We start from the raw sequence: 55,711 nt of genomic DNA, 5'->3' as shown, positions 1-55,711 counted from the left end.
CGATACGCTGCTTCCCGCCAACTGGGACGAGATGGATCTCTATCAGCGGCGGGAGTTTTTGCGGGGCGATGATACGACTCCCGTGGGGACAGACGTGCGCGTGATTGTCAGCAACATGGAGATTTGGTGTGAGTGCTTCAGCAGGAAAAAAGAGGATTTGCGTTCCATGGACAGCTATGCGATAGCAGCCATCATGTCCAGACTTCCTGAATGGGAAAAACAGCCCACACCCCAACGTATCGCAATTTACGGACTGCAGAGGATCTATCGCCGCTTGTAACTTGTACGGAAGTTGTAACTTGCAGCAAAGCCCGTACCATAAGGCTTTGTTACAAGTTACAAGATTTATATATGTAAATAGAAACATAATAATTCCGTACATGAAAAACGCGAATACGCGCATATATGCGTATATAGGGATTTTCTGTAGCCTTGTAACAAGAAACAACGTGAATCCGTTGATATGACTGGCTTTAGAGGTGATACAACCTCATGTTACAGGAGGAAAAGTTGTACGAACGGACGATTGAGCAGAAACTTGCAGCAAGAGTCAAAGCAATGGGCGGTATCGCTCCGAAGTTCACCTCGCCGGGATTCGATGGAATGCCCGACCGACTGGTGCTTTTGCCCGGCGGCAGAATGGGCTTTGTGGAACTGAAAACACCGGGGAAGAAGCCGAGAGCCTTGCAGCTCGCCCGTCATAGGCTACTCCGACGGCTTGGATTCAAGGTGTATGTGATTGACGGAATCGAGCAGATTGACAGCGTATTGGAGGAAATCGACCATGAATGAACTTACGGTATTGGAACACAACAGCATTCGTGTCATGACCACGGATCAGCTTGCCGAGGCGTATGGCTGTAAGGCAATTCATATCCAGCAGAATTTTAAGAACAACAGGGCGCGATTCGTTGAGGGGAAGCATTACTTCAAACTTGAAGGTGCTGATCTCAAGGCTTTCAAGGACTCACTCGAAAATATCGAGTCAGTTGTCGGGAGTCGCGCACCGTCTCTGATTCTTTGGACGAAACAAGGCGCGGCGCGCCACAGCAAGATGCTGGGAACCGAGCGGGCATGGGATGTTTTTGATGAGCTGGAAGAAAGCTACTTCAACCCTATGAGGAACATGACGCCCGAGGAATTTCTGCTATACAGTGCACAGCGAATGGTGGAGCAGGCAAAGGCAATCAAGGCGGCAAATGCACGGATTGACAAGGTGGACGAGCGGCTTCTTGAGGTCGAGTCCAAGCAGATGACCATCGATGAGCACCACTACACCATCATCGGCTATGCCAATCTCAGGGGAGTTCGTGGAGTGAGTCGGGATGCCGCCGCAAGACTCGGACGCAAAGCCTCGGCAATGTCCAGAAAGCAGGGCTACCACATCGGCAAGGAGTACGATGCCAAATACGGCATGGTGAATACCTATCATGTGGATGTGCTGCAGGAAGTGTTTCGGTAATGGAAAAGTTGATTTTACAGATCGGAGGTGATGCCCCGTGAAGTTCATACCGCATGATTACCAACAGTACGCCATCGACTTTATCGAAAGCCATAAAACTGCCGCCGTACTCCTGGATATGGGACTTGGAAAAACGGTGATTACTCTCACGGCCCTCAACGACCTGCTGTTTGACCGATTCGAGATTTCCCGTGTCCTCGTTATCGCGCCGCTTCGTGTGGCGCGGAATACATGGCCGCAGGAGATCAGCAAGTGGGAACATTTGAAGCACCTCCGCTATTCCGTAGTAGTCGGAACGGAGAAAGAACGTCGGGAGGCACTCCGCAAGCAAGCCTCTCTCTACATCATCAACCGGGAGAATGTTCCGTGGCTCGTGGAGAAAACAGACTTCGTCTACGATGCCATCGTGATTGACGAACTCTCCTCGTTCAAGAATTGGAGCAGCAAGCGATTCAAGGCACTTATGAAGGTTCGCCCCTTGGCAAAGAGAGTCATCGGACTGACGGGAACGCCATCCGGCAACGGCTTGATGGACTTGTTCGCGGAGTTCAAGGTACTCGACATGGGACAGCGTCTGGGGAGATTCATCACGAAGTATCGGCAGGATTACTTCATGCCAGACAAGCGCAACGGGCAGGTGGTGTTCTCCTATGCACCGTTGCCCGGAGCCGAGGAGCGGATTTACGAGAAAATCTCCGACATCACCATCTCCATGAAAGCCGCAGACCATCTGGGGATGCCAGAGCTGATAGAGAGCGAATACAGCGTCCGCATGAATGAGGCTGAGAAGAAGATATACACCGAGATGTGCGATCAGTTGGTTTTGCAGATGAAGGGCGATGAGGTGACGGCGGCAAATGCCGGAGTCCTGTCCGGGAAACTCGCCCAGATGGCGAATGGTGCGGTTTACACTGACGATGGGACTACACTGCATATCCACGACCGCAAACTCGATGCCTTGGAGGACTTCGTCGAGAGCATGAACGGCAAGCCGCTTCTCGTGGCGTATTGGTTCAGGCATGATGCGGAGCGCATCGAAAAGCGTGTGACGTGTGTGCGACTGGATACAGATGACGCAATCGCCCGTTGGAATCGTGGAGAAATCTCCGTCGCCCTGATCCATCCGGCGAGCGCAGGTCACGGACTGAACCTTCAGAGCGGCGGCTCGACCTTGGTGTGGTTTGGTATCACTTGGAGTTTGGAACTCTACCAACAGACCGTGGCGCGGCTCTATCGGCAGGGGCAGACAGCGAAAACAGTGGTGGTGCAACACATCATTGCCGAGGGCACGATTGACGAGAGAATCCTCCGTGCCTTGAAACGGAAGGACAAGACACAGGCGGCACTGATTGAAGCCGTCAAAGCGGAGGTAACATCATGAACTATGAGATTCTGGCAAACGCCATCGTCGAACAGGCGGCAAAGGATTATCGGTGGGCGAGATCGGCTCTCGGAAAAGACGAGGAAAATGTTGCAGCGGCAGCGATGCGCTCCGAGACGGAGCGGTTCTTCCGTTCCGCATGGTTTGGTCAGTTGACGAGCATAGACGGAGAGTGGCTGCTTGAGAAGTTGGAGGGGGAATTTGCATGACAGCGAAAGAATATCTGAGTCAGGCATGGAACATTGATCGGCGCATCAATGATAAGGTCGCCCATGTGTCGCGGCTGCGTGACATGGCAACAAATGTGAGCGCCGTCATCAGCGACATGCCAAAGAGTCCGAGTCCAAACAATCAGCGGATGGAGACCATCATTGCGCGGCTCACCGACACGGAAGATGAGATCAATGCAGACATCGACCGTCTGATCAGTCTGAAACTCGAGATCATGAATACGATCTGGCAGGTCACGGACGAAAACGCTCAGATGGTGCTAGAGCGTCGCTACCACCGTTTCAAATCGTGGGAAGATATTGCGGCAGATATGCGCGTCAGCATTCGGTGGGTGCATAAGATTCATGCCAAGGCTCTGGATGATGTTGAAAAAATTTTGGAAAAAAGACAGCAAAGTGCGTCTGAGTTCACATAAGTTCACAAAGGTTCACGTTGCGTTCATAGGGTTGACAGTGATATGATAGACTCAGCAAGAATAGGATATGGAATCAGCCTTCTCGGAGAAGTAATTCTCCGTGAGGGTTTTTTTGATGGAGAAACGTGATGCCAAGAAAGCCGAAGCGACCCTGCCGCATGACAGGCTGTCCGAATCTTACAGACCGAAAGAGCTGCTACTGCGAGGAGCACGAGAAAATGATGCAGCGACACTATGACCACTTCACGCGTGGGTACGATCAGCACGAGAGGTATGGCAGCGTATGGCGCAGGATTCGAGATCGTCATTTGGCGGGGCATCCGCTCTGTGAGATGTGCAAAGAGCAAGGCAGATATGTCCTTGCGACGCTCGTCCATCATATCAGACCTCTTGCTGACGGCGGCACACATGAGGAGAGTAATTTGATGTCGCTCTGCGTATCGTGTCATGAGCGGATTCATCAACGGAAAGTACCAAAATAAAAAGCCGACTCCAATGAATCGGCTAGAAGAGATCGCTATGCGAGCCCGTGCGAGAAGCGGTCAGAATCAGTTTCCCTTTGTCGATGGCGTACACAAGTAACCAGTCCGGCATGATGTGGCATTCACGAAAACCAATGTAATCGCCAACCAGAGCATGATCCCGATACCTTTCGGGGAGTTGTTTTTCCGCGCAGAGCATTTGTAGGACATCATCCAGCTTTTGCATATCTGCTCCACGTTTACGCAGCTTCTTTAAATCCTTGCGGAACTGCGTGGTGGTGACGAGATCAAGCATGAGCGTCCTCCGCATCCAGATCATCCATCAGTGCGGACAGCGACGGATAACGCTTCGGCTCGATTTTGCCATCCATGATGTCGCGTGCTTCCTGCATGGCAAGAAGCGTTTCCCTGTTATAACGGGGCTGTTTCGGTTGGAAGGGGAAGCCTCCCTCCATGATGGATGCATGCAGAAAGATGTTGATTGCGTCAGTCACGGAGATGCCGAAACTGGAAAAAACAGTTTCAGCCTGCGCTTTGATTGTCGGTTCGATGCGCATATTGATTGTTGCAGTTTTGGACATGGGGCATAACCTCCTTTTGTTTATTGTAACGCGAAAGTGAAGCAAATGCAACACGAACTTACCCCCTAGGGGGCGGTCAAATCTCTAAAGCCGCGCCATTACTGGACCGGGGAGGGGACGCACGCACAAAAACGTCGGTTCAAACGGGGTATTAAAGAATGGGGGCGGGAAGATGGCGCGTGACGGTACAAATCGCGGCGGGCGGCGCATCCGGGCGGGAGACAAACCCGAAGCACTGGCAGATAAAATTGCGGGTGGGCGCACAGCACACATCATGGAGTTCCCCATGACGGAACTGGACGGCACAGACCTTGTGGATGCCGCCGAGCTCTATGGTGAGGAGATGCCAACGCCGAGCGAGTTCCTATCTGCAAGGCAGCGGAATGGAAAGCCGCTCGGCGCAGATGAAATTTTCCGCGAGACGTGGCTGTGGCTGAAGGAGCGCGGCTGTGAGCGCCTCGTGAATCCACGCCTGATTGAAAGCTACGCGCAGGCATTTGCCCGCTTCATCCAGTGCGAGGAGGCAATGAGTCAATACGGGCTCATCGGCAAGCATCCGACCACAGGCGGCGCGATTGCAAGCCCCTTCGTCCAGATGGGACAGGTGTTTCAGAAGCAGTCCAATCTGCTTTGGTATGAAATTTTCGACATCGTAAAGCAAAACTGCACCACGACATTCAGCGGCTCTCCGCAGGAGGATCGGATGGAGCGGCTGCTGCGTTCGAGGAAGTAAGAAGGATGATGACGGGGCGTGACATAGCCGAGGAGTGACTCAAATAGACAAGAAGCAGGAATCGGTACTATTTCTCCGTATAGCTACACAGCTCAACCAGATTCCCATCGGGGGCGCGCAGGTAGATGCTCCGCATGGAACCACGTGCACCGTGACGCTCTACAATACCGGTTTCCGGAATGATCTCCTTTGCATGAAGCTCTTGCATGATAACTTCGATGGGCTCATCTACGACGAAGCAGAGATCAAGAGCCCCCGTGCATGGATGTGCTGCTGCAGGGAGGAATTCTGCGGGGCGCAGATGAATGTTGATCTTTGAGGCTCCAAAGAAAAAGGCATAGCGTCCGTTCTCTTGGCGCAACTCCATCCCGAGAATCTCCGTGTAAAAGCGCAGACACTCTTTCGGATGCTCGGTGGTCAGAACAAAATGGTCGAGGAGAGAGATGTTCATGGCGTTTCCTTTCACTGTCGCCTACAGTCTATATCATCGTTGAGAAAGCATAGCAGCTCTCGCTTCTTGTCTTATACCGTTATCTCAATTTGATTGTCCTCAATCCCGATGACGCAGCTCTCGTAATATCCATCTCCAGTGGTACGAGGTCCGCTGATGATCTTGTGGCCGTCGCCTTTCATACGAGCCGTAAGGGAATCAACCGCTTCTTTGCTGCCGACGCTGAAAGCTATATGGATAAAGCCTGTTCTGGTGAGGGACTTCTTGTCATCTGTCATTTCGGGCTTCTTCATAAGTTCCAGTCTCGCACCATCCTCAAAAGAGATGAAATAAGAGCGGAAACCTGTATTTTTATTGTGGTAGCCGTCATTGGCATTGCCGTTTAGATATTTTACGAAAAAATCCTTGGCTGCCTCCAGATCATTCACGTACATTGCGATGTGCTCAATCTTCATCGTATGACCTCCATCCACCTACTTCATAATCTCATGAAGTGAATTATTCTTTGCAGTATGGCTCTATTCCTGTTTGTCTCAAAATTTCAGGAGGTGTAGATCTTGGGAAAAATGACATCTGAAATGCAGCTTGTCTCCATCGGAAAGATCATCCCTTATGTGAATAACGCCCGCACCCACTCGAAGGAGCAGATTACCAAGCTGCGTTCGTCTTTGCGGGAGTTCGGCTTTGTGAATCCCGTCATCATCGGCCGGGAGTTCAACGCATAGCGGGACATGGCAGAATCCTCGCCGCGAAGGAGGAGAACATCGAGCAAGTTCCGTGCGTATTCGTGGATTACCTCACGGAGGCGCAGAAGAAGGCGTACATTCTCGCAGACAACCGTTTCGCACTCGATGCGGGATGGGACGAAGATATGCTGCGCGTTGAGATGGAAGCCCCGCAAGGCATGGACTTCGATGTGGACGCAGAACTGCAAAAGCCATGTGTCGCCAAAACAGGAGATGTATGGCATCTCGGCAAGCACCGTGTGATCTGTGGAGACTCCACACTGCCGGAGACATACGAGCGGCTGCTCGGCGAGGAAAAGGTAAATCTCGTCTGCACGGATCCCCCATACATGATCCAGCTTGAAAGCACATCGGGGAAAATAAAGAACGACGATCTGAATGACAAGGACGCCTACGAGTTCCTCAAATCTGCCTTTACCGCCTTCCACTCGGCAATGGCGACAGACGCTTCCATCTATGTATTTTACGCAACAGCAAAAGCCCGCATCTTTCATGACGCTTATGAAGATGCGGGCTTTAAAGTTGGCGCGGGCTTGGTTTGGAAGAAAGACCGACTGGTTCTTACGCGCACGGACTGGAAGTATATCCACGAGCCGATCATCTGGGGCTGGCGGAAGGACGGGCGGCACAGATGGTACGGCGATCAGAAGCAGACCACTGTCTTTGCATTCGACCGTATCAAGGACTCGAAGAAGGACGGCTGCGGTCACCCATCCTCGAAGCCCGTGCCGCTCATCGCATATCTCATTAAGCAGTGTACGCAGACGAATGGTATCGTTCTCGACGGATTCCTCGGCTCGGCATCGACCCTGATTGCGTGCGACCAGCTGGGGCGTATCTGCTATGGTGTGGAACTTGAGCCGAAGTTCGTGGATGTGGCGGTCGAACGGTACATCCAGAGCAAGGACGGCAATGCCGAAGATGTGTTTTTGGAACGTGACGGTAAGCGCATCTCTTACAAAGATGTGCCGAAACCAAAGGAGGAATCGTGATGCGTGTGTTTTTGAATCCGGGGCACGCCCCTAACGGAAATCCCGACCCCGGCGCGTGTGGCTTTGGACTGCGGGAATGCGATGTGGCAAAGAACGTCGCAGATCTTGTTGCGGGCTATCTTACTGCCGCAGGAGTCGAAGTTGTGGGGAGTCTCCAATCCGACAGCCTCCGTGAAGTTGTCTCGGCTTCCAATCGTGCGGATGCCGATGTGTTCATCTCTGTTCACTGCAACGCTTGTAACGGCAGTGCGAACGGGACGGAGGTCTGGCACTTCTACGAAAGCGGCGCAGGGGAGAAGCTGGCACAGTGCATCCAGAACCAGATTGTGGATGCACTCGGAACTGTGGATCGCGGCGTGAAGGGCGCAAAGCCCGGTGTCAACGGCTTGTATGTTCTGAGCAACACCGATGCGGTCGCTGTGCTCGTGGAGCTTGCGTTTATTGACCATGCGGGCGATGCAGAGCTTCTGCGTTCGCATCAGGATGAATTTGCCCGCGCCATTGCGCGTGGGGTAACGGACTATGAAGGAGAGTGTTGAAGATGAAACTGGAATACATTCAAAACGAATTGAAGAACCATGTGGGGGACTTTGTACGGACGGAGGCGAAGGAAGCGACCGTTCTCTGGCTGCATGAAAAGGGGCTTCCCGCCGCCCGTGAAGTATCGGCGGCGTATACGGCGGCACTTCGCGAGAGTGCCGAGAAGGAGACGGGATGGTGCAGATTCCGTGACCGCATCTTCCTGCCGCTTGTCATCGACGGGGCGATCTGGATGACAGGCAAGATGCTCGAACGCATGACGGTATCCTTGGCAGGGAAATGATGGGCATAAGATCTATTTGATGAGATAGAGTTGGTGTATACAACAGAATCCGCTTGCTAATTACTCCGACCAGAGGCATGTATGTAGTGACCAAAGTTCATAAAGGAGGAAACCACCATGAAGGTCAATTACAACATCCAAAAGGAAGAGCGCAAGGCGATGGTCGGGATCATCAGCAAGGCAGTCGGCGAAAAGCCCGTCTACTGCGGCGCACCGACATTTTCCTACAAGATCGGTGCATTCGAGATCACGAAGGACGGATGTCTTTGCTTTGACGATGCCACCGATGAAGCGACACTTGCGCGTGTGCGCACAGCACTGCGCGAGGAGGGCTTCATGTCCGAGGATGGGGAGGACGAGGCTTCCTGCGCGGCCACAGCGGCAAACGAGCCGATCCAGACGAAAGCTGTCGCGGCTGAACCACCCGCAGTAGAAACGGCGGCAGAACCTGCTCCGACCCAGGAAGCGATTGCAGAAATCGACGAGGACAGCCTTTCCATCAGTCTCCCACGCAGCCTTTTCACCGAAACGGCACTGCAGAATCTGGACGCACTCCTTCTGAGCAAGGGGCGCTTGATTCGGCACGCCTTCGACATCCAAGAAGCGACCTACACACTGACCGATGAGCGCATCACCTTTACATGGCTGCACGGCACGATCACCGACGAGACGGCAAAGGCGTATGCCGCCTTCATCAGCAAACTCTGCGAGATGGCGCGGACGCAGAAGCGTGTCACGGCAAAGGAGAAGATTGTGGACAACGAAAAGTACGCCTTCCGCTGCTTCCTCCTGCGCCTCGGCATGATCGGCAGCGCCTACAAAGAGTCGCGCAAGATTCTCCTGCAGAATCTCACGGGCATCAGCGCATTCAAGAGCGGACATCGGAAAGGAGATGAGCGTCATGCGGTTTTCGAGTAAGGAACAGATCGCCGCACTTCGAGAGCGGTATCCGCGCGGGACTCGGGTGGAACTCCTCTGCATGGACGATCCGCAAGCTCCGCCGATGAGAACGATGGGCGAGGTCATGGGCATTGATGACGCGGGACAGCTTCTCGTCCGATGGGCGACAGGCTCCTCGCTCAGTTTGATCCCCGGCGTGGACTCCTTCCACATCGCAGAGAAAGGCAGTCCGTCATGAACGAGACGATTTTCACGCAGATCATGGACATTCGCGACTCCGGGCGGGTGAATATGTTCGACATTCCCGCTGTTCAGAGGATGGCATTTAAGATGGAATTCTACGAACTCATCTGTTTCATCGAGGAAGACCGTGCGGCGTATGTACGCTTTATCCTCACGGGTGAAAAATAGCCGATAGGTTCGGCGATTCAGCACAGCCTTTCGGGGCTGTGTTTCTCTCGAAAAATAAGTGTAGTTTATCCGAAATATGACTTGCTATATTCTGCGTTTAGAGGCATATATACACATGACGAAGGGAACAACCTACACACAGAAAGCGAGGAACACAAAATGAAAAACGCAGAAGCAAGATGGCCGAAGACCACCACGATGGAGCATCTCGATGAAATGCGGTTCGGAACGAGCGGCGCGATCCTGCGCTACGGCGAACAGATCCTTGTGGTCGGGATGGAATGCTGGGGGTTCCACGCAGCCGTCTACGAGATGGTCGAAACGCCGGAGGAGACGGGCTTCGCGGATATCGAATGCCGCCTGAACCTCGTCGAAACCGCCACCGAGCTTTTCGAGGACGGCGGGCACGCGATGGCTTGGTGCATGAAGCGCATCTAAGCCGCGCCAAACAACAAAACAGCCCTTCGGGGCTGCTTCTCGTTACAGATATTTTGAGTCGCTGACGGCGGCTCTTTTTTGATGGGGTGATTGCTTGCGGAAACTGACGGACTACACGCCAACGAAGTTCATGGCAGAGGACGCGCACTATGACAAAGCCGCTGCGGACTATGCTGTGGGATTCATTGAGTGCCTGTGCCATACGAAGGGGACGTGGGCAGGAAAGCCCTTCGAGCTGATCGACTGGCAGGAGCGCATTATCCGAGACATTTTCGGAATTCTGAAGCCGAACGGCTATCGGCAGTTCAACACGGCGTATATCGAGATAGGGAAGAAGAACGGGAAGAGCGAACTCGCGGCCGCTGTCGCACTGCTCCTTTGCTGTGGAGACGGCGAGGAGCGTGCCGAGGTGTATGGCTGTGCTGCCGACCGTCAACAGGCGAGCATCGTATTCGAGGTCGCTGCCGACATGGTGCGGATGTGTCCCGCACTCGGTAAGCGGGTGAAGATCCTCGCCTCACAGAAGCGGATGGTCTATCTGCCGACGAACAGCTTCTATCAGGTGCTTTCGGCAGAGGCATATTCAAAGCACGGCTTCAATATTCACGGCGTTGTGTTTGACGAACTTCATACGCAGCCGAATCGCAAGCTCTTTGACGTTATGACGAAAGGTTCGGGCGATGCGCGTATGCAGCCGCTCTACTTCCTCATTACGACAGCGGGGACGGATACGCAGTCCATCTGCTATGAGACGCATCAGAAAGCGAAGGACATTCTCGAAGGGCGAAAGATCGACTCTACCTTCTATCCTGTGATCTACGGAGCAAAGGAGGATGAGGACTGGACAGACCCGGAGGTCTGGAAGCGGTCGAATCCGTCGCTCGGCATCACGGTCGGCATCGACAAGGTACAGGCGGCGTGTGACTCTGCACGGCAGAATCCCGCCGAGGAGAACAGCTTCCGTCAGCTTCGATTGAATCAGTGGGTGAAGCAGTCTGTACGGTGGATGCCGATGGACAAATGGGATGCGTGCGCTCTGCCTGTGGATGCGGAATCCCTCACGGGGCGTGTCTGCTACGGTGGTCTCGACCTCTCGTCGACAACCGATGTCACGGCGTTTGTGCTCGTGTTTCCTCCGACGGAGGAAGATGAGCCGTTTGCCGTCCTTCCGTACTTCTGGATTCCCGAGGAGAATATCGACCTGCGCGTACGACATGATCATGTGCCGTATGACGTGTGGCAGCGGCAAGGTTTCCTGCAAACAACCGAGGGGAATGTTGTTCATTACGGATTTATCGAGGCGTTCATTGAGAAACTTGGCGAGAAGTATAACATCCGCGAGATTGCCTTTGACCGATGGGGCGCGGTGCAGATGGTACAGAACCTCGAAGGCATGGGATTCACGGTCGTTCCCTTCGGACAGGGGTTCAAGGATATGAGTCCCCCGACCAAAGAGTTGATGAAGCTGACACTGGAAAAGAAAATAGCGCACGGCGGGCATCCCGTCATGCGCTGGATGGCAGACAATATCTTCATTCGCACCGATCCTGCGGGCAACATCAAGGCAGACAAGGAGAAGTCCACAGAGAAGATCGACGGCGTGATTGCGCTCATTATGGCAATGGATCGTGCGATTCGGTGTGGAAATGATACCTCCGCATCTGTCTATGACGAGCGAGGAATATTGCTGCTGTGATTCGAGTTCTGAATCAGAGTGCGGCAACTTGGAGTTTCAGTCCAAGCGGCTGCATGAGTTTGAGCAAGGTGTCGATTTTGGGCGTCGTTTTGAAGGATTCGATGCGTGCAACGGAGGACTGCGGCAGACCGCAACGCTGCGCAAGCGTTCTCTGACTGATGCCGAGGGCGGTGCGCCGCTCAATCATCGAAGAAACAATAGCTGCAATTTCTTCAATCTCCTCCATACTTCGACGGCTCTCTGCGTCAATGGATTTTACATGATTCTTGTAATCTTCCCATGTTTTCATTTTCCTCGCTCCTTTTGCTGACGAAGGTAATCGTTTCGTGCTTCTTTTGCACGGGCTAGTTCGCGCGGCGGTGTCTTCATACTTTTCTTCCGAAAGTGGTGCAGCAGAACATATTGACCGTCTGCGTAATAGAAGTAGAAGATCCTGTTGTTTCCGGGGCGAAGTTCCCATATATCATCTTGCAGATATTTTGTGATCTTGCTTGGCAGGTTTGTTCCATTGCGCGCCAACAGATCGAGGTAGAATACAATTTGCTCATATTGAATCCGAGCATCTTTGTTCGTCCCGCTTTTCGCACGCAAGTCCTCAAGAAAATCCCATACGTCGGATACGCCGTTTCTTTTCTCATAGAATTCAATCTGATACATATTTACTCCTCTTACAGATATTTTAATGATAGCATAAAAGCTATCATTGTGCAAGGAGAATAACCCATGAACCTATTCACAAAACTCTTCCGTTCGCGGGACAAGCCCATGAATCACCTCGGCGGCTTGTCTTTTTTGTTTGGGCAGACGGCGGCGGGCAAGGCGGTCAACGAACGGACGGCAATGCAGACGACGGCAGTCTACGCCTGTGTCCGCATTCTCGCAGAATCCATCGCAGGGCTACCTCTTCACGTCTATGCCTATCAAGGTCAGGGCAAGGAGCGCGTGTCGGAGCATCCGTTGTATTTCCTGCTCCACGATGCGCCGAATCCCGAGATGACCTCCTTTATATTTCGCGAAACCATGATGAGTCACCTTCTTTTGTGGGGAAATGCTTATGCCCAGATACTTCGAGATGGCAGAGGACGTGTTCTCGGACTCTATCCGCTGCTCCCGGACAAGATGGAGGTCGGCCGCGACAGCCGCACGGGGGAACTCTACTACACCTATACGCGAAGCACGGAGGAGAATCCGAACTTCAAAGATAAGGGGCAGATTCGTTTGCGACGTGAGGATGTGCTGCACATTCCGGGACTCGGCTTCGACGGTCTGGTCGGCTACAGTCCCATCGCTATGGCAAAGAATGCCATCGGCATTGCCCTTGCGACAGAGGAGTACGGAGCAGCCTTCTTCAAGAACGGAGCGCGTCCGGGCGGCGTTCTGGAACATCCGGGTGTCCTCAAAGACCCGTCGAAACTCCGTGAGAGCTGGCACGCCGTCTACGGCGGAACGATGAACACGGGCAGGATTGCCGTCCTCGAGGAAGGGGTAAAGTATCAGCAGATTGCCATACCGCCCGAGGAGGCGCAGTTCCTTGAGACAAGGAAGTTCCAGATCGACGAGATCGCGCGGCTCTACCGTGTACCGCCGCATATGGTCGGGGATTTGGAGAAATCCTCGTTTTCGAACATCGAGCAGCAGTCGCTTGAGTTCGTCAAATACACTTTGAATCCATGGGTCGTTCGTTGGGAGCAGTCCCTGCAAAAAGCACTGCTGACGGATAAAGAGCGGAAGGATTACTTCATCCGCTTCAACGTGGACGGGCTGCTGCGCGGAGACTACAAGAGCCGTATGGAGGGCTATGCCATCGGGCGACAGAACGGATGGCTCTCCGCGAACGACATCCGCAGGCTTGAGGACATGAATCCCATCGAAGCGGACGAGGGCGGCGATCTGTACCTTATCAATGGGAATATGACAAAACTGAGGGACGCAGGACTCTTTGCAGGTAGGCAACAGGAGGAAGAAAGCAATGAAGCGTAAATTTTGGAACTGGGTACGGAACGAGGGAGAGAAGCGAATCTTGCTTCTGGACGGTGAAATCTCAGACGAGACGTGGTGGGGCGATGAGATCACTCCCCAGATGTTCCGTTCTGAACTGAATGCCGCCGAGGGAGATATTGACCTCTGGATCAACTCTCCGGGCGGGGACTGCTATGCGGCGGCACAGATCTACAATATGCTCATGGAGTATAAGGGGAATGTCGCCGTCAAGATTGACGGGATTGCCGCGTCTGCTGCATCCGCTGTTGCAATGGCAGGATCGAACGTCGAGATTTCACCCTTGGGAATGCTGATGATCCATAATCCCATGACCGTCTCCATCGGGGATACACACGAGATGGAGCGGACGATTACCTTCCTCTCTGAAATCAAGGAGAGCATTATCAACGCCTACGAACTCAAGACGGGACTGTCCCGTGCGAAGATTTCGCGGCTGATGGATGCCGAGACGTGGATGAACGCAAAGAAGGCGGTGGAGCTTGGATTTGCGGATTCTGTTCTCTATGAGAATAGGGAACATCTTACAGGCGAGGCGGCAGACGGGCTGATCTTCTCCCGTGCCGCCGTCACGAACTCCCTGCTCTCGAAATTCGGGCAGGGGACACACAATGTCGATGCAGAGCCGCTCAAACGACGGCTCTTTTCTATTTCACATTAACGGAGGGACAAACACATGGATAAGATCATGGCAATGCGCGAGAAGCGTGCGGAAATGTGGGAACAGGCAAAGCAGTTTCTGGATTCTCACGAAAAGGACGGGCATCTCACAGCCGAAGATGCCAAAGCATACGAGCAAATGGAGAATGAGGTGCTTGCGCTCGGCAAGGACATCGAGCGCATGGAGCGTCAGGCAATTCTTGACGCGCAGCTTGCAAAGCCTGTAACGTCGGCAATCACCAATACACCGGGCGCAGGATTCGCTTCCGAAAAGACAGGTCGTGCAAGCGAGGCATATCGTGCGGCGATGCTCAAGGCACTCCGCACGAACTTCCGTCAGGTGGAGAACGTCCTGCAGGAAGGTGTGGATGCAAACGGCGGCTATCTCGTTCCCGAGGAATACGATCAGCGTCTCATTGACGTTCTGAATGAGGAGAACGTCCTGCGTCCGCTTGCGACGGTCATCACAACGAGCGGCGAGCACAAGATCAATATCGCCGCCACGAAACCTGCGGCTGCGTGGATTGAGGAGGGGGCGCCGCTCACCTTCGGCGAGGCTACCTTTGCCCAGATCGTTCTCGACGCGCACAAGCTCCATGTCGCGGTCAAGGTAACGGAAGAGCTTCTCTACGACAACGCCTTCAAGCTTGAGAACTACCTCATTGAGCAGTTCGGCAAGGCACTCGGCAACGCAGAGGAGGATGCTTTCCTGAACGGCGATGGGACGCACAAGCCGAAGGGACTTCTCACCTCGGCAAAGACATCCGTCACCACGGCGGCGGCAGACATCAAGGCGGATGAACTCGTGACGCTCGTCTACAGTCTCAAGCGTCCCTACCGCAAGAATGCGGCATTCATCGTCAACGACCAGACCCTTGCCAGCATCCGCAAGCTCAAGGATGCGAATGGGGCGTATTTCTGGCAGCCGTCGTATCAGATGGGCGAACCCGATCGTCTGCTCGGCTATCCCGTCTATTCCTCGGCGTATATGCCTGCTATTGCAGCGGGCAAGACCGTCATTGCGTTCGGCGACTACTCCTACTACAACATCGGGGATCGTGGCACGCGCTCTCTGCAGGAACTCAAGGAACTCTTCGCGGGCAACGGTATGATCGGCTATGTCATGAAGGAGCGTGTGGACGGCAAGCTCGTTCTTGAGGAAGCCGTGCAGACGCTCAAGATGAAGGGTTGATGTATGTTTGCGGCAAAGAGGGGAGGTGGTTCTATGCTTGTGCCGCTTGAAGCAGTCAAGCAGTATCTGCGGATTGACGGCGATGAGGAGGACGATCTCCTCACGCACTTTGCGGAAACGGCAGAACAGATTTGTACGGCACTTCTGCGCGTGAAGAAACTGTCCAAGGTCGAAGATCAGGCGATTGTGCGCGTTGCAATTCTCTATGCCGTGTCCTATCTCTACGAGCACCGAGAGGAAGCCGACCACAGGGGGCTTGCCTTGACGCTGCGCTCGCTTCTCTTCGGTGTGCGGAAGGAGGTCTTTTAGGTGAGGGTGTCCATGAGCGAACTGCGTCACCGAATCACTATTCTGCGCCCCGTGACGGATACGGACGATGAGGGGAATATCCTTTCATCGTCGGTGCAGGAAGTCGGTAAAGTCTGGGCACTCGTTCTGCCCTTTGCGGCAAAAATCTTGGACGGATATGCGGAGAAGGTGCAGGAGGTGGATTACCGCATCGTCATTCGTTACCGTGCGGATGTGCGCGTGACCGACCTAGTGCAGTGGAATGGGAAGCGGCTCACACCCATTGCGCCGCCCTATCTGCTTGGCGGGAAGAAGCGATGGCTCGTGATAGAATGCAGGGAGTTGGTGGAAGATGGCTAGATACCGAGGTTTCGTTTCTGCCGAGAAGATTCTATCGGAACTCGGCACAGAGGCGACGGCTGCGCAGGATGAGCAATCTCAATAAATGGAAGAAAGCAGGAGGTGTCTGATATGGATCAGATTTTAACCATACGTCTGTATGCGGCGGGCATTGGCATCGTGGTCGGTGAGTTCCTCGGCAGCTTTGACGATCTGCTCTATGCACTTGTCGCATTTGTGGCAACGGATTACGTCACTGGTGTTCTCCGTGCGATTGTGGAGAAGAAACTGTCGAGCGCCATCGGCTTTAAGGGCATCTGCAAGAAAGTCTGCATCTTCACCCTTGTCGGCGTGGCGAATGTGTTAGATGTTCACATCATTGGAAGCGGATGCGTCCTGCGCTCTGCCGTGATCTTCTTCTACATCTCGAATGAAGGAATCTCGATCATCGAGAATGCAGCGCGGATGGGGCTTCCCGTTCCGCAGAAATTGCAGGACATGATGCACAGCCTCAAAGATAAATAACTGCTTTAACCTCAATGCCCGGCGAATCTTCGTCGGGTTATTTTTATGCCCGAAAAGGTGACCATGAGAGCCGTTTTTGTCCGCTGTTCCATGAAGGGAGATGTTGAAATGAGCAAGGAAGAAGGCCTTCGGGAAATGACGTATCAGATGGTGATGCGTGCTTCATGGAAAATGTTGCAGAGCGGGCTTTTGTCAGAGGATGAGTATCTTGCGTTTGAAGCGAAAATGCGCGAGAAATATCGCCCCGTCATCGGGCTTCTATTTTCAGATATTGACTTGCTATCGTGCGGATAGTACGGGAATATGGGACTGGAAAGGAGAGAGCACCATGAAGATACGAAGAGTTCAACCAACCCCAACATTGCAGAAAAAGCTGCGTGTGGCTGCGTATGCCCGCGTCTCTGTGGATACGCTTCACCACTCCCTTGCAGCGCAGGTCAGTTACTACAGCAGTCTCATCCAGAAAAATCCTGCGTGGGAATACGCAGGAGTCTATGCAGATGAGGGAATCACAGGAACGAGTACCACGCATCGGACGGAGTTCAAGCGGCTGATCGCCGACTGCAACGCCGGGAAGATTGATTTGGTACTTGTCAAAAGCATCAGCCGTTTTGCCAGAGATACCGTAGATTGCCTTCATACCGTTCGACAGCTGAAAGAGAAGGGGATCGCCGTTCGCTTCGAGCGTGAGAACATTGATTCCACATCCGAGGACGGAGAGCTGCTCTTGACGCTGCTCGCATCTTTTGCGCAGGAAGAGAGCAGAAGCATCGGCGACAATATTCGATGGGGCGTACGGAGGCGGTTCGCACAGGGGATCCCGAACGGGCATAAAGCACCGTACGGCTACCAATGGGACGGTGAGATGTTCCGCATCGTTCCTTCCGAGGGCGAGATCGTCAAGGAGATATTCCGGAGATACCTTGCCGGAGATTCTGCCTACGCCATCGCGAGGAGTCTCGCGGGACGTGGAATCACGGGGCGGCAGGGGAGACCCATCGAGCAGACCACGGTAAAGGACATCCTCTCCAACATCTCCTACACAGGCACAATGGCATTGCAGAAGAACTACATCACGGAAGGTCATATCCGTAAGCGGAATAAAGGCGAACTTCCCATGTATCTGGTGGAGGGGATGTTCGAGCAACTCGTGTCAAAGGTAGATTTCGACAAGGCGCAGGAGATACGAAAACTGAGGGCCGAACGGGCTGTGAATCGGAATCCTGTGCTGATGCCATTCTCCGGAATGGTGAAATGCGGATGCTGCGGCGGCGGCTTCAGCAGAAGAACCGCCGGGAAGTACAGGCGGTGGGCATGCAACACGAGAGAGCGGAAAGGTAGGGAATCCTGTGACAGCCGTCCGATCAAAGAGGAGGAGCTTGTGGCTGCGGTCAGAGACGTCATGGAGAAGGATGATTTCGATACCGCAGAACTCAGACGAAAAGTCTCTAAGATCGTCATTCACAATGACTGTGTGGAATTTCACCTAATCAACGGTCACATAAAAAAGACTGCCCGAATATACACAGGGCAGCGCGGCAGTAATCCCTTCATGAACAAAGTGTACTGTGGCTCCTGCGGCAGCAAGTGTGAGCGTGACACTTGGACGAAGGGGATTAAGGTGTGGGCTTGCAGTCAGCCGCGCACAAAGTGCCGACTGAAACGGCTGCCCGAATCCGAACTAAAGGAAGCGGCAGAATCTTTCTTCGGTGACTGCTACGAGGGCAAGATTGTGCAGAACGTCGAGCGGATCATCATATCCGATGATGAGGTCATATTTCAACTCAAAGAAGGAGGCGCGTACCGATGGCAAAGACAGTGAGGGTCATCCCTGCAAGCCCTAAAATCTTTCGCTCTGAGGTTACGGCAGAACCAAGACGGCGCAGGACGGCAGGATATGCCAGAGTTTCGACCGATCATGAAGAACAGGCTTCCAGTTACGAAATGCAGATGGCTCATTACAAGAACTACATCGAAAGCCGTGCAGACTGGGATTTCGTCGGCATGTATTCGGACGAGGGGATCAGCGGCACCAACACAAAGAAGCGTGACGGGTTCAACCAGATGATCGAGGACGCCCTTGCAGGCAAGATTGACCTCATCATTACAAAGTCGATCAGCCGCTTTGCGAGAAACACCGTAGATTCACTCCAAAACGTCCGTAAACTCAAGGAACATGGCGTAGAGATTTACTTTGAAAAAGAGAACATTTGGACGTTTGACACGCGCGGAGAACTCCTTATAACGATTATGTCCAGCCTAGCCCAGGAGGAGAGTCGCAGCATCTCGGAGAACACCACATGGGGCAAGCGCAAGCAGTTCGCCGAGGGCAAGACCAGTGTGGGCTACAGTGCCTTTCTCGGCTATGACAAGGATTTCCAAATCAACGAAGAACAGGCGAAAATCGTAAGGCTCATCTACAAACTCTTCCTTGGCGGGCGATCCTTCTACGCGATTACCAAGGAACTAGAGAAACGGGGCATCAAATCTCCGTCTGGAAAAGATAGATGGTATATTTCCACGGTGCGCTCCATCCTCACGAATGAGAAGTATCGCGGTGATGCGCTGATCCAGAAACAATATACGGCAGACTTTTTGGATAAGACGCGACGCAGAAACAAGGGAGAGATTCCACAGTATTATGTGGAGGAACACCACGAGGCAATCATTCCTCCAGACTTATTCGACTTTGTGCAAGCGGAGATAAAACGCAGAGAGCAGAACGGCAAGCACAGCGGTGTGAGCATCTTCGCGAACAAAATCAAATGCGGCTGCTGCAGCGCATGGTACGGTGCGAAGGTCTGGCACTCCACGGATAAGTACCGCAGAGTTATCTATCGCTGCAATAAGAAATATGCCCACAAGGGCAAGCCGTGCAGTACAAGGCATCTGACAGAGGAGGAGATCAAACAGATTTTCGTCAAGGCATTGAATTCCTTGGTGGAAGTCAAAGAGCACGTGATTGCAGAACTTCGGTCGCTGGTTGATGATGTTTGCCAAACAGGGAAGTTGATTGGGGAGCGTAATAGAATAGAGCAGGAACTTGGCGTTTTGGCAGAACGTCTTGAAACACTGATTCGCGAGAATGCGCGGGTGGCACAGGATCAGACGGCGTATCTGAAACAGGAGAATGAGATTCGCGCACTCTATGTGGAAAAGCAGGGGCATCTAGCGAGGTTGGATGACCAAATTGCCGCGAGGGAGAGTAAGAGAAAAACCCTAGAGACCATGATTCAAGTGGTATGTGGTATCAAAGGGGAACAAGTCGAGTTTGACGAGGAGCTATGGGGCGGACTGCTCGATCACATTGTGGTCAATGAGGATGGCACAGTAGTTGTTTTCAAGGGCGAGATTGAGATGGGTGTTGGAGGGTAAATTCTCCATCTATTTATATGTACTTGTAGAAATGTGCAAAAAAATGCACATTATCTGTGCTATACTCTCTGTGTAAGCAAGACGAGAGGGAGATAGTACGATGTATGGTGCGAACAAGAAAATGCTCAATCTGCTGATTTTGAGGGTGCTGCAGGAGCACTCGGATGCAGATCATCGGCTGACGCAGAGCGAGATCATCCGTTTGCTGCAGTTACAGTATGGGATTACCTGTGACCGCCGCTCGGTGCGCAGCAACATCCAGTCCCTCCAGGACATGGGCTACGACATCGCAACGCATGGCGGATGTTGGCTTGTGGAACGGGACTTCGATGATGCCGAGTTGCGTATGCTGATCGACAGTGTTCTGTTCTCGCGGACGCTCTCGACAGCGCAGGCAAAGCGGCTCGTTGAAAAGCTGCGGTCATTTGGCAATCGCTACTTTCATGCGAAAATAGCACACATCTCGAATCTTCCTGAGCTTTCCCACGCTGACAACAAGCAGGTGATGATTGCGCTTGACGTGCTCAACGATGCCATCGAGGAAAAACGCAAGGTGCGCTTCACCTACAACACCTATGGGACAGACTTCAAACTACATCCGAAACGAAGTGAGCCCTATATCGTGAGTCCCTACCAACTTGCCGCACACAACGGATGGTACTATCTCATTGGGAATCACAATGCCCACGACAATGTGTCGCACTATCGTGTCGACCGCATTACGGCGATTGAGATGCTGCCCGATGCGGCAAAGCCGAAGAGTGCTGTACGAGAGTTTTCCCGTGGATTCAGCCTCCCGCGCCACATGGCGGAACATATCTATATGTTCGGCGGCGAGAGCGTCACCGTGAAGCTGCGGACAAACACCTCCATGATGGATGCACTCGTGGACTGGTTTGGCAAAGACTTCCGCATCATGCAGGAGGAGAGCGATCAGATGATCGTCACACTCTCGTGCAATGAGGCGGCAATGAAGTACTGGGCACTACAATATGGTCTGTATGTTGAGATTCTAGAGCCGCAGAGCCTGCGCACGGCAGTTCGTGAGGCTATACGACGGATGGCAAGAGTGTATGAGGAGGACGTATGAATCTTTGGAGCAATATATACACCTACGGACTGACACCGGAGGAAACGGAGTGGGTACGCAGGACATTCGTGACAGACTTTGGTTATCATCTGTATGAGGCAGAGGATTTCAGTGACCTGATTGCATTTCCGGCGATTGGCCTTTTTGTGCAGCCATACGCGATGGATGCGGATGAACGTGAGATGCTTTTGGACTTTTATCAGGTTGCCCATGCCCACGACAGGAGTCTGATCATCGTATTCATGGACGTGGTGGAGATTCCACTGGCTCTCGTAGGCACCTCTATCTACATCTATGAGTGGGGGCGTGAATGGATTGCACGGATACAGGATGGCCTCATTTCCTGTGCAGGAATAAGGGAGCAGGAGAGGAAGGATGCACGCCTGACGATGGGGGACATTGAGGAGGAATAAAGGATATGGAACTCATGGAGCGTTACGAGGTTCTCAAGGCAAAAGTCGTGCAGCGCAGAGAGGAGTTTCGCGCACTGATGGCGTATATTGAGCAGGAGACGGCTTATCTGACGGCACCTGCCTCGACGCGATACCATCTCTGCCGGGAGCGCGGATTGCTTGAACACAGCGTGAACGTTGCAGAGCATCTGCTGCAGATCAAGGCTGTGCTCGCCCCTGAGATCAGCGACGAGAGCTGCGTCATCGTTGCTCTCCTCCATGACCTCGGCAAGGCAGGAATGCCTGGCAAACCGCAGTATCTGCGCAGCGAACTGTCATCTGGTGAGCGCGCATCGCGCAGCCCATATCGTTTTAACCGCGACCTCCTCTATCTGAGTGTTCCGATTCGCGGACTTTATCTTGTGGCGAGCAGATTCCGACTGACAGAGGAGGAGGTACAGGCGATCGTCTACCATGACGGGCAGTATGTCGAGGACAATCGGAGCGTTGCCGCGCGGGAGGAAAAGCTGACGCTCCTCCTGCAGTATGCGGACAACTGGAGTGGATTCATTGTAGAGAAGGAGTGTGCATGATGGCACGCGGTGTAAGCAAAGAAAAGGTATATGCGGGAATCAAACGTCACTGGATGAGACTCAATCCAGGGAAAGAAGCCCTCTTCAGCGAGGAGAATCCATATTATCTACAAGACATGGGCAACAATCTGATTGAGCCGATGTATGACCGCGTGCAGCATTCCTACCAAGCGGGTGCGGGGCGTGAACTTGACAAGGATATGCGTGCACTTCACTCCTCTGCGGCAATGACGTACAATCTGTTTGGCAATCGTCCTGCGTATCTGTTTAATGGCGAACCTTACGACATCATGTGCCGTGCATATACTGTGACGTACGAAAAGCAGCTGACCGCACTCAATCCGGCTGCAAAAGCCCATCTCGATGCCTGTCTCTCTCGCAGAGACGAGCTGCTGCTTTTTGAGATGAAGATGACAGAGTGGCTGGCGAATTCGCATGACCCACTGCCGGTATCGTATTTGAGCAATGAGAAGCAATATCCTGACTGGGACTTGTTCGTTGGTCTGGAAATGACGCGGAATCTGTTTCATACAGAGGCGGGGGAAAAGGGCTATGCTCCGCTGGCAAAGCGTCTGGATACGGCGCAGCTCTTTAAGCATGTCTATGCGATCTACAATGCCCTCTTTTACACGGGGGAGCTTCCTCTTACAGAGAAGGTCAAACTCTCCCTCTGTGTATGGACCATCAGCAATCCTTCGTTCTTTGACGATGAGGCGGAGTATAGTCTCTATGTCAAGGCAGAGGAGGAGCTGCGTGAGGAGTTCGATGCATTTCGCTGGCGTCTTGGCGATCTGATCGGGATGATGGATGCGCGCGGTGTTCAATTCGATGTGGAGCTGATGACCGTGCGGGAACTCATATCCGCACTGCACAAGGAGAAATCTCTGCGGCGCTATCTTTGCTGATACTGTTATGGGAAGAAAGGACGGCTGAAATGAGAGCACTTGGCTCGAAAATGTTTCACGATCTGAAGAATTCGTGTGGATGTCTGAACGGACTGCTGAATCTCGTGCTTCAGGACGCAACGCTGGAGCTCGAAATGCGGGGGACATGTGCCAGTATTTACTATCGTGGAGGAAGTCTGCTGCGCATCGAGTGGAACGGAACGCAGTACGTGCTGCATTTTGACACGAACTATTGTAGTCATGGACAAAACCTTTCGGGACAGCCCTCCATTGCGGAGGCGATCGAACAGGTGCCGATTTATAAACAGGCGATGGATCGGTGGTTTTCAGAATATCCAAAGTACGAGCGTGAGTTTCAGCAGCTTGTTGAGCGCGATAACAATCGTCATGGGGAGATTTCTCATGCGACGGACTACTATATCGTCGACACAGAGTTTGTCTATGAGGATGCACGTTTTGACATGGTTGCCGTGCACTGGTCGTCAATCGGTGCGGTACGCAAAAACCTCCACGCGCCGAAGCTGGCTTTCATCGAGATGAAGTACGGTGATGGGGCACAGTCCGGTACATCGGGGCTGATGGAGCACCTAAGAGATTTTGGGCATTTTCTGAAGACGGCAAACCTCCCCGCCATCTGTGCCGACTATGCCGAGGTCTTTCGTCAGAAATGCGAACTCGGGCTGATTCCTGACATGAAGAACTTGCCGCACGATATTACAATCCAGAGTGAGAACATCGCACTGATTTTTTTGCTGGCGAATCATGACCCCGAGAAGAATGGTCTCCATACGATTGTGACAGGATTGCAGCCGTCTAACTATCCCTTCCCCGTGAAATTTGCGGCAGCCTCGATGATGGGATATGGGCTCTATGATAAGACGATGTACTCGATCGAAGAGTTTCAAACCTATCTTTTGCAGATACCGCTGCAGCGGAGGTGAGTTAAAGTCGGTTGACGTTCGTATATTCTTTTGTGATTGTGAAGAGAGAGGAGCTGTAGGGTATGAAGAGTAATGAAGAGCAGTGGCAGCAGTGGCGTAGAGAGCGCTTGGCGAAGGAGCGGATGAAACGGGGATTTGAGATGCGCCATGCCTTCGTGGACACACAGCGTCGTGTGTTGGAAGATGTGCGTCTGAGCCCGTATTCTTGTGCTATCACCGAGACGATACTCAACTCTATGAGTGACGATTATGAAGACCTTGATCTGAATGTGCCAGTCGTGCACTTTTGTGAGGAAGACGCATATAGCCGTACGATGGGGATGCAGTGTCTGGGGAGTTCCAGAGGGCGCAGGTTCCTTGGCATATGTGGGGAAGAGGCGCACATTTATGTCCAGACGGGGGAACTGGTAGACATCGCGCGAAAACTCTCCCTTGCGCATCCGGACAAGCTAGTTGTGGCGGTGAACCCAGGGTCTGCGACAAGCCCCGGCGGTTACGTTCACATCGGTGCCGACGGCGTGGAGGAAAACCTCTGCATTTGTTCCAATCTCTATTCGACACTTGTGGGCGAAAATATATGGAAAGCTTTTTACAAAAAGAATCTTGCAGACGAGGATGATGAGGCAACGAACGACTGCATCTATTCAGAGAATATCACGATCTTTAAGGAGGTTCGCGAGGGAGTGCCGCAGCCTCTCCCCGAGAGCGAGTGGGGATATGTCGACGTCATCACGTGTGCACCGCCGAATATGGCGGGCGGCCACATGAGTTCTCCGGCGAAAAGAGTGCTTACCCATGAGAAGGAAAATTCGTATGATATGAGTGACAGTCTGGTAAGAACAGCACTGTTCTCCTTGCACGTTCTGCGCGGCAGAGCGATTTGTGAGCGTGCTCGCTACCGGCTTGACGGGAAGAAAAGAGAGAGGATTCTTGTCCTTCCCGCCTTTGGCTGTGACTATCGGGAGAATCCGCCGGACATTGTTGCCGAGGCGTATGCCGCGCTCATGAAGACCTATGCGAAGGCATTTGACACTGTTGTATTTGCGGCAGGCGAGCATTGCGATGTTTTCCGCGAGGTATTTCAAACGCAGGGACTCACACTGCAGGAGTGCACGGATGAAGAGGCCCCCTCTGAGGAGTCGGAGAAGCTGCCGGAGCTGAATCTGTGGGCAGATGATGATACGGCAGAGGACAGGTTGGATCGTGACCCTCGAGGACTGCTTGCATCACATGAAATGGGTTATTTCTGTGATCCCAATGATAAATTTGATGATTTGACCTGTGACATCCGCATGACACCGTGGAATCCAGATGCACTGACCGAAATGAATGATGGATATACCATAGGAAAATTCTTTGACGGTACGCCCTTTGTTGTAGAGTCAGTTGATCGGAGTGAAGATCGTGGTTTCTTGATGTTCTACATGCGCCCGATTACAATTTATGAAGAATGGGGGCAGCGTGTCCATGTATTCGATGATGATCCTGAGCGGTTTGCCGTGGAAAGGCATGAAAAAGTGTGGGAGGAGGTCGACAGTAAACAGGATACGCTTTCCGTATGCTTAGTTCCGTCGGAGGAAGTCCTTGCGGCACGGGCATTTGCTGCAAGTATGAAGCCGAGAGAAATCTCCACAGATATGCGGAAATTTGAGTGCTACGTAAAATACCTTGCCGGATGGGATATACTGGTATCGCCGACGAATCGCTATCAGGGAGCACTCCAGTACCTGACCGATCGGTGGGGAGAGGATGTTGTCTGTGTGATGATCTCCCTGAAGGATGTATATACCTATATGAAGTTCTTTCTCTTTCGGCAGGAGCACGAGGAAATTGATTGGACTGCATGTATAATTGATTCTGATACAGAATGAAAAATAACAGAGATTCCATTCGTCACCTCCGACGTTTGGAATCTTTTCTTTTGCAAAGAATCATTAGGCAACTTCCACCATCCTGTGTTATAATTTTCTTATATTTGAAACGTAGGAGGGAAGGCCGTTGTTTGCAAAGACCTATGGTGCGACGACCCTCGGGATAGATGGACGGATTATCGACGTTGAGGTGGATGTGTCGCCGGGGCTGCCGGGCTTTGAGCTGGTCGGGCTTCCCGATACGTCGGTGAAGGAATCGAAGGAGCGGGTACGAACTGCGATTCGCAACTCCGGTATGCAGCTGCGGCAGGAGCGGGTTACGGTCAATCTCGCACCTGCCGATGTGCGAAAGGACAGTTCGGGGCTTGATCTGCCAATTGCGGTTGGTCTCCTTGCATCCTACGGTATGGTTCCCGAGGCGGCAGTGCAGAGTGCGCTTTTCTCGGCAGAGCTTTCCCTCGATGGGAACTGCCGACCGATCAGCGGCATTCTCCCGATGGCAATCACGGCGCGAGAACATGGGCTGACGGAGTTTTACGTTGCACCGTCGAATGCAGACGAGGCACTCCTGATTGACAGGCTGAAGGTCTATGCCGTCGAGAATCTGGCACAGCTTGTGCGTCATTTGACTGGCACAGAGGTGCTGACTCCTGCTGTGCCACAAGCAACAGAACAGAAAAAAGATGCTGCCTTCACCGATGACTTTGCGGACGTACAGGGGCAGTATCAGGCGAAACGTGCGCTTGAGATTGCGGCGGCAGGAGGGCATAATGTTCTGATGGTCGGTGTACCCGGTTCGGGCAAGACGATGCTGGCACGTCGGATGAGTTCGATTTTGCCGGAACTGACGAAGGAAGAAGCCATCGAGATCACAAAGATATACAGCATCTCGGGGCTGCTCGGCAAGGATACAGGGCTTGTGACCACGCGTCCCTTCCGCAGTCCGCATCATACGTCATCGACGGTGGCGATGATCGGCGGCGGGAGCATCCCGCGTCCGGGCGAGGTGACACTCGCGCATCACGGCGTGCTCTTTCTGGATGAACTGCCGGAGTTCAGCAAGAAGACACTTGAGGTGCTGCGCGAGCCGATCGAGGATCGCCAGATTACGGTGTCGCGTGCGAATGCGACGCTGACGTTTCCCTCTAGTATCATTTTGGTAGCGGCGATGAACGAAGTAACGTCAATAACGATACAATGTAATGATGATCGAGAGGCGGCGTGAAAACATTGATAATCCACGCTTTCACTGATTTCCTGTAGGTGAAGGCAGGGGAAAATATAGCATTAACTACTGAAAGGGACTTCTCTCTCAAGCCTCTGGAAGCCGATGTTTTTATGCACACTTGGGGGCGTTTTATTTTTGTAGGTGTGAGCATGAGCAAAGAATTAGCGAATATGGAAAGCAACGATCATTTGGTGGAGCAAATCGCCGCTCTTATTGAAAATGCCAAACAGCATGTTGTCACTGTGGTCAACTCCACAATGATCGTTACTTACTATGAAATTGGGCGCATGATTGTAGAGCATGAGCAAAAGGGGGCGCTGCGGGCGGAGTATGGAAAGAGCGTCTTAAAGGAACTCTCGAAAAATCTTACGAATCGCTTTGGCAGAGGATTCTCGGTAGATAATCTCGAGAATATGCGTCGTTTTTACATTACATATAGCAACGAAGTGATTTCCGAAACACCGTCTCGGGAATCGATCGCGCAGAAATCCGAAACAGCGTCTCGGATTTTTGAACCGCCTCCGACCAATTTGCAGACACTCTCTGCGCAATTCACGTTGAGTTGGTCGCACTATTTGTTCCTCATGCGCATCACAAATGACAAGGAACGTAAATTCTATGAAAATGAGGCTACAAACGAGCGATGGAGTCTGCGTGAGTTGAAGCGACAGTTCAACGCTGCTCTCTATGAGCGCCTGGCACTTTCTCGTGATAAGAAAGCTATCGCCGAGATATCCAAACAGGGCATGACTGTGGAACGTCCCGAGGACATCGTGAAAGATCCATACATCTTGGAGTTCTTAGGAATGCCCGAGGAGAGCCGCTATTCGGAGTCTGATTTGGAGCAGCGCATCATTGATGAATTGCAGCATTTTCTATTGGAACTGGGAAAGGGCTATACCTTTGTAGGTCGGCAGGAACGACTGACCTTTGATGAACAGCACTTCTATGTGGATCTGGTATTTTTCAATCGTCTGCTCCAATGTTTTGTCCTCATTGATCTCAAGATTGGAAGCATTACACATCAGGATCTTGGGCAAATGCAGATGTATGTGAACTATTATGACCGCAAGGTGAAACTGGCGACAGAGAATCCCACTGTTGGTATTCTGCTCTGCAAGGAGAAAAATAATGCCGTGGTAGAAATGACTTTGCCGGAGGGCAATACACAGATTTTCGCCAGCAAGTATGAACTTGTCCTGCCGGACAAGGATGCTCTTATGCAACTCTTGGAAAATAAGTTCAATGGTGAGGATTGATCTAGGTATAAGGGGAGTTGTGACTTTTCCAACATAGTAGAGTCAGTATTTTGTCTTTGGATCGACTTTTAATAAAGAAAATATGATGGATTCATGGAAACTGGCAAAAGGAGAGAAGGTCTTTGAACTTCCGGAAACATGGGTGATCTTCATTATTACGGACGGCACAAAAAAAGCAAGTAGTCGTTACCCCTATGACATGTCGTTGCGGTGGAAAGCATTACTACGATGGGCAATGTGAACTCTATCCCGGCGTCACTTGAATCGGTGATGCCGGGATATTTTCGTAATCCTTAAAAACGAAAACCAAAATAAAGTATTGAAATACCAAAATAAAATATCTTATTGACAGGCTTATAAAATACATGATATGATATACGCATAGAGTAAAGGTGTCGGTTTGATGAGGAGGTTGTCATATGAAGGGAGCAAGATACGAAGAATGGCTCTATAAGGGATGTTGCAACGTTCTTGGCAGTGCAGAGGAGAGAGTTCTTACAGCACTTTTTCTGATGAGAGAGACACGACGTGTATTGGGGGAGAGAGCGGGCAGCAGTTGCAATCAAGAAGTACAAAACATCATGTTTCGGCAGTGTGATCAGTGGGGACTGGATAATCCTTTTATTGATATAAATTCGTTGAATGAGATCTATCGCATGACAGATGGTATTGAAGATGTCGATTGGGAAGTAATGCTCTCTCTTGACGAAAGCGATCATCTGCATATTCCCGGCGAAATTTTCAAAATGATGGAAGAGCAGATACAGCCGGAAACAGAGCAGGTTTTGATTGCCGAGGGGCAGCGATTTGCGCCATATATCAAAGATATGGTTGAAAAATATGCCTACTGCTGCTATTTGTTTACGGTAGAGCGGGAGATCCATGTCATATTGTTGAAGGAAATTCTAAGAGCATACCCTCATACAGTCGTTCAGAAAACAAGTATCTACGAATACGAGTTCTTGCGGGAGAAATTTGATTTGATTATGTCCGTTCCGACAATGGGGAGACGCAATCGTGTGGACGATCTCAATCGGTTTATGTGTCGGGATTATGAGATGGTTGCTTTGGAGAATCTGCTTTTGCATTTGTCCTCCGCAGGCAAACTAGCCATTGTCATGCCTGCCAAGATCACCTTTGGAGGCGGCCGTATAGCGAATCTCCGCAATTTTATCCAAGAGATGTATTGTCTTGAAGAAATAGCGGAACTCCCAGACGGCATATTTGTCGGTACAGGAGTCAAGACGCATTTGTTCGTTATTTCTGCGGGAAAAACAGAAGATGTCACGATTAAGCGGTACGGATTTGATCAAGGGAAAAACCGTGTATCACGGGAACTGGTTTTGCTCAAGGATTCCTTCGTTGTGTCATCGGAACTGTCGGAGCAGGGAGATTGGAACGTTGATAAACTCTTTGCTCGACAGGATGAGGATTGGCAACGGTTTATGGAAAAGGACAGCCGTATCAAATTAAAGGAAGTGGCGCAGGTTTTTCGCGGAAAGAACATCTCCCGTAAGGATGAAAACGGCAATGTTGGCGTTGTCACCATATCAAATGTCGGCGAGTATGTCATTGATTACGACGGCTTGGATCACATCAGCGAGGTTGAGCGTAAACTTACGAGCTATCTATTGGAGGATGGCGATGTGCTGCTTACGGCAAGAGGGACAGCGACGCGCAGTGCCGTGTTTCACCGGCAGGATTATCCCTGCATTGCTTCAGCGAATATGGTTGTCATTCGTCCACGACAGGATTTGCTGGACAGTACCTATCTCAAGATGTTTTTTGACAGTCCCTTAGGCGGCAAAATCCTGTCCTCGGCGCAGCAGGGGACGGTAGTGGTGAACTTGAGCTTTCGGGATGTGCAGGAGGTCGAGATACCGCTTCCTGCCATCCATGAGCAGAAGAAATTGACAGAGGAATACGAACGGGAACTGGAAGTGTATCTTTCAACGCTAAAAGCCGCTGAGGAACGGTGGAACAATACGTTGGAAAAATTACAGGCACGGCTGTAAAGGAGGCAGGGCGAATGTTAGGAGCCATCGTCGGAGATATTGTCGGCTCCCGCTTCGAGTGGGACAATCATCGGTCGAAGGAGTTTGATCTTCTTACCTATAAGTGTTTCTTCACAGATGACAGTGTTATGTCGCTCGCATTGGCACAAGCGATCTTGGAGAGCAAACCCGACTACAGCGACCTTGCGGAAAAGTCCGTAGAGTGTATGCAGCGTATCGGCAGAAAATATCCTGACTGCGGTTATGGCGGTCGTTTTTATGGCTGGATGTTTTCTGATGAACCAAAGCCCTATAACAGCTTCGGTAACGGAGCCGCTATGCGTGTCAGTGCCGCTGGGTTTGCTGCTGGAAGTATGGATGAAGCCAAAATGCTCGCTGAAAGAATCACTGCCGTCACACACAATCATCCAGAAGGTTTGAAAGGGGCGGAAGCTACCGTGGGGGCTCTTTATATGGCGCGGAGCGGCAGCAGTATTTTGGAGATACGGGACGTTATTGACAAAAATTACTACCCCATGAATTTTACGCTGGACGGTATTCGCGATACATACCAGTTTAACGAAACTTGCCAAGACACCGTACCGCAAGCACTTATGGCCTTTTTCGAGTCCACGGGCTTTGAGGATGCCATCCGAAATGCCATTTCCATCGGTGGTGATAGCGACACCGTTGCTGCCATCACTGGAGGAATTGCCGAGGCTTATTACGGCATCCCGTCCGACATACGAAAACACGTACTCACGTTCCTGGATGAAGAGCTTTTGCGGATTTTAATGAATTTCGAGAACAAGTACCCGCCCGTTATGGAAAAGAACATGGGCAATATGCGTGTTCCCGTAAAACGTAGCAGCAAGCGAAAAGTCAACGGAGAAAATAGAGCCGAAATCATGCAGGCATCGCTTGTTGCCGCCGAGGAGGATGTGAAAGAAGCTGCTCCCGTACCGGAAGAAACGACCAGTGAGCAGCTCTTCAATCACCTTTTTGGGGCGTGTAATATTCTTCGGGGACCGATCAATCAGGATGAGTTCAAGAGCTATGTCATTCCGATTCTCTTTTTCAAACGCATCTCCGATGTATATGACGAGGAGTATCAGGATGCCTTGGAGGAATCCGGAGGTGATGAGGAATATGCCTCCGCTGAGGATATGCATTCCTTTGACATTCCCGAAGGCTGCCATTGGGATGATGTGCGGAATGTCAGTGAAAATGTAGGCAGGGCTATCGTGAATGCCATGTCGGGCATTGAAAGAGCAAATCCGCTTACCCTTTCCGGCGTGTTCAGCAGTTTTGACGACGGTACATGGACGAACAAAAACAAACTGACGGATGAACGTCTGAAAGACCTCGTGGAGCATATGTCCAAGGTGAAGGTGGGAAACAAAAACTACACTGCTGATATCATGGGTGACAGCTACGAATATCTCATCAAGAAATTTGCGGATATGTCCAAGAAGAACGCCGGAGAATTTTACACGCCTCGTTCCATCGTTAAGCTTATGGTGCGTCTGCTCGATCCGCGCCCGGGAGAATCGGTGTACGATCCGGCCTGCGGCACAGGGGGAATGTGCATCGAATCCATCCATCATATGAAAAACAGCAAACTGACCTACGGAAAAATCTATGGGCAGGAGAACAACCTTTCCACCTCCGCCATTGCCAGAATGAACCTCTATCTCCATGGCGCAAAGGATGTGCAGATTCGGCAGGGTGATACCCTTCGGAAACCACTTTTCCTCGAAGGCGGCAAGCTCAAAACGTTTGACTGTGTGCTGGCCAATCCTCCCTTTGGAATGTCGAAATGGGGGGCGGATGTATTCGATTCCGACCAGTACGGAAGAAACATCTGGGGCTGCCCTACGGATGCCAATGCTGACTTTGCATGGCTGCAGCACATGATAAAATCCATGGATAAGGACAACGGTCGCTGTGCGGTGGTTCTGCCGCAGGGTGTACTTTTCCACGGCGGTAAGGAGGGGAGTATCCGTAAGGAAATCATCAAAGCGGATTTGCTGGAGGCTATTATCACGCTTGCCAGCGGTGTCTTTTACAGTACGGGCGTGTCTGCGTGTATCCTTTTCCTCACGAAGAAGAAGGAGCATAAACATAAAGGACGTATCTGCCTCATCGACGGTTCGGAAGTCTATACGCCCATGCGGGCGCAGAATATTCTCTCGGATGAAAACGTGGATACGCTCTATCAGTTTTACGCAGACTACGAAGATGTGATGGAACGCTGCAAGGTGGTTACCATTGCTGATGTCGAGCAGGGGGGCTTCGATCTCAATGTGAAGCGTTATATCGAAAAAAAGCCGCAGAAAGTAGTGCCGCCGGAGGTCGTACGCCGTACTTATTTTGAAACACTCGAAAAGGTACGTTCTGCAGAGGAGAAAATGCAGCGGCTTCTGATGAAAGGGGGGTATGTCCATGGAGAATAAAATAACACTCTCGGAACTGGAATCCTATCTCTGGGGATCGGCGGACATCCTTCGCGGGAAAATGGATGCCGGCTCTTACAAGCAATACATTTTTCCATTGCTCTTTTTCAAGCGTCTGAATGATGTGTACGAGGAAGAAACCGCCAAGGCTGTCAAAGAAAACGGTGAAGAGGCTGCCGAATGGGACGAGATCCATAGCTACAGAATCCCGGACGGCTTCCATTGGGACGATGTGCGAAATGTTCCATCTGACGTGGGCAAGGCAATCGTCACAGCCTTTCGCGCGATGGAAAAAGCCAACAGCGAGAAGCTCACTGGCATCTTTGGCGATGGCACATGGACAAACAAGAATCGCCTCCCGGACAGGCTCTTAAAGGATCTGATGGAACATTTCAGCAAGTATACATTGTCTCTGGAAAACTGTCCGGAGGACGAGCTTGGGCAAGGCTATGAATACCTTATCAAGCAGTTTGCCGATGACAGTGGACATACGGCGCAAGAGTTCTACACCAACCGTACGGTGGTACACCTCATGACGGAGATATTGCAGCCCAAATCCGGCGAATCCATCTATGACCCTACGTGCGGCAGTGCCGGGATGCTGATTTCCGCTATTGCCCACCTTAAGCGGTCGGGAAAGGAATGGCGAAACGTGTCCCTCTTCGGGCAGGAAATCAATCTGCTGAGTTCCGCGATCGGGCGTATGAACCTCTTCTTGCACGGCATCGAGGATTTTGAAATCGTAAATGGCGACACGCTTGCCAATCCTGCCTTTACGAAAAACGGAAAACTCCGCCAGTTCGACATGATCGTTGCAAATCCGCCCTATTCCGTGAACCAATGGAGCCGTGCGGCATTCGAGTTCGACAAGTACGGCAGGAATATCTTAGGCGTGCCGCCACAGGCCAGAGCCGATTATGCGTTCTTTCAGCATATTCTCGTGAGTATGAAGGACAAGACAGGACGCTGTGCGATCCTGTTTCCGCATGGGGTGCTGTTCCGCAACGAGGAGCGGGCAATGCGGGAGAAGCTGGTGCACTCTGATTGGGTGGACTGCGTGATCGGACTGGGAGCAAATCTTTTTTATAATTCCCCCATGGAGGCGTGCATTGTCATTTGCCGCACAGAGAAGCCTGATACGCACAAAAATCATGTGCTGTTCATCAATGCCCTAAACGAAGTGACGCGCAAAAATGCGCGGAGCTATTTGGAGTCGCAGCACATCGAGCGGATTTCCAAGGCATACAACACCTATAAAAGCGAAGAGGGCTTTGCAAAGAAAGTGTCCATACGGGACATTGAGAAAAATGACTTCTCGCTGAATATTCCTCTTTACGTGCAAGTAACGATGGAGGAGACGAAAGAACAAGACACACGAAGTGTGCAGGAGTGTTACGATGATTGGTATGCGTCTTCGTTGGCACTCAGAGATTGCTACGACAACTTGAATGTTTTGTTGAAGGACAATTGCGAGGAAAATACGATACCATTTTGAGAGGAGGAACGTCTTGTGGCAAAAGTGACATTGGGCGAGGTGGCCATGGAAGCCCGTGAGACCTGCAAAGGGGATAGGAGCGGTTTTCCCACGGTCGGCCTTGAACATATAACCCCGGGAGAAATTCGCCTGTCGGAGTATGACGTAGGCAGTGATAATACGTTCACAAAGCGTTTTCACGAAGGAGATATTCTTTTCGGACGCCGTCGGGCATATCTGAAAAAGGCGGCCATAGCTCCCTTCGAGGGTATTTGCTCCGGGGATATTACCGTAATTCGGGCGATACAGGATAAGATGGAACCGAGGCTACTACCCTTCGTCATTCAAAACGACGACTTCTTTGATTTTGCTGTGGGGCGGTCGGCAGGCTCGCTATCACCCCGCGTGAAGTGGGAGCATCTGAAAACTTACAGCTTCGAGTTGCCGGAGATGGACAAGCAACGTGAACTGGCTGATGTGCTGTGGGCGATAGAGGACACGCGAGCCGCTTATCAAGAACTGGCGGTTGCTATGGAGGAACTCGTCAAATCACAATTTGTAGAGATGTTCGGTGATCCAATATTGAATACTCATGGCTGGCAGAAAGTCTCCTTATCAGCCTTAGCCGAAATAAAAATTGGACCATTCGGCTCACTGCTCCACAGAGAAGATTACATTGTGGGCGGGCATCCCGTAGTGAATCCCTCGCACGTACATGATGGCAACATCGTTATAGATGAAAAACTAACAATCTCCGAAACAAAATATAAAGAACTATCTGCATACCATCTTTTTGAGAATGATGTTGTTCTAGGCAGACGGGGTGAAATGGGTCGCTGTGCCGTCGTACAAACATCTGGTTTGCTCTGCGGAACAGGAAGCATGATAATACGTACTCTTGGAGAAGTCAGAGCAGACTTTCTGCAAAAAATCATTTCCTTTCCTTCATTCAAGAAGATGCTTGAAGATATGGCAGTCGGACAAACCATGCCAAACTTGAATGTTCCTATTATTTCACGGCTTGAAATCATTAAGCCCCCCAATGAAGTTCAAAACGCTTATTATGCCTTTGTCGAACAAGTCGACAAATCGAAATTGACGATCAGAGAGATTCTCAAAAAAAACGCTGCTATGAAATTAGCCATTTTGAGAGAGTACTTGAAATAAGGAGTTGAATTTAACGTGCCTGATAAAATGAGTGTGGATCAACAGTTATTTGCAATAACAACTATAATAGAAACACAATATGCGATAAGAAATGGATTTGCGAGCGCACAGGCAACAGGTTTTTTCTTTAATGAAACAACATCTAATCCTACAGATGGGCCTGAGGGCCATTGGGAAAGATTTGATAAGTTTTGGCTTGTTACCAATCGACATGTTGTTTTCAATACCATAGGCGACGTAGAGTGTTTAGCCCACAATTTAACATTTAATTTACGAAAAGAACATAATGGAAGTATTGAATGGGTTCCAATTACACTGTCGAAAGACGAGTTAAGAAGATCCTTATTACTTCATAGAAATATTGATGTAGATGTAGTTGCAATAGATGTATCTGAATATATAATGCAAAAAATCACACAGGATGATGAAGAAATTAAAAATATTATTATTCCAGTTACACTAACACAAGATAACTTGCCGAACAATCAGCCAATATCTATCGAAGTAACTAGCGACATAATTGTAGCAAGCTATCCACGAGGATTTTATGATATATACAACAAATTTCCTATAATAAAATCAGGTATAATTGCATCCTGCTGGGGGGGGAACTTCAATGGAAGACCAATCTTTCAAATTGACGCGCAGCTATTTCCTGGATCTTCTGGTGGACTGGTAATAAGCAAGCCTACCAATATTACAGTTCATAATGGAGAACTAATGTATCGTGATGGTAGCAAAGAATTTATTTTACTGGGAGTATATTCCGGTGAATATCAATGGACAGATTCTATGACAGGACAGCAACATTCATATGGTTTAGGAAATGTATGGTATTCCTCTTTAATAACAGAAATTATTAAAGAGGGGGAAAAACATATGGAAAATTGAGTATATAAATGAAACAATAATGAGCTCGCTGATTCAAGAAATAGATAAACGGTGGTGGCGGTCGGTGGAAAGGATAATCCACCATGAAAGACATCCTGATCACCGACATCATGCAGGGGATGCTCCCGCATCTGGATAACGCCCAGCTTATCCTCTTGCGGCAGACACTGACAAAGTGTCTCGCCAATAAGGCAGTCACGGAGTGTGCGCCCGCCGCTATCCCCGAAGCCGTCCACGGCAATGAGGAACTTTTGACCATGTTTACCGCTGCTAAAAAAGTGGAGGGATGCAGCGAGAGAACTCTCAACTATTACCAGACGACACTCCTTAAGGTTCTGGGCAGCTTCGATAAGCACATCACCCGAATCACCACGGACGATTTGCGAAAATACCTTTCGGAGTATCAGGAGGAACACAGATGCAGCAAGTCCAATATCGACAATATTCGCCGTATTCTTTCCAGCTTTTTTGCCTGGCTTGAGGAGGAGAACTACATCCTCAAAAGCCCGGTGCGCCGTATCCACAAAATCAAGACGGCGAAGGTAGTCAAGGAAACCTACACAGATGAGGCGTTGGAGCAAATGCGGGACAACTGTACCAATAGTCGTGACTTGGCTATGATTGATCTCCTTGCCTCGACGGGCATGAGGGTGGGGGAGCTTGTGCGGCTAAACCGCAGTGATGTAGATTTCGAGAGTCGCGAGTGCATCGTCTTTGGCAAAGGAAGCAAGGAACGTCCCGTATATTTCGATGCCCGGACGAAGATACACCTCAAGAATTATCTGGACAGCCGTATCGATGATAATCCGGCACTCTTTGTTTCTTTGCAAAAGCCCCATAACCGCCTCCATATCAGCGGCGTAGAGATTCGCCTCCGCGACATGGGCAAAAAGCTCGGCATACCAAAGGTGCATCCGCATAAATTCAGACGCACGCTCGCCACCAGAGCCATCGACAAAGGAATGCCCATTGAGCAAGTACAGCAGCTTTTAGGTCATAGCAAGATTGACACCACCATGGAATACGCCATGGTTGACCAGAACAACGTCAAAAACTCCCATCGGAAGTTCATCGCCTGATTTCAATCACAATTTGTTGAATTGTTCGGGGATAGCAAAAATCCGTTGTTTTCAGTTAGCACAATAGGCGATGAATGTATTTTGAAAAGTGGTACAACCCTTTCGACAGATATGGAAACTGACGATGGTGCTATACCCTATATCAAAGTATCAGATATGAATTTACCTCAAAACAGCATCTACATAAACACTTCAACAAGGTATGTTAGCAGAAAAAACGCAGGAAACACCTTTCTTCAAAAAGGCTCTGTGATTTTTCCTAAAAGAGGAGCAGCTATAGCAACTAATAAGAAAAGGATTCTGGTACATGATACTTGTTGTGATCTCAATATTATGGGGGTCTTGCCTAAAGATAATATTCGCACAACCTATCTGTATAGCTATTTTATGAGTATGGACTTAGGAAGTTTGTATAACGGCTCTACTGTTCCCCAGCTCAACAACAAAGACATTTCTCCCCTAAAGATTAGTGTTCCTCCGATGGAATTGCAAATAGAGTTTGAGCGGCTATTTGAACAAGCCGACAAATCGAAATTTGACCAATTAGGAAGGAGTAGCTCATGTTTAATGAAGACAATACTACGGAAAAGATGATTATCGACACCCTTACCAAAATCGGATGGGAGTATGTGCCGCCGGAAGAATTCACCCGCAGTGAAAACGATCCCTTTGAAGAAGAGATGGTGCGTTCGGCTCTCATCGCGCTTAACCCGGAGATCGCCGAGGACACTTCTCGTGCCGATGAGGTGCTTATCAAACTGCGGCGGCTCTTTGCTACTACAAATGCCGATAATCTTGTGGAGCAAAATGAACGCTTCAAGGCCATGGTTTTTGAGGAGAATACGTTTCCCTTTGGTGAGGATAACCAGTACACATCCATCAAGTATTTTGGCACAGAAATCAACGGCATGAGCGACAAGAATCGTTATGTTGTCACCAATCAATGGATATACCCAACGAAGCAGGGCGGCAAGAGGCTGGATATTGTTCTTCTGGTGAATGGATTTCCTTTTGTCATAGGAGAACTAAAGACTCCCGTTCGCGCCTCGATCAGCTGGCTGGATGGAGCAATGGACATCAATGCCTATGAGCAAAGCATTCCGCAGATGTTCGTCTGCAATGTCTTTAACTTTGCCACCGAGGGCAAACGCTATCGCTATGGTTCGGTGTGTATGCCCGCAGCCAAGTGGGGGCCGTGGCACACGACAGATGATAAGTCAGACGGGAGTCTGGTGGCTGTTCAGACCAGCATGGAGAATATGATAACTCCCTACAAGGTCATGGATTTGTTCCAGTTCTTTACGCTTTACGCCACGGACAGCAAACATCGCAAATACAAGGTCATCGCCCGATACCAGCAGTACGAGGGCGCTAATATGATGATTCACCGTGTTCGGGTAGGCTACCCTAAGCAGGGGCTTATTTGGCATTTCCAAGGTTCGGGGAAATCCTATCTTATGGAATTTGCTGCCGTGAAGATGCGTATGCTGCCGGATTTGCGGAATCCTACGGTGCTGATTGTGGACGACCGATTGGATTTGGAATCCCAGATTACCGCACAGTTCCATGCGTCCGACGTAGGAAACTTGGAGTCGGCATCCACCCGTCAAGAGCTCATGGAAAAACTCCGTATGGACATCCGAAAAATCATCATTACCACGATTTTCCGCTTTCAGGAGGTGGAAGGAGAGCTTTCGCTCCGTGATAATATTATCGTTATGGTGGATGAGTGTCACAGAACGCAGGAAGGGGATTTGGGGGTTAAAATGCGTATGGCTCTGCCAAATGCATTTTTCTTCGGTCTGACGGGAACGCCCATCAACCGCCTCGATAAGAATACGTTTGCTACGTTTGGCGCAACGGAAGACCGCAGCGGCTACATGAGTAAGTATTCCTTTTCTGACTCCATCCGCGACCGTGCAACATTACCGCTCAATTTTGAGCCGGTACCTATTGACCTCAGGGTTGACAGGGAGACGATGGACAGAGAGTTCGATGTGCTGACCGAGGGGTTGAGTGAGGCCGACAAGGCAGAGCTTTCAAAGCGGGTCAATATGCAGGCGATTATGTACGACGAGAAACGCATACATAAAGTCTGTGCCCACATCGCCAAGCATTTTACGGAGAAAATCCGTCCGAACGGTTACAAGGCACAAGTGGTGGTCTACGACCGTCATTGTTGCTTGCAATACAAGAAGGAGCTGGATAAACTGCTGGGCGCTGAATGCTCGACCATTGTCATGGATACCAACAATGACAAAGCCGACGAATACAAAGCCTATCGTCGCTCCAAGGACGAGGAAGCAAAAGTCCTCGACAACTTCCGCGATCCTGGCAACAAACTGCAAATCGTCATTGTGACGGCAAAGCTCTTGACGGGCTTCGATGCACCGATTCTCCAAGTCATGTATCTCGATAAGCCCATGAAAGACCATACGCTGTTGCAGGCGATCTGCCGCACGAACCGAACCTATGATGAAGGAAAGAACTTCGGGCTTATCGTGGACTACATCGGCATCTTCGACAATGTGGCGAAAGCGCTCAATTTTGATGAGTCCAGTATGAAGAAAATTGTCACCAATATCGAGGAGGTCAAGAAGAAAATCCCGGCGCTCATAAAAAAATGTCTCAGTTATTTTATGGGTGTTGATCGTACTGTGGACGGCTGGGAGGGGCTGATGGCAGCACAGGAGTGCATTCCCACCAACAAGGAGAAGGATCAGTTCGCTGCTGATTATGGTGTATTGAACCGTGCTTGGAATGCGCTGTCTCCTGACCCCGTGTTGACACCGTATCGCATGGACTATGTGTGGCTCACCAAGGTCTATGAATCCGTCAAGCCTGTGGGAAATGGCGGCGCACTGATCTGGGCGGCCTTGGGAGCCAAGACCATGGAAATCGTCCATTCAAATCTGGAAGTGGGGCATACCCACGAGGACGAGGAAATTTTGTCTCTCTCGGCGGATTTGATTGATGACTTCATTGCAAAGCACAAGACTCCGAAAGCAGCGGCGAAGCACATGGAGATCGACTTGATGGCGAAAATCAAAAAGCACGGCAATGACCCAAAGTTTATCGAACTAGGAGAGCGGCTGGAAAAACTACGCGAAAAGCATGAGCAAGGTCTTATCACCAGCATCGAGTTCCTGAAGCACCTACTCGAAATGGCGAAAGAGGCAGCACAGGTTGAAAAAGAAGTTGTGCCGGAGGAAGAAGTCGATAAGGGCAAAGCCGCACTCACAGAGCTTTTCAATGGTGTCAAAAACCAGAATACCCCTGTCATCGTGGAGCGTATTGTTATGGATATTGACGGCATTGTGAAGATTGTCCGCTTCGATGGCTGGCAGAACACGACAGCCGGCAAGCAGGAGGTCAAGAAAGCTTTGCGCAGCGTCGTCTGGGTGAAATACAAAATCAAGGACAAGGAAGTATTCGACAAGGCTTATGGCTATATTGAGCAGTATTATTGATGGCCGACTGCCGGAGCTGTTTATTGCGGTTCCGGCATTTTCTTATCATGGAAGAGGGAGAAAGACAGATGGCATACACAGATTTTAAGAGTTATCTCCAAGCGAATTATATAAATATATTGGAGCAGGAAATATCAGCCTTCGTGAATCAGTCCCATGATGGTATGGGCTTTCATTCCATAAATGTTCTGTCGCTATGCAAACAAAAGGTAGAAAATGTCGAAATCAAAACGCTGATTTGCCATGATGATGTAGGGCCGCTCATCAAAATTGAAATCAATCTTTTGGCAGATATTGTATTGCTTGGGCTCGGGACAGAAAAATATGAGGCTGATCGTAAAACGAGATGGTTCACGATCACAGTACAGGCAAAGCTAAAAAATGGTCTCCATGATATGATGGTTCTAGATACCGAGGAGTATTTCGGTGGGAAGTTCGACAAAGAAGATGCTTTGGATGAGTATCTCATCCCATATATTTACGCTGAGGATTTGGAAGACATCGCTGATGATTTCACAGCGTTTTACTGTCAAAATGCCATTTATGATATGTGGTGTTTTCCTGTGGATCACCTTTTGCAGGAGATGGGGATTGACTTCTATCAAGCGGATTTGCCGGATGACGAATTCGGCAGGATGTATTTTCGCAAGTCTACAGAAATTGTAGATGAGAGGTTTTTTATCCACGCTTATATGATAGAACGGAATCCGTCGAAAAGGAACTTCGACCAGGAACGATGCTCATCAGTAAAAAACGCTCCTTTATGGGGGAATTGGGTAGCCCACTCAATACGATAGCCCATGAAATCATCCATTGGGAAAAACACCAGAAGTTCTTCGAGATTCTGGCGCTCTTGAATCAGGAGGAGACAAACCTGTCATGCAAAGTGTCGCCGGATGTGACACCAGAAGCATTGCAGGGTGTGGAAAAGGCTGTCTGGTGGGCAGAATGGCAGGCTAATGCCCTTGCCCTCCGAATTTTAATGCCACGCGTGTATTTTGATGATATTTTTCCGAAGATTATTGAAGAAAAATATTCTACGCCTTATCGTCGCACTGGGGATGTTATGGAGAATGCTTTAGAAAGTGTTGCGAAGTGTTTCGGTGTTTCGCGCTATGAAGCAAAATTACGTGCCTTGCAGCTTGGATACAAATGTGCAGAGGGGAGTTTTTTATATGTAAACGGGGGCTATAAGTATCCGTATGTGTTCAATCCTGATGCACTCGGTGAATATCAGACTTTTTTGCTTGACGAGAAGAATTTTGAGCGGCTTTACGATGAGGCTGAATCTTTCGCGGCTCTCTTTGAGAGTGAAGCATTTGTTTATCTCGGCTATCTCGTCTGCATCAACGACGAAAAATATGTAAAATATCTGGGTGAAGATAAAGGTTATGAACTTACACAGTATGGGTTGGAGCATGTTGATGAATGCTGTTTGAAATTCAACAGAAACTATGAGCTTAACAAAAGTTCTGGTGATTATTACAATATGTGCTATCTGAGCCAAAATATAAATGCGGCATCTTTTAGCGAAACACGTAATATCGATGAGGAGGATATGCAGGACAAAAAAGAGCAAGCAGTTGAACGGCAAAAGCTAAAAGAAGAGGGCATTCGCGTGATGCAAATTCTGCGAAACTTACCCAACTCCTTCTCGGGAACATTAAATGCCCACATGAAGAGATTGGATGCATATAATCCAAGAACAAACCGACGGGGCAAATTTACCAATATGGAATTGGCAATCAGGACAGGATTATCAGAGGATTACATTAGTCAGCTTAGAAATGATGAGACGCGAGTATCTCTTGAGAGTGTTTGTGCATTATGCATCGGAATGCATTTGCATCCTATTCTGAGTATGGATTTGATAAAAAAATCAAAAAATGATTTTCCCGATGATGAGGAAGGATTTTTCGGTCACTACCTTATACAACATCACTTCATGGACACGCTGGCATTCTGCAACACCCAGCTAAAAGCTGAGGGGTATCGAACATGGGGGAAAATTGTTGCTTAAAAATTATTTTCAGAAATGGTCGGACTGAGAGTCCGGCTATTTTTGTAGGCGTTGTAAAGCTCCATAGCCACAGATGGTGACATCTATGACTGTGGAGCTTATTTTTCGCTCAAAATTCGGACTGACAATCCGCATGTCTCTGATGGGCTTTTGATAAATTTTATATCAGAAAGCATCTTCGCCGAGATTAGCGTCTTGGATTCCATCTAACTCCTCGGCACTCATGAAGCCGAGGCTCAAGGGGAGGAGGTTGGTGCTTGAATAATGCAGTCACTATTGAGAGTCGACCAACGTCACGGAAGCCCGTGGCTTGACTGGCGTGCGCAGACAGTAAAGCTATATCAGCAGTAAGGGGGAAAAATCTACATTTTTGTTAATGGAATTTATGTGAATGTGAACATTCACAAGCCGTAATTGTAAATCTTGTAAATTTCTCAATGCCTTGAGATGGCCATTAGGGGCGGCGGGAACGCACGAAGAGACGAACTGCGCGAGCAGTATTGGCACTTCGGTGTTTCCACCGTGACTTTTTGCGCCCATCTTCAAGCGAAAGAGGCCGGTGTACATCGCGTGCATCGGCCTTTTGTGTTCCTGCCGCCCGCATCCAAGGCGGAAAGGACACGACCATGAAAATTGCTCTGTATTACGAAGACAAGCTCCATCCGACTGTTTTGGAAGTTTCGGAGGAGGAATGCACCGTCATGGTGGAGACGGACTATCGGCAGCGGCTGAATGCCGCCGAGGACAAGAACGCAGTTCAGCGGCGCACGGCACAGGAGATTTTGGATGCCGAGGTCAATGCTCCGACTTTCCGTAGGAATCGCACCGAGACGCGTCGCCATGTCCACTTGTCGTCGGACGATCTTGACCGCCGGAGGGCGGATGCCATGCCCGATGTGCCGACGGCTTTGCTCGGCGCGGATTATTCGGAGCTTCATCATGCCATTGCGCAGCTTCGTCCGCAGCAACGGGAGCTTCTGCGGCGCGTATTTTGGGAAGGCGTGCGCCAGTCGGAGATTGCGCGTCAGGAGGGCGTATTGGAAAGCACCATATCGGAGCGGATGCGGCGCATCTATCAGCGGCTCAGGAAATTCTTGCCTGACAAGAAAAATTTTCTATGAAACCATGAAGTTTTGCATTTCCCGTGGCTCTTAGGTGAAGGGTAACATCAAATCGCCCTTCGGAAAGGATGAATCGAGATGCATCACACACTCAACATCAAGGTCTCCAAGGAGCGCACCAATGGTGGGATCGTGGCCTGCCGCCGGCTCACGGTGCGGGAGCGTCTGCTTCGCTTCTTCCTTGGCTGTCCCGTGAAGCTCACGGTTATCGTGCCGGGAGACTCCGTGGACGAGGTAGCCATCTTCGAGAAGAGAAAGGAGAATGCTTATGCCGGCACGACCGCTTTATGAGTTTGCCGCAGGTTTCAACGCGCTCTTCGACCTCGTCTTGGACGAGTCGATGGATTTGGAGCTTTTGGAAGAGGGGCTGCAGTCCATCGAGTGCGCCCTTGAGGAGAAATGCGCGAACGGCATCGCGCTCATCAAATCGCTGGAAGCGTATGCGGAGGCATACAGCAAGGAAGAGAAACGCTTTGAAGCGCAGCGGCAGATTTTAGAGAACCGCATCAAACGTATCAAGGAGTGATACCGGCAGAACCTCGATGCGATGGGGAAAACCAAAGTTCCCACGAGGTACGGTGTCATGAGTGTTCAGAAGAACGGCGGCAAACAGCCCCTCAAGATTGACGATGCCGCCCTTATCCCGGACGCCTATCTCATCACCGTGCCGGAGCATAAGGACGTGAACCGCGAGGCACTCTATGAAGCTCTGAGCAGCGGCGAGGAAGTTCCCGGCGCCCACTTGGAGGCGAGAGGACGAAGTCTTCGGATTAAGTGAGCAGAAAGGAGATACGCAATGCTGAACATCACCAAAGGGAAAATTGACCGCGCCCAAAAGGTGGTCATCTACGGTTCTGAGGGCATCGGAAAGTCCGGTCTTGCCGCTAGATTCCCCGATCCGCTCTTCATCGACACCGAGGGCGGAACAGCGCACATGGATGTGCGCCGCATCGAGAAGCCGCAGTCGTGGGAGGAAATGATCTCCGTGCTCAAGGAAGTGGCAGCGACCAAGGATGTGTGCAGGACGTTGGTGCTGGATACCGCCGATTGGGCAGAGCAGCTGATCGTCAGCTACCTCTGCACAAAGTACAAGCAGAACTCCATCGAGTCTTTCGGCTACGGCAAGGGGTATACCTATTTGGGCGAGGAGTTTTCGCGGCTTCTCGGCGCATTGGATATGGTTCTGACTTCTGGAGTTCATGTGGTGGTCACGGCACACGCCAAGATGCGGAAGTTTGAACAGCCGGACGAGATGGGGGCATACGACCGCTGGGAGATGAAACTCAGCAAGCAGGTAGCGCCGCTCCTTAAAGAATGGTGCGACATTTTGCTCTTTTGTAACTACCAGACCTTTGTGGTCACCTCGGAGAACAACACGCAGAAGGCACAGGGCGGCAAGCGTGTCATGTACACGTCCCACCATCCCGCATGGGACGCGAAGAGCCGCGTGCCGCTGCCGGAAGTCTTGGATCTGGACTACAAACACATCGCTCATATCTTCTCGTGGGGGCAGACTCCGGCAGCCACAATCGTCACGCAGACAGCAATGCAGGAGACACCGGCACCGCAGCAGCAGAACCTGCCGGAGGAAGAAAGCGCTGTTGATGTGTTTCACAGCATTTTGAAGGAGAAGGGTGTCACCGAGGAGGAGGTGCGGCAGGTGGTCGCCGCGCGTGGGAAATACTCAGTGGAGACCCCGATTGACGCCTACCCCGACGAGTTTTTGTACGGCTACGTCATCCGCTACTGGGATCAGATTTTTGACATCATTCAGCAAAGCCGCAAGGCAAAAGGCTAAGGGAGGAAATACATCATGGCAGATTCGATCAATAACAACGTGGGTATGGATTGGACTGACACCATTGAAAGCGATGGTCAGGAATTCATTCTCCTGCCCGAAGGGGATTACAACTTCGTGGTGTCCGCTTTTGAGCGGGGGCGTTTTCCGGGGAGCGCCAAGATGCAGGCCTGCAACAAAGCTACGCTTACCCTGCAGGTGGAAACGAAGCAGGGCGTCGCCAGCGTTCGTACTGACCTTATTTTGAACCGCCTCGTGGAGTGGCGCATTTCAGCGTTCTTTCGCTGCATCGGCAGGAAGAAGCACGGCGAGAGGCTGGCGATGAACTGGAACAATCTCGAAGGTGCCAAGGGACGGGCGCATTTTAAGCCCCGCAAATATACCGACCGGGATGGCAATGAGAAACAGACCAACGATGTGGATCGCTTCTACGATTATGACGAGAAGTTCTTTCCGGTCGAGGACTCTGCGGACTTCGGCGGGATTCCCGTCAGCGCGGCGGACATTCCGTTCTGATGGGAGGACAAGCAAGTGGAACTTAGACCGTATCAGGTCGAGGCGAAACAGGCAATCCTGTCCGAGTGGAGCGAGGGGCGTCGCAAGACACTCCTCGTCCTCTCCACAGGGCTCGGAAAGACGATTGTGTTTTCCTCGGTGACAGAACATCAAGTGAAGTTGGGACACAGAGTCCTCATCATGGCGCATCGTGGGGAACTTCTCAGCCAAGCCGCTGACAAGCTGAAGATGCTCACGGGACTTGATGCAGCATTTGAGCAGGGAGAGAACCGCAGCCTCGGCAGTTTCTTTTCCGTGACAGTAGGATCGGTGCAGTCCCTTTGCCAAGAAAAGCGGCTTTCGATGTTTCCGCAGGATTATTTTCAGGACATCATCGTGGACGAGGCGCACCACGCACTCTCGGAGAGCTATCAGCGTGTGCTCGCGCATTTTCCGGATGCCAATGTCCTCGGAGTAACGGCAACACCCGACCGTGGAGACAAGCAGACGCTCGGCACATTTTTTGACTCACAGGCTTACGAGTATTCCATGAGCCGCGCCATCCGGGAGGGGTATCTCTCTCCCGTCAAGGCGCGGATGATTCCCCTGCAGCTGGATATCAGCAAGGCGGGTATCTCCGGCGGGGATTACAGCGCAGCGGACATCGGCTGCGCCTTGGAGCCGTACCTCCATCAGATTGCAGACGAGATGGGGCGTTACTGCAGGGGCAGAAAGACCGTGGTGTTTCTGCCGCTCATCGCCACATCGCAGAAGTTCTGTCGGATGCTGAATGACATCGGCATGAGGGCGGCGGAAGTCAACGGCATGAGCGATGACCGTTCGAAAATCCTCGCAGAGTTTGAGCATGGCATGTACGACGTGCTGTGCAACTCCATGCTCCTTACAGAAGGTTGGGACTGTCCCGCTGTGGACTGCATTGTAATTTTGCGCCCCACCAAAGTGCGGAGCCTCTATCAGCAGATGGTGGGACGGGGAATGCGGCTCTTTCCGGGCAAGGAGAACTTGCTCCTGCTGGATTTTCTATGGCTGACGGAGCGTCACGACCTCTGCAGACCGTCGTCTCTCATTGCCAAGGACGCGAAGATCGCCTCAATGATGGATGAAAACCTCCGAAATGACGAGGAAGTGGACATCCTCGAAGCCGAAGAGGATGCGGAGCGGGACGTGATGCGTGAACGGGAGGAAGCATTGGCGCGGGAGCTTGCCGCGATGCGGAGCAAGAAGAAAAAACTCGTCGATCCCATCCAGTATGCACTCTCCATCGCCGCCGAGGATCTCACTAGCTATGCACCGACCTTCCCTTGGGAAATGGGACCGCCGTCTGAAAAGCAGCTTTCCTTTTTGGAAAAACGTGGCATCCTGCCCGACACCGTGGGAAATGCTGGGCTTGCCTCGCTCCTCATCGACCGTCTGAAACGGCGGCAGGAGGAAGGACTCGCCACACCCAAGCAGATCCGCTGCTTGGAGCGTTACGGCTTTCGGCGCGTAGGCACATGGCAGTTCGATGCAGCCAGTGCTCTGATCTCCCGCTTGGCGATGAATCATTGGCGCGTCCCCCAGGGGATGACACCGTCTGTATATACACCGTGAAAGGACGTGATTTTTCATGGACAAGAATATCTTGTCGGCTTTGAAGTACATCAACGTTGCGGAGGTTGACCGCGCCACATGGATCTCGGTAGGTATGGCACTCAAGGAGGAAGGATATCCCTGCTCCATCTGGGACGATTGGAGTCAGAGAGATCCTCGTTACCATCCCGGCGAATGCGAGAAGAAGTGGGAGGGCTTTAACGGCACGACCACTCCCGTTAAGGGCGGAACGATTGTGCAGCTGGCAAAAGAGCGCGGCTGGATGCCCTGCGCTGAGGGAGCGATGGCATGGGACGATACCATTGAGTATGACGGCAACGACGGCTTCAACGGCTTTGCCCCTCCCGATGCGTGGAATCCCGTGCAGGATTTGATCGACTATCTCTCCCTGCTGTTTGACGTCGATGACCGTGTGGGATATGTCACGGGCGATGTGTGGAAGGACAGCGAGGGTAAGTGGCTGCCCAGTAAGGGCGTGTATGACCGCACGGCAGGGGAGCTGATCGCATCCCTCAAGAAGCACGCCAATGACATTGGAGCGACCGTAGGTGACTGGAAACCCGAGGTGGGCGGTTGGATTCGGTTCAATCCACTGGATGGCGAGGGTGTGAAAAACGAGAACGTCACCAAGTTCAAGTATGCGTTGGTGGAATCCGACACGCTTCCCATCGCCGAGCAGGATGTCCTCTTCCGCAAGCTGGAACTGCCGATTGCAGCACTCGTTCATAGCGGGGGCAAGAGCCTCCACGCCATAGTGCGTGTGGATGCCATTAACTATGAGGAGTACCGAAAGCGGGTGGAGTTTCTCTATGACTTCATGGAACAGCAGGGCGTACCCATCGACAAGCAGAACCGCAATCCCTCACGGCTTTCCCGGATGCCGGGACTCACTCGAAACGGCAATCGTCAGTACCTCGCCGCAACGAACATCGGCAGGAAGTCATGGACGGACTGGATGGATTTCGTGGAGGGCGCGACGGATGAACTGCCGCCATTGGAATCTCTCGCCAAGTACAAGGACAATCCGCCGAAACTGCCGGAGGAGATTATAAAGGGAATCTTGCGCCGTGGACACAAGATGATTATTTCCGGTTCTTCCAAAGCAGGGAAGTCATTTCTCCTCATGGAACTTTGCGTTGCCATAGCCGAGGGGGCGAAGTGGTTGGGATTTCCCTGCCGCAAGGGGCGTGTGCTGTATGTCAATTTGGAGATTGATCCGGCAAGCTGTATCATCAGATTCCTCAAGATTTACGAGGCGTTGGGGCTTCCCATGAATGACTCAGAAAACATCATCGTGTGGAACTTGAGAGGCTACGCTGTGCCATTAGACCAGCTTGTGCCAAAACTCATCCGCCGGGTGCGCGACCAGCATTTGGATGCCATTGTTATCGATCCCATCTACAAGGTCATCACGGGAGATGAAAACAACGCATCCGAAATGGGGCAGTTCTGTAACCAGTTTGACAAGATTTGCACGGAGACCGGATGCTCTGCGATTTATTGCCATCACCATAGCAAGGGAGCGCAGGGAAACAAGCGGGCGATGGACAGGGCTTCCGGCTCCGGCGTATTTGCCCGCGACCCCGATGCCCAGCTTGACATGATCCAGTTGGAACTCACGGATGACATCAAGAACAATCTGCGGGACGGTCACGCTACGGCTTGGCGTTTGGAGTCGAGCCTTCGTGAATTCGAGAATATCGAGCCGGTGAACTTCTGGTTCGAGTATCCCATTCATCGGTTGGACACGCATGGCAATCTCGGTGAGATGCCCGCACAGGGAACACTGGAGGCGGGGCGCATGAAGAACAGCCACGCCAAGACTGCAGAGGCGTGTGCGGAGGAATTCCGAAACGCCTACCAGGCACTCAATATGGACGGAAACGTAACGGTTTCCGACATGATGGGCTATCTCAATGTGTCGGACAAAACCGTCTACGCAAGACTCAAAAAACTGGACGGCGAATTCATCCTCAAAAAAAGCCGTATCTTAAGGAATGACGGGGCTTCCAAGGATTTTGAGTAAATTCTTCTTCTACGCTGTTTATATATACATATAAACAGAAGAAACGTCGTTACCCTCCCAAAGTGGGAAGGACGTACTACGTCCTGTCCTTCCCCTTTGAGGAGAGTAACGTGACAAAACAGCCGAGAGGAATCAAAAGAAAGGCAGGTTTAGAAAATGATATTTTTCCTCGACATCAATCCTCCTACGGTGACCGCGCAGGAGAAATCCGTGCGGATCGTGGGCGGCAGACCGATATTTTATGACCCGACTCCCCTAAAGAAGGCAAAGGTGCTTCTGACCGCACATCTGGGGAAATATCGTCCGACCGCACCTCTGGACGGAGCCTTGGAGCTTCGCACCACATGGCTCTTCCCGGTGGGCAAATTCCATAAAAGCGGCGAGTGGCGCACGACCCGCCCGGATACCGACAATCTGCAGAAAATGCTCAAGGACTGCATGACCAGGTGCGGCTACTGGAAGGACGATGCCCAAGTAGTGCGGGAGATCGTGGAAAAGCAGTGGGCGGCAGAGCCGGGGATCCACATTGAAATCAAGCAGCTGGGGATTCAGCGCACATCGAACCGCAATGGGGAAGGCTACAGCGACCCTACAGCAAGAGACGCGCTGAGGCACTGCAAGTAAGAAAGGAGTAGATCGCTATGAACATGATTTATATTTCCCATCCCTACACGGGAGCTGAAAAAGAGAACCGCAAGGCAGCAGCGGCGATTGCAGCAGAGTTTTCCAAGAAATATCCGCATATCTTGTTCGTTAATCCGCTGGATGCCATGCGGCACTTGAAAGCTGCCAGATTTCCCTACGATGCGGTACTGAAGCAGTGCAAAATGCTTCTCGGAAAATGTGATGGTGTGATCATGGCAGGCAACTGGAAGGAGAGCAACGGCTGCATGGAGGAATATCTGTACGCAGTCAATCATCGGCTGGCGATTTGGGAAGGCACGGAGGAATTTGATGCCGAGGAAGTCATGCCCCATGACTGCTGCGGAACGCACACGGCTTGCAAAAAATGTATCTGCAAGGCGTGCGCTCATCGCCTTGCGTGCTGGAACTGCAACGATTGTGTGCAGGAGGCGGGGCAGACTGCGCCCATAGGCTATACGGATGGCGACATTTGGAAGCCGTCCTGCTCCCGCTACGAAAAGAAAGGCTGATCATGATGACCGCTAAGGAATATCTGAGCCAGGCATTCAAGATTGACAGAAAAATAGACAGCATGCTGGAACAGTCCGTGAGACTGCGCAGCATGGCCACCAAGACCACCACCGTCCTTAGCGATATGCCGGGGAGTGCTACGAAGAATCCGCACAAGCTCTCGGATGTGGTGGTGAAACTGGTGGAGCAGGAGGAGGAGATTGACCGGGAGATCGACCGCTTGGTAAACCTCCGCGCCGAAATCTATGGCGTGATACAGGCTGTGGAGGATATGGATGAGCGGCTGGTCTTGGAGATGCGCTACATGGGGTATCACACGGTCACGGAGATTGCCAGGCGTATGGCAGTCGGGGAGCGGCAGATATACCGCATCCATGAGCGCGGGCTGAGAAATGTGGCGATACCTTCCCAAAGCGCATGAAATGTCAGGGAATGTCATGAAATGTCAAAAAGCGGAAAAATGTCACAGAATGTCATGGAATGTCAGGTTGATGTCAGTATGACCGATGTGATATGATACACTCAGCAAAAGTAGAAAATCGGTTCAGCCTTCTCGGAGAAGCAGTTCTCCGCGAGGGCTTTTTTAGTGCCGTCGAGGAGGTGTGCGATGCCAAGAAAGCCGAAGCGACCCTGCCGCATGGCGGGGTGTCCGAACCTTACGGATCGAAAGAGCTGCTACTGCGAGACGCACGAAAAAGTTATGCAGCGACACTATGACCATTTCACGCGTGGGTACGATAAGCACGAGAGGTATGGCAGCGCGTGGCGCAGGATTCGTGATCGTCATTTGGTAGGGCATCCGCTCTGCGAGCAATGCAAAGAACGGGGGAGATACGTCCTTGCGACACTCGTGCATCACATTCAATCGATTTCGGAGGGCGGCACACATGACGAGAGCAATTTGATGTCGCTCTGCGTGTCTTGTCATGAGCGGATTCATCAACGGAAAGCACCAAAATAAAAAGCCGACTCCAATGAATCGGCTAGAAGAGATCGCTATGTGAACCCGTGCGGGAAGCGGTCAGAATCAGTTTTCCTTTGTCGATGGCATATACGAGTAGCCAGTCCGGCATGATGTGGCATTCGCGAAAACCAATGTAATCACCAACGAGTGCGTGATCCCGATACCTTTCGGGCAGTTGTTTTTCCGTGCAGAGCATTTTCAGAACATCATCCAGCTTTTGTATATCTGCCCCACGTTTGCGCAGTTTCTTTAAATCCTTGCGGAACTGCGTGGTGGTGACGAGATCAAGCATGGGCATCCTCCGCATCCAGATCATCCATCAGTGCGGACAGCGACGGATAACGCTTCGGCTCAATTTTACCATCCATGATGTCGCGTGCTTCCTGCATGGCAAGAAGTGTTTCCCTATTATAACGGGGCTGTTTCGGTTGGAAGGGAAAGCCTCCCTCCATGATGGATGCGTGCAAGAAGATGTTAATGGCGTCGGTCACGGAGATACCGAAACTGGAAAAAACGGTTTCAGCTTGCGCTTTGATTGTCGGTTCGATGCGCATATTGATTGTTGCGGTCTTGGACATGATGCATAACCTCCTTTTGGTTATTGTAACGCGAAAGTGAAGCAAATGCAATACGCTAGACCCCCTAGGGGCGGTCAAATCTCTAAAACCGCGCCGTTAGTGGACCGGGGAGGGGGCGCACGCACAAAAACGTCGGTTCAAACGGGGTATTAAAGGAAGGGGGCGGGAAGATGGCGCGTGACGGTACAAATCGCGGCGGACGGCGCATCCGGGCGGGAGACAAACCCGAAGCACTCGCAGATAAAATCGCGGGCGGGCGCACAGCACACATGATGGAGTTCCCGATGATGGAACTGGACGGCACAGACCTTGTGGATGCCGCCGACCTCTACGGCGAGGAGATGCCGAATCCGAGCGAGTACCTGTCGGCGCGTCAGCGGAATGGAAAGCCGCTCGGTGCAGACGAGATTTTCCGTGAGACATGGCTGTGGCTGAAGGAACGAGGCTGTGAGCGGCTTGTGAATCCGCGCCTGATTGAAAGCTACGCTCAGGCATTTGCCCGCTTCATCCAGTGTGAGGAGGCGATGAGTCAATACGGGCTCATTGGAAAGCATCCGACGACAGGAGGTGCGATTGCAAGCCCCTTCGTCCAGATGGGACAGGCGTTTCAGAAGCAGTCCAATCTGCTCTGGTATGAGATATTCGACATCGTAAAGCAGAACTGCACAACTACATTCGTCGGCTCTCCGCAAGAGGATCGGATGGAGCGTCTGCTACGGTCGAGGAAGTAAGGAGGGAAGTCATTTGAACAAAACAACATCGGAGATGAAGCTCGTTCCGATCAGTAAACTCGTTCCGTATGCCAACAATGCACGAACACATTCGCCCGAGCAGATTAACAAGCTGCGCGGCAGTCTGCGCGAGTTTGGATTCGTCAGTCCCGTCATCATCGACAAGGACTACGGCATTCTTGCAGGACATGGGCGCGTCATGGCTGCACGGGCAGAGGGCATAGAGAATGTGCCGTGCGTATTCGTCGATCATCTGACGGAGGCGCAGAAGAAGGCATACATCCTCGCGGACAACCGTTTCGCACTCGATGCAGGATGGGATGAAGATATGCTGCGCGTCGAGATGGAAGCCTTGCAGGGTATGGACTTCGACATCTCACTCACGGGCTTTGACGAAGCGGAGATTACCGACCTGCTCTCACTGGATGATGGTGAAGCGCAGGAAGATGACTTTGATGTGGAGGCAGAACTGGAAAAGCCGTGTGTCGCCCAGTCAGGCGATGTCTGGCATCTTGGCAAGCACCGTGTTATCTGCGGAGATTCCACTCTGCCGGAGACATACGAGCGTCTGCTCGGTAGTGAGAAGGTCAATCTCGTCTGCACGGATCCCCCATATATGATCCAGCTTGAAAGCACATCGGGGAAAATCAAGAACGACGATCTGAATGATAAGGACGCCTACGAGTTCCTCAAATCCGCTTTTACCGCCTTTCACTCGGTGATGGCGACCGATGCTTCCATCTACGTTTTCTACGCAACAGCAAAAGCCCGCATCTTTCATGACGCTTATGAGGATGCGGGCTTTAAAGTTGGTGCGGGATTGGTGTGGAAGAAAGACCGCCTCGTCCTCACACGGACGGACTGGAAGTACATCCACGAGCCGATTATCTGGGGATGGAGGAAGGACGGACGGCACAGGTGGTACGGCGATCAGAAGCAGACCACCGTCTTTGCTTTCGACCGCATCAAGGACTCGAAGAAGGACGGCTGCGGTCATCCGTCCTCGAAGCCCGTGCCGCTCATCGCCTACCTTGTCAAACAATGTACGCAGACGAATGGTATCGTTCTCGACGGATTCCTCGGCTCGGCATCAACGCTGATTGCTTGCGACCAGCTGGGGCGTATCTGCTATGGCGTGGAGCTTGAGGCGAAATTCGTGGATGTCGCTGTCGAGCGATACATTCAGAGCAAAGGCGGGAATGCCGAAGATGTGTTTTTGGAACGTGACGGTGAGCGCATTCCGTATGCGGATGTGTTAAAAGCGAAGGAGGAATCGTGATGCGTGTGTTTTTGAATCCGGGTCATGCACCGAACGGGAATCCAGATCCCGGTGCGTGTGGGTATGGGCTGCGAGAGTGTGATGTAGCAAAGAACGTCACTGACCTTGTTGCTGGTTATCTCGCTGCCGCAGGTGTTGAGGTGGTCGGAAAATTGCAGTCCGACAGTCTCCGTGAAGTTGTTTCGGCTTCCAACCGTGCGGATGCCGATGTGTTTATCTCCATCCACTGTAATGCCTGTAACGGCATGGCTCAGGGGACAGAGGTCTGGCACTACTACGGAAGCGGAGAGGGAGAGAAACTGGCACAGTGCATCCAGAATCAGATTGTGGATGCACTCGGAACCGTGGATCGCAGCGTGAAGGGGGCAAAGCCCGGTGTCAACGGTCTGTACGTTCTGAGCAACACCGATGCGGTCGCTGTGATCGTGGAACTTGCGTTTATCGACCATGCGGGTGACGCAGAGCTTCTGCGTTCGCAGCAGGATGAATTTGCCCGCGCCATTGCGCGTGGGGTAACGGACTATGAAGGAGAGTGTTGAAGATGAAACTGGAACACATTCAAAACGAACTGAAAAATCATGTGGGAGATTTCGTGCGGACGGAGGCGAAGGAAGCGACCGTCCTATGGCTGCATGAGAAGGGGCTTCCTGCGGCGCGTGAAGTGTCGGCGGCGTATACGGCGGCACTGAAAGAGAGTGCCGAGAAGGAGTCAGGATGGTGCAGATTCCGTGACCGCATCTTCCTGCCGCTTGTCATTGACGGGGCGATCTGGATGACGGGCAAGATGCTCGAGCGGATGACTGCTCCTCATTCTGTGAAATGATAATACTCTGTGGTTTATCTCACTGAGGCTATGGTGTATACAACACAATCCGCTTGCTAATTCTTCCCATACGAGTGATGAATGTAATGACCAAAGTTCATAAAGGAGGTTTTCAAAATGAAGGTCAATTACAACATCCAGAAGGAAGAGCGCAAGGCGATGGTCGGGATCATCAGCAAGG

At 51.3% G+C, this 55,711-nt stretch carries 64 protein-coding genes and 2 pseudogenes (1 of these 66 cut by a window edge); 58 read left to right on the top strand and 8 right to left on the bottom strand.

The genetic code is table 11. The annotated features are described in order from the left end of the window. From HMPREF9162_RS08670 to HMPREF9162_RS12020, 7 genes are all read left to right on the top strand, one after another. On the top strand, positions 1-280 hold the 3' portion of the coding sequence (locus HMPREF9162_RS08670; protein ID WP_009438996.1) for a virulence-associated E family protein. 2,018 nt of this gene lie to the left of the window's left edge; 280 of the gene's 2,298 nt are visible here — the last part of the coding sequence; its start codon lies off the left edge, out of view; it ends in the stop codon at positions 278-280. 230 nt (positions 281-510) lie between these two features. Beyond that, positions 511-792: a VRR-NUC domain-containing protein gene (locus HMPREF9162_RS08665; RefSeq protein WP_009439038.1), complete on the top strand. Its 282-nt coding sequence runs from the start codon at positions 511-513 to the stop codon at positions 790-792. After that, positions 785-1,462 carry an ORF6N domain-containing protein gene (locus HMPREF9162_RS08660; protein ID WP_009439075.1) on the top strand — a complete coding sequence of 226 codons (678 nt, stop codon included), beginning with the start codon at positions 785-787 and terminating at the stop codon, positions 1,460-1,462. Before HMPREF9162_RS08665 ends, HMPREF9162_RS08660 begins: the two co-directional genes overlap by 8 nt. Positions 1,463-1,499: 37 nt before the next feature. Further along, positions 1,500-2,843 carry a DEAD/DEAH box helicase gene (locus HMPREF9162_RS08655; RefSeq protein ID WP_009439086.1) on the top strand — a complete coding sequence of 448 codons (1,344 nt, stop codon included), beginning with the start codon at positions 1,500-1,502 and terminating at the stop codon, positions 2,841-2,843. Beyond that, the gene (locus tag HMPREF9162_RS08650; protein ID WP_009439025.1) at positions 2,840-3,052 is read left to right on the top strand and encodes a hypothetical protein; all 213 of its coding nucleotides are present in this window, start codon (positions 2,840-2,842) and stop codon (positions 3,050-3,052) included. Before HMPREF9162_RS08655 ends, HMPREF9162_RS08650 begins: the two co-directional genes overlap by 4 nt. Beyond that, positions 3,049-3,489: a hypothetical protein gene (locus tag HMPREF9162_RS08645; RefSeq protein ID WP_009438989.1), complete on the top strand. Its 441-nt coding sequence runs from the start codon at positions 3,049-3,051 to the stop codon at positions 3,487-3,489. Before HMPREF9162_RS08650 ends, HMPREF9162_RS08645 begins: the two co-directional genes overlap by 4 nt. Positions 3,490-3,617: 128 nt before the next feature. Beyond that, a complete protein-coding gene (locus HMPREF9162_RS12020) occupies positions 3,618-3,971 on the top strand; it encodes an HNH endonuclease (RefSeq protein ID WP_037350499.1) in 354 nt (117 codons plus the stop codon). A gap of 22 nt (positions 3,972-3,993) precedes the next feature. On the opposite strand, the gene HMPREF9162_RS08635 is transcribed toward HMPREF9162_RS12020, so the two are convergent. Both HMPREF9162_RS08635 and HMPREF9162_RS08630 read right to left on the bottom strand, forming a co-directional pair. Next, positions 3,994-4,266: a type II toxin-antitoxin system YafQ family toxin gene (locus tag HMPREF9162_RS08635; RefSeq protein WP_009439029.1), complete on the bottom strand. Its 273-nt coding sequence runs from the start codon at positions 4,264-4,266 to the stop codon at positions 3,994-3,996. Beyond that, positions 4,259-4,552, bottom strand: a complete 294-nt coding sequence (locus HMPREF9162_RS08630; RefSeq protein ID WP_006696279.1) for a type II toxin-antitoxin system RelB/DinJ family antitoxin — start codon at positions 4,550-4,552, stop codon at positions 4,259-4,261. The genes HMPREF9162_RS08635 and HMPREF9162_RS08630 overlap by 8 nt, the downstream gene beginning before the upstream one ends. Positions 4,553-4,724: 172 nt before the next feature. Here HMPREF9162_RS08630 and HMPREF9162_RS08625 point away from each other — a divergent pair, with 172 nt between their 5' ends. Further along, a complete protein-coding gene (locus HMPREF9162_RS08625; protein WP_009439062.1) occupies positions 4,725-5,285 on the top strand; it encodes a P27 family phage terminase small subunit in 561 nt (186 codons plus the stop codon). A 67-nt stretch (positions 5,286-5,352) separates the two neighbouring features. Here HMPREF9162_RS08625 and HMPREF9162_RS08620 read toward each other — a convergent pair whose 3' ends face one another. Together HMPREF9162_RS08620 and HMPREF9162_RS08615 are read right to left on the bottom strand one after the other, a co-directional pair. Next, complete coding sequence (locus tag HMPREF9162_RS08620; protein ID WP_009439004.1) at positions 5,353-5,736, bottom strand: VOC family protein; 384 nt, start codon at positions 5,734-5,736, stop codon at positions 5,353-5,355. Between the two features lie 71 nt (positions 5,737-5,807). Continuing rightward, complete coding sequence (locus tag HMPREF9162_RS08615) at positions 5,808-6,191, bottom strand: VOC family protein (protein WP_009439028.1); 384 nt, start codon at positions 6,189-6,191, stop codon at positions 5,808-5,810. 102 nt (positions 6,192-6,293) lie between these two features. On the opposite strand from HMPREF9162_RS08615, the pseudogene HMPREF9162_RS08610 reads away from it, so the two are divergent. From HMPREF9162_RS08610 to HMPREF9162_RS08575, 8 genes and pseudogenes are all read left to right on the top strand, one after another. Beyond that, positions 6,294-7,474 (top strand): annotated as a pseudogene (locus HMPREF9162_RS08610) (site-specific DNA-methyltransferase). Next, entirely contained in the window at positions 7,474-8,013 is a 540-nt protein-coding gene (locus HMPREF9162_RS08605) for an N-acetylmuramoyl-L-alanine amidase (protein WP_009439093.1), read from the top strand. Before HMPREF9162_RS08610 ends, HMPREF9162_RS08605 begins: the two are co-directional and overlap by 1 nt. A gap of 2 nt (positions 8,014-8,015) precedes the next feature. Beyond that, complete coding sequence (locus HMPREF9162_RS08600; RefSeq protein WP_009439052.1) at positions 8,016-8,297, top strand: hypothetical protein; 282 nt, start codon at positions 8,016-8,018, stop codon at positions 8,295-8,297. A gap of 117 nt (positions 8,298-8,414) precedes the next feature. Continuing rightward, complete coding sequence (locus HMPREF9162_RS08595) at positions 8,415-9,215, top strand: hypothetical protein (protein WP_009438990.1); 801 nt, start codon at positions 8,415-8,417, stop codon at positions 9,213-9,215. Next, positions 9,199-9,435, top strand: a complete 237-nt coding sequence (locus HMPREF9162_RS08590) for a DUF4314 domain-containing protein (RefSeq protein ID WP_009439036.1) — start codon at positions 9,199-9,201, stop codon at positions 9,433-9,435. Before HMPREF9162_RS08595 ends, HMPREF9162_RS08590 begins: the two co-directional genes overlap by 17 nt. Next, entirely contained in the window at positions 9,432-9,608 is a 177-nt protein-coding gene (locus HMPREF9162_RS08585; protein ID WP_009438980.1) for a DUF5049 domain-containing protein, read from the top strand. Before HMPREF9162_RS08590 ends, HMPREF9162_RS08585 begins: the two co-directional genes overlap by 4 nt. 159 nt (positions 9,609-9,767) lie before the next feature. Next, positions 9,768-10,046 (top strand): hypothetical protein, encoded by a 279-nt coding sequence (locus tag HMPREF9162_RS08580; protein ID WP_009439077.1) that lies wholly within the window; start codon positions 9,768-9,770, stop codon positions 10,044-10,046. 94 nt (positions 10,047-10,140) lie between these two features. Continuing rightward, the gene (locus HMPREF9162_RS08575) at positions 10,141-11,742 is read left to right on the top strand and encodes a terminase large subunit (protein ID WP_009439060.1); all 1,602 of its coding nucleotides are present in this window, start codon (positions 10,141-10,143) and stop codon (positions 11,740-11,742) included. Between the two features lie 13 nt (positions 11,743-11,755). On the opposite strand, the gene HMPREF9162_RS08570 is transcribed toward HMPREF9162_RS08575, so the two are convergent. Both HMPREF9162_RS08570 and HMPREF9162_RS08565 read right to left on the bottom strand, forming a co-directional pair. Further along, positions 11,756-12,031, bottom strand: coding sequence for a helix-turn-helix domain-containing protein (locus HMPREF9162_RS08570; RefSeq protein WP_009439101.1), 276 nt, complete (start codon positions 12,029-12,031; stop codon positions 11,756-11,758). After that, positions 12,028-12,399, bottom strand: coding sequence for a type II toxin-antitoxin system RelE/ParE family toxin (locus tag HMPREF9162_RS08565; protein WP_009439057.1), 372 nt, complete (start codon positions 12,397-12,399; stop codon positions 12,028-12,030). Before HMPREF9162_RS08565 ends, HMPREF9162_RS08570 begins: the two co-directional genes overlap by 4 nt. 66 nt (positions 12,400-12,465) lie before the next feature. On the opposite strand from HMPREF9162_RS08565, the gene HMPREF9162_RS08560 reads away from it, so the two are divergent. The 38 genes and pseudogenes from HMPREF9162_RS08560 (at position 12,466) to HMPREF9162_RS12005 (ending at position 52,116) form a co-directional block, all read left to right on the top strand. Continuing rightward, on the top strand, positions 12,466-13,722 hold the full coding sequence (locus HMPREF9162_RS08560) for a phage portal protein (RefSeq protein ID WP_009439058.1): 1,257 nt from the start codon (positions 12,466-12,468) through the stop codon (positions 13,720-13,722). After that, positions 13,712-14,401, top strand: a complete 690-nt coding sequence (locus HMPREF9162_RS08555; RefSeq protein ID WP_009439102.1) for a head maturation protease, ClpP-related — start codon at positions 13,712-13,714, stop codon at positions 14,399-14,401. Before HMPREF9162_RS08560 ends, HMPREF9162_RS08555 begins: the two co-directional genes overlap by 11 nt. 15 nt (positions 14,402-14,416) lie before the next feature. Next, positions 14,417-15,592 (top strand): phage major capsid protein, encoded by a 1,176-nt coding sequence (locus HMPREF9162_RS08550; protein WP_009439051.1) that lies wholly within the window; start codon positions 14,417-14,419, stop codon positions 15,590-15,592. Positions 15,593-15,625: 33 nt separating this feature from the next. Beyond that, complete coding sequence (locus HMPREF9162_RS08545) at positions 15,626-15,901, top strand: head-tail connector protein (RefSeq protein WP_009438976.1); 276 nt, start codon at positions 15,626-15,628, stop codon at positions 15,899-15,901. Next, entirely contained in the window at positions 15,902-16,240 is a 339-nt protein-coding gene (locus HMPREF9162_RS08540) for a phage head closure protein (RefSeq protein ID WP_175282265.1), read from the top strand. Positions 16,241-16,351: 111 nt separating this feature from the next. Continuing rightward, positions 16,352-16,744 (top strand): holin family protein, encoded by a 393-nt coding sequence (locus HMPREF9162_RS08535; protein ID WP_009439044.1) that lies wholly within the window; start codon positions 16,352-16,354, stop codon positions 16,742-16,744. 108 nt (positions 16,745-16,852) lie between these two features. Further along, a complete protein-coding gene (locus HMPREF9162_RS08530) occupies positions 16,853-17,038 on the top strand; it encodes an SHOCT domain-containing protein (protein ID WP_009438368.1) in 186 nt (61 codons plus the stop codon). A gap of 34 nt (positions 17,039-17,072) precedes the next feature. After that, on the top strand, positions 17,073-18,566 hold the full coding sequence (locus tag HMPREF9162_RS08525) for a recombinase family protein (protein ID WP_037350493.1): 1,494 nt from the start codon (positions 17,073-17,075) through the stop codon (positions 18,564-18,566). Then, positions 18,551-20,119: a recombinase family protein gene (locus HMPREF9162_RS08520; protein ID WP_009439042.1), complete on the top strand. Its 1,569-nt coding sequence runs from the start codon at positions 18,551-18,553 to the stop codon at positions 20,117-20,119. The genes HMPREF9162_RS08525 and HMPREF9162_RS08520 overlap by 16 nt, the downstream gene beginning before the upstream one ends. A 100-nt stretch (positions 20,120-20,219) precedes the next feature. After that, on the top strand, positions 20,220-21,209 hold the full coding sequence (locus HMPREF9162_RS08515) for a YafY family protein (RefSeq protein WP_009439083.1): 990 nt from the start codon (positions 20,220-20,222) through the stop codon (positions 21,207-21,209). Continuing rightward, on the top strand, positions 21,206-21,622 hold the full coding sequence (locus tag HMPREF9162_RS08510) for a hypothetical protein (protein WP_009439022.1): 417 nt from the start codon (positions 21,206-21,208) through the stop codon (positions 21,620-21,622). The genes HMPREF9162_RS08515 and HMPREF9162_RS08510 overlap by 4 nt, the downstream gene beginning before the upstream one ends. A 5-nt stretch (positions 21,623-21,627) precedes the next feature. Then, positions 21,628-22,194: an HD domain-containing protein gene (locus tag HMPREF9162_RS08505; protein WP_009439091.1), complete on the top strand. Its 567-nt coding sequence runs from the start codon at positions 21,628-21,630 to the stop codon at positions 22,192-22,194. Continuing rightward, positions 22,194-23,099 carry a hypothetical protein gene (locus HMPREF9162_RS08500; RefSeq protein WP_254655379.1) on the top strand — a complete coding sequence of 302 codons (906 nt, stop codon included), beginning with the start codon at positions 22,194-22,196 and terminating at the stop codon, positions 23,097-23,099. Before HMPREF9162_RS08505 ends, HMPREF9162_RS08500 begins: the two co-directional genes overlap by 1 nt. 50 nt (positions 23,100-23,149) lie before the next feature. Continuing rightward, the gene (locus HMPREF9162_RS08495; RefSeq protein WP_009439047.1) at positions 23,150-24,040 is read left to right on the top strand and encodes a hypothetical protein; all 891 of its coding nucleotides are present in this window, start codon (positions 23,150-23,152) and stop codon (positions 24,038-24,040) included. A gap of 62 nt (positions 24,041-24,102) precedes the next feature. After that, positions 24,103-25,911 (top strand): poly(ADP-ribose) glycohydrolase domain-containing protein, encoded by a 1,809-nt coding sequence (locus tag HMPREF9162_RS08490; protein WP_009438982.1) that lies wholly within the window; start codon positions 24,103-24,105, stop codon positions 25,909-25,911. A gap of 127 nt (positions 25,912-26,038) precedes the next feature. After that, the gene (locus tag HMPREF9162_RS08485; protein ID WP_009439054.1) at positions 26,039-27,136 is read left to right on the top strand and encodes a YifB family Mg chelatase-like AAA ATPase; all 1,098 of its coding nucleotides are present in this window, start codon (positions 26,039-26,041) and stop codon (positions 27,134-27,136) included. A 38-nt stretch (positions 27,137-27,174) separates the two neighbouring features. After that, a complete protein-coding gene (locus HMPREF9162_RS08480; RefSeq protein WP_175282264.1) occupies positions 27,175-28,398 on the top strand; it encodes a YhcG family protein in 1,224 nt (407 codons plus the stop codon). Positions 28,399-28,817: 419 nt separating this feature from the next. Further along, positions 28,818-30,413 (top strand): restriction endonuclease subunit S, encoded by a 1,596-nt coding sequence (locus tag HMPREF9162_RS08475; protein ID WP_037350491.1) that lies wholly within the window; start codon positions 28,818-28,820, stop codon positions 30,411-30,413. Between the two features lie 14 nt (positions 30,414-30,427). Then, positions 30,428-32,848 carry an N-6 DNA methylase gene (locus HMPREF9162_RS11780; RefSeq protein WP_009438978.1) on the top strand — a complete coding sequence of 807 codons (2,421 nt, stop codon included), beginning with the start codon at positions 30,428-30,430 and terminating at the stop codon, positions 32,846-32,848. After that, complete coding sequence (locus HMPREF9162_RS08465) at positions 32,838-34,343, top strand: class I SAM-dependent DNA methyltransferase (RefSeq protein ID WP_009439065.1); 1,506 nt, start codon at positions 32,838-32,840, stop codon at positions 34,341-34,343. The genes HMPREF9162_RS11780 and HMPREF9162_RS08465 overlap by 11 nt, the downstream gene beginning before the upstream one ends. A 15-nt stretch (positions 34,344-34,358) precedes the next feature. Continuing rightward, a complete protein-coding gene (locus tag HMPREF9162_RS12620) occupies positions 34,359-35,489 on the top strand; it encodes a restriction endonuclease subunit S (protein ID WP_009439087.1) in 1,131 nt (376 codons plus the stop codon). A 15-nt stretch (positions 35,490-35,504) separates the two neighbouring features. Continuing rightward, complete coding sequence (locus HMPREF9162_RS12015) at positions 35,505-36,380, top strand: serine protease (RefSeq protein ID WP_071586912.1); 876 nt, start codon at positions 35,505-35,507, stop codon at positions 36,378-36,380. An 83-nt stretch (positions 36,381-36,463) separates the two neighbouring features. Further along, on the top strand, positions 36,464-37,459 hold the full coding sequence (gene xerA, locus HMPREF9162_RS08455) for a site-specific tyrosine recombinase/integron integrase (protein WP_009439021.1): 996 nt from the start codon (positions 36,464-36,466) through the stop codon (positions 37,457-37,459). A gap of 21 nt (positions 37,460-37,480) precedes the next feature. After that, positions 37,481-38,053 carry a restriction endonuclease subunit S gene (locus tag HMPREF9162_RS12010; protein WP_071586911.1) on the top strand — a complete coding sequence of 191 codons (573 nt, stop codon included), beginning with the start codon at positions 37,481-37,483 and terminating at the stop codon, positions 38,051-38,053. Continuing rightward, the gene (locus HMPREF9162_RS08450; protein ID WP_009439056.1) at positions 38,020-40,929 is read left to right on the top strand and encodes a type I restriction endonuclease subunit R; all 2,910 of its coding nucleotides are present in this window, start codon (positions 38,020-38,022) and stop codon (positions 40,927-40,929) included. The genes HMPREF9162_RS12010 and HMPREF9162_RS08450 overlap by 34 nt, the downstream gene beginning before the upstream one ends. A gap of 68 nt (positions 40,930-40,997) precedes the next feature. Further along, complete coding sequence (locus HMPREF9162_RS08445; RefSeq protein WP_037350488.1) at positions 40,998-41,726, top strand: hypothetical protein; 729 nt, start codon at positions 40,998-41,000, stop codon at positions 41,724-41,726. Further along, positions 41,666-42,949, top strand: a complete 1,284-nt coding sequence (locus tag HMPREF9162_RS08440) for an ImmA/IrrE family metallo-endopeptidase (protein WP_139057090.1) — start codon at positions 41,666-41,668, stop codon at positions 42,947-42,949. Before HMPREF9162_RS08445 ends, HMPREF9162_RS08440 begins: the two co-directional genes overlap by 61 nt. Before the next feature lie 626 nt (positions 42,950-43,575). Beyond that, positions 43,576-44,070, top strand: coding sequence for an RNA polymerase sigma factor (locus HMPREF9162_RS08430; protein ID WP_009439067.1), 495 nt, complete (start codon positions 43,576-43,578; stop codon positions 44,068-44,070). A 78-nt stretch (positions 44,071-44,148) separates the two neighbouring features. Then, the gene (locus HMPREF9162_RS08425; RefSeq protein WP_009438999.1) at positions 44,149-44,361 is read left to right on the top strand and encodes a hypothetical protein; all 213 of its coding nucleotides are present in this window, start codon (positions 44,149-44,151) and stop codon (positions 44,359-44,361) included. Further along, positions 44,333-44,848 (top strand): annotated as a pseudogene (locus HMPREF9162_RS12235) (siphovirus Gp157 family protein). The gene HMPREF9162_RS08425 and the pseudogene HMPREF9162_RS12235 overlap by 29 nt, the downstream one beginning before the upstream one ends. A gap of 18 nt (positions 44,849-44,866) precedes the next feature. Then, positions 44,867-45,868 carry an ATP-binding protein gene (locus HMPREF9162_RS08410; protein WP_009439035.1) on the top strand — a complete coding sequence of 334 codons (1,002 nt, stop codon included), beginning with the start codon at positions 44,867-44,869 and terminating at the stop codon, positions 45,866-45,868. A gap of 15 nt (positions 45,869-45,883) precedes the next feature. Then, complete coding sequence (locus HMPREF9162_RS08405; protein ID WP_009438995.1) at positions 45,884-46,384, top strand: hypothetical protein; 501 nt, start codon at positions 45,884-45,886, stop codon at positions 46,382-46,384. A gap of 15 nt (positions 46,385-46,399) precedes the next feature. Further along, complete coding sequence (locus HMPREF9162_RS08400; RefSeq protein WP_009438993.1) at positions 46,400-47,974, top strand: DEAD/DEAH box helicase; 1,575 nt, start codon at positions 46,400-46,402, stop codon at positions 47,972-47,974. 16 nt (positions 47,975-47,990) lie between these two features. Continuing rightward, positions 47,991-50,000, top strand: a complete 2,010-nt coding sequence (locus HMPREF9162_RS08395) for an AAA family ATPase (RefSeq protein WP_009439064.1) — start codon at positions 47,991-47,993, stop codon at positions 49,998-50,000. Positions 50,001-50,156: 156 nt separating this feature from the next. Continuing rightward, positions 50,157-50,624, top strand: coding sequence for a RusA family crossover junction endodeoxyribonuclease (locus tag HMPREF9162_RS08390; RefSeq protein WP_037350482.1), 468 nt, complete (start codon positions 50,157-50,159; stop codon positions 50,622-50,624). Positions 50,625-50,641: 17 nt separating this feature from the next. Beyond that, positions 50,642-51,154, top strand: a complete 513-nt coding sequence (locus tag HMPREF9162_RS08385; protein WP_009439014.1) for a DUF4406 domain-containing protein — start codon at positions 50,642-50,644, stop codon at positions 51,152-51,154. A gap of 62 nt (positions 51,155-51,216) precedes the next feature. Then, positions 51,217-51,576, top strand: coding sequence for a DUF1492 domain-containing protein (locus HMPREF9162_RS08380; protein ID WP_254655378.1), 360 nt, complete (start codon positions 51,217-51,219; stop codon positions 51,574-51,576). 186 nt (positions 51,577-51,762) lie between these two features. Further along, entirely contained in the window at positions 51,763-52,116 is a 354-nt protein-coding gene (locus tag HMPREF9162_RS12005) for an HNH endonuclease signature motif containing protein (RefSeq protein WP_009439094.1), read from the top strand. Positions 52,117-52,138: 22 nt separating this feature from the next. Here the strand turns inward: HMPREF9162_RS12005 and HMPREF9162_RS08370 are convergent, their stop codons facing one another. Then, on the bottom strand, positions 52,139-52,411 hold the full coding sequence (locus HMPREF9162_RS08370) for a type II toxin-antitoxin system YafQ family toxin (protein WP_009439034.1): 273 nt from the start codon (positions 52,409-52,411) through the stop codon (positions 52,139-52,141). Next, entirely contained in the window at positions 52,404-52,697 is a 294-nt protein-coding gene (locus tag HMPREF9162_RS08365) for a type II toxin-antitoxin system RelB/DinJ family antitoxin (protein ID WP_006696279.1), read from the bottom strand. The genes HMPREF9162_RS08370 and HMPREF9162_RS08365 overlap by 8 nt, the downstream gene beginning before the upstream one ends. Positions 52,698-52,867: 170 nt before the next feature. Between HMPREF9162_RS08365 and HMPREF9162_RS08360 the strand changes: the two genes are divergently transcribed. Genes HMPREF9162_RS08360 through HMPREF9162_RS08345 form a run of 4 tightly spaced genes read left to right on the top strand, consistent with a single transcriptional unit; the run spans position 52,868 to position 55,530 of the window. After that, positions 52,868-53,428 carry a P27 family phage terminase small subunit gene (locus HMPREF9162_RS08360; protein ID WP_009439000.1) on the top strand — a complete coding sequence of 187 codons (561 nt, stop codon included), beginning with the start codon at positions 52,868-52,870 and terminating at the stop codon, positions 53,426-53,428. A 13-nt stretch (positions 53,429-53,441) separates the two neighbouring features. After that, positions 53,442-54,707 (top strand): site-specific DNA-methyltransferase, encoded by a 1,266-nt coding sequence (locus HMPREF9162_RS08355; RefSeq protein ID WP_009439010.1) that lies wholly within the window; start codon positions 53,442-53,444, stop codon positions 54,705-54,707. Continuing rightward, positions 54,707-55,246 (top strand): N-acetylmuramoyl-L-alanine amidase, encoded by a 540-nt coding sequence (locus tag HMPREF9162_RS08350; RefSeq protein ID WP_009439079.1) that lies wholly within the window; start codon positions 54,707-54,709, stop codon positions 55,244-55,246. The genes HMPREF9162_RS08355 and HMPREF9162_RS08350 overlap by 1 nt, the downstream gene beginning before the upstream one ends. Before the next feature lie 2 nt (positions 55,247-55,248). Next, entirely contained in the window at positions 55,249-55,530 is a 282-nt protein-coding gene (locus HMPREF9162_RS08345) for a hypothetical protein (protein ID WP_009438578.1), read from the top strand. The last annotated feature ends 181 nt before the right edge of the window (positions 55,531-55,711 follow it).

The organism is Selenomonas sp. oral taxon 137 str. F0430 (assembly GCF_000183625.1).
Lineage (GTDB): Bacteria > Bacillota > Negativicutes > Selenomonadales > Selenomonadaceae > Centipeda > Centipeda artemidis.
This window is presented reverse-complemented; position numbering and strand designations above follow the sequence as displayed.

What these genes read in the sequence shown, in the direction of transcription:
- HMPREF9162_RS08660 (WP_009439075.1), top strand. Translation starts at nt 785, where the DNA reads ATGAATGAACTTACGGTATTGGAACACAACAGCATTCGTGTCATGACC.
- HMPREF9162_RS08650 (WP_009439025.1), top strand. Translation starts at nt 2,840, where the DNA reads ATGAACTATGAGATTCTGGCAAACGCCATCGTCGAACAGGCGGCAAAG.
- HMPREF9162_RS08645 (WP_009438989.1), top strand. Translation starts at nt 3,049, where the DNA reads ATGACAGCGAAAGAATATCTGAGTCAGGCATGGAACATTGATCGGCGC.
- HMPREF9162_RS12020 (WP_037350499.1), top strand. Translation starts at nt 3,618, where the DNA reads ATGCCAAGAAAGCCGAAGCGACCCTGCCGCATGACAGGCTGTCCGAAT.
- HMPREF9162_RS08635 (WP_009439029.1), bottom strand. Translation starts at nt 4,266, where the DNA reads ATGCTTGATCTCGTCACCACCACGCAGTTCCGCAAGGATTTAAAGAAG.
- HMPREF9162_RS08630 (WP_006696279.1), bottom strand. Translation starts at nt 4,552, where the DNA reads ATGTCCAAAACTGCAACAATCAATATGCGCATCGAACCGACAATCAAA.
- HMPREF9162_RS08625 (WP_009439062.1), top strand. Translation starts at nt 4,725, where the DNA reads ATGGCGCGTGACGGTACAAATCGCGGCGGGCGGCGCATCCGGGCGGGA.
- HMPREF9162_RS08620 (WP_009439004.1), bottom strand. Translation starts at nt 5,736, where the DNA reads ATGAACATCTCTCTCCTCGACCATTTTGTTCTGACCACCGAGCATCCG.
- HMPREF9162_RS08615 (WP_009439028.1), bottom strand. Translation starts at nt 6,191, where the DNA reads ATGAAGATTGAGCACATCGCAATGTACGTGAATGATCTGGAGGCAGCC.
- HMPREF9162_RS08605 (WP_009439093.1), top strand. Translation starts at nt 7,474, where the DNA reads ATGCGTGTGTTTTTGAATCCGGGGCACGCCCCTAACGGAAATCCCGAC.
- HMPREF9162_RS08600 (WP_009439052.1), top strand. Translation starts at nt 8,016, where the DNA reads ATGAAACTGGAATACATTCAAAACGAATTGAAGAACCATGTGGGGGAC.
- HMPREF9162_RS08595 (WP_009438990.1), top strand. Translation starts at nt 8,415, where the DNA reads ATGAAGGTCAATTACAACATCCAAAAGGAAGAGCGCAAGGCGATGGTC.
- HMPREF9162_RS08590 (WP_009439036.1), top strand. Translation starts at nt 9,199, where the DNA reads ATGCGGTTTTCGAGTAAGGAACAGATCGCCGCACTTCGAGAGCGGTAT.
- HMPREF9162_RS08585 (WP_009438980.1), top strand. Translation starts at nt 9,432, where the DNA reads ATGAACGAGACGATTTTCACGCAGATCATGGACATTCGCGACTCCGGG.
- HMPREF9162_RS08580 (WP_009439077.1), top strand. Translation starts at nt 9,768, where the DNA reads ATGAAAAACGCAGAAGCAAGATGGCCGAAGACCACCACGATGGAGCAT.
- HMPREF9162_RS08570 (WP_009439101.1), bottom strand. Translation starts at nt 12,031, where the DNA reads ATGAAAACATGGGAAGATTACAAGAATCATGTAAAATCCATTGACGCA.
- HMPREF9162_RS08565 (WP_009439057.1), bottom strand. Translation starts at nt 12,399, where the DNA reads ATGTATCAGATTGAATTCTATGAGAAAAGAAACGGCGTATCCGACGTA.
- HMPREF9162_RS08560 (WP_009439058.1), top strand. Translation starts at nt 12,466, where the DNA reads ATGAACCTATTCACAAAACTCTTCCGTTCGCGGGACAAGCCCATGAAT.
- HMPREF9162_RS08555 (WP_009439102.1), top strand. Translation starts at nt 13,712, where the DNA reads ATGAAGCGTAAATTTTGGAACTGGGTACGGAACGAGGGAGAGAAGCGA.
- HMPREF9162_RS08550 (WP_009439051.1), top strand. Translation starts at nt 14,417, where the DNA reads ATGGATAAGATCATGGCAATGCGCGAGAAGCGTGCGGAAATGTGGGAA.
- HMPREF9162_RS08545 (WP_009438976.1), top strand. Translation starts at nt 15,626, where the DNA reads ATGCTTGTGCCGCTTGAAGCAGTCAAGCAGTATCTGCGGATTGACGGC.
- HMPREF9162_RS08535 (WP_009439044.1), top strand. Translation starts at nt 16,352, where the DNA reads ATGGATCAGATTTTAACCATACGTCTGTATGCGGCGGGCATTGGCATC.
- HMPREF9162_RS08530 (WP_009438368.1), top strand. Translation starts at nt 16,853, where the DNA reads ATGAGCAAGGAAGAAGGCCTTCGGGAAATGACGTATCAGATGGTGATG.
- HMPREF9162_RS08525 (WP_037350493.1), top strand. Translation starts at nt 17,073, where the DNA reads ATGAAGATACGAAGAGTTCAACCAACCCCAACATTGCAGAAAAAGCTG.
- HMPREF9162_RS08520 (WP_009439042.1), top strand. Translation starts at nt 18,551, where the DNA reads ATGGCAAAGACAGTGAGGGTCATCCCTGCAAGCCCTAAAATCTTTCGC.
- HMPREF9162_RS08515 (WP_009439083.1), top strand. Translation starts at nt 20,220, where the DNA reads ATGTATGGTGCGAACAAGAAAATGCTCAATCTGCTGATTTTGAGGGTG.
- HMPREF9162_RS08510 (WP_009439022.1), top strand. Translation starts at nt 21,206, where the DNA reads ATGAATCTTTGGAGCAATATATACACCTACGGACTGACACCGGAGGAA.
- HMPREF9162_RS08505 (WP_009439091.1), top strand. Translation starts at nt 21,628, where the DNA reads ATGGAACTCATGGAGCGTTACGAGGTTCTCAAGGCAAAAGTCGTGCAG.
- HMPREF9162_RS08500 (WP_254655379.1), top strand. Translation starts at nt 22,194, where the DNA reads ATGGCACGCGGTGTAAGCAAAGAAAAGGTATATGCGGGAATCAAACGT.
- HMPREF9162_RS08495 (WP_009439047.1), top strand. Translation starts at nt 23,150, where the DNA reads ATGTTTCACGATCTGAAGAATTCGTGTGGATGTCTGAACGGACTGCTG.
- HMPREF9162_RS08490 (WP_009438982.1), top strand. Translation starts at nt 24,103, where the DNA reads ATGAAGAGTAATGAAGAGCAGTGGCAGCAGTGGCGTAGAGAGCGCTTG.
- HMPREF9162_RS08475 (WP_037350491.1), top strand. Translation starts at nt 28,818, where the DNA reads ATGAAGGGAGCAAGATACGAAGAATGGCTCTATAAGGGATGTTGCAAC.
- HMPREF9162_RS11780 (WP_009438978.1), top strand. Translation starts at nt 30,428, where the DNA reads ATGTTAGGAGCCATCGTCGGAGATATTGTCGGCTCCCGCTTCGAGTGG.
- HMPREF9162_RS08465 (WP_009439065.1), top strand. Translation starts at nt 32,838, where the DNA reads ATGGAGAATAAAATAACACTCTCGGAACTGGAATCCTATCTCTGGGGA.
- xerA (WP_009439021.1), top strand. Translation starts at nt 36,464, where the DNA reads ATGAAAGACATCCTGATCACCGACATCATGCAGGGGATGCTCCCGCAT.
- HMPREF9162_RS08450 (WP_009439056.1), top strand. Translation starts at nt 38,020, where the DNA reads ATGTTTAATGAAGACAATACTACGGAAAAGATGATTATCGACACCCTT.
- HMPREF9162_RS08445 (WP_037350488.1), top strand. Translation starts at nt 40,998, where the DNA reads ATGGCATACACAGATTTTAAGAGTTATCTCCAAGCGAATTATATAAAT.
- HMPREF9162_RS08440 (WP_139057090.1), top strand. Translation starts at nt 41,666, where the DNA reads ATGCTCATCAGTAAAAAACGCTCCTTTATGGGGGAATTGGGTAGCCCA.
- HMPREF9162_RS08430 (WP_009439067.1), top strand. Translation starts at nt 43,576, where the DNA reads ATGAAAATTGCTCTGTATTACGAAGACAAGCTCCATCCGACTGTTTTG.
- HMPREF9162_RS08425 (WP_009438999.1), top strand. Translation starts at nt 44,149, where the DNA reads ATGCATCACACACTCAACATCAAGGTCTCCAAGGAGCGCACCAATGGT.
- HMPREF9162_RS08410 (WP_009439035.1), top strand. Translation starts at nt 44,867, where the DNA reads ATGCTGAACATCACCAAAGGGAAAATTGACCGCGCCCAAAAGGTGGTC.
- HMPREF9162_RS08405 (WP_009438995.1), top strand. Translation starts at nt 45,884, where the DNA reads ATGGCAGATTCGATCAATAACAACGTGGGTATGGATTGGACTGACACC.
- HMPREF9162_RS08395 (WP_009439064.1), top strand. Translation starts at nt 47,991, where the DNA reads ATGGACAAGAATATCTTGTCGGCTTTGAAGTACATCAACGTTGCGGAG.
- HMPREF9162_RS08390 (WP_037350482.1), top strand. Translation starts at nt 50,157, where the DNA reads ATGATATTTTTCCTCGACATCAATCCTCCTACGGTGACCGCGCAGGAG.
- HMPREF9162_RS08385 (WP_009439014.1), top strand. Translation starts at nt 50,642, where the DNA reads ATGAACATGATTTATATTTCCCATCCCTACACGGGAGCTGAAAAAGAG.
- HMPREF9162_RS08380 (WP_254655378.1), top strand. Translation starts at nt 51,217, where the DNA reads ATGCTGGAACAGTCCGTGAGACTGCGCAGCATGGCCACCAAGACCACC.
- HMPREF9162_RS12005 (WP_009439094.1), top strand. Translation starts at nt 51,763, where the DNA reads ATGCCAAGAAAGCCGAAGCGACCCTGCCGCATGGCGGGGTGTCCGAAC.
- HMPREF9162_RS08370 (WP_009439034.1), bottom strand. Translation starts at nt 52,411, where the DNA reads ATGCTTGATCTCGTCACCACCACGCAGTTCCGCAAGGATTTAAAGAAA.
- HMPREF9162_RS08365 (WP_006696279.1), bottom strand. Translation starts at nt 52,697, where the DNA reads ATGTCCAAGACCGCAACAATCAATATGCGCATCGAACCGACAATCAAA.
- HMPREF9162_RS08360 (WP_009439000.1), top strand. Translation starts at nt 52,868, where the DNA reads ATGGCGCGTGACGGTACAAATCGCGGCGGACGGCGCATCCGGGCGGGA.
- HMPREF9162_RS08350 (WP_009439079.1), top strand. Translation starts at nt 54,707, where the DNA reads ATGCGTGTGTTTTTGAATCCGGGTCATGCACCGAACGGGAATCCAGAT.
- HMPREF9162_RS08345 (WP_009438578.1), top strand. Translation starts at nt 55,249, where the DNA reads ATGAAACTGGAACACATTCAAAACGAACTGAAAAATCATGTGGGAGAT.